This window comes from Marinococcus tarijensis, from assembly GCF_054971385.1.
In genome coordinates this window covers 1-55,103 of record NZ_JBQOJA010000003.1, presented here as the reverse complement: position 1 = coordinate 55,103, position 55,103 = coordinate 1, and the positions used below count along the sequence as shown (strand labels likewise).

63 protein-coding genes and 1 riboswitch (1 of these 64 running past the window's edge) are annotated in these 55,103 nt (G+C 47.2%); of the genes, 41 read left to right on the top strand and 22 right to left on the bottom strand.

Translation table 11 applies throughout. The features are described from left to right. The 7 genes from pstC to ACTTK7_RS02460 all read left to right on the top strand — a co-directional run. Positions 1-18: the final stretch of a phosphate ABC transporter permease subunit PstC gene (gene pstC / locus ACTTK7_RS02490; RefSeq protein WP_462865526.1), read on the top strand. The gene continues 933 nt to the left of window position 1, outside the view; the window shows 18 of its 951 coding nt (coding positions 934-951); the start codon falls outside the window, past its left edge; it ends in the stop codon at positions 16-18. Next, entirely contained in the window at positions 19-918 is a 900-nt protein-coding gene (gene pstA, locus ACTTK7_RS02485) for a phosphate ABC transporter permease PstA (protein ID WP_462865524.1), read from the top strand. 28 nt (positions 919-946) lie between these two features. Next, the gene (gene pstB, locus ACTTK7_RS02480; RefSeq protein ID WP_462865522.1) at positions 947-1,765 is read left to right on the top strand and encodes a phosphate ABC transporter ATP-binding protein PstB; all 819 of its coding nucleotides are present in this window, start codon (positions 947-949) and stop codon (positions 1,763-1,765) included. Between the two features lie 22 nt (positions 1,766-1,787). After that, a complete protein-coding gene (phoU, locus tag ACTTK7_RS02475) occupies positions 1,788-2,444 on the top strand; it encodes a phosphate signaling complex protein PhoU (RefSeq protein WP_462865520.1) in 657 nt (218 codons plus the stop codon). Between the two features lie 199 nt (positions 2,445-2,643). Further along, positions 2,644-4,614 (top strand): chemotaxis protein CheW, encoded by a 1,971-nt coding sequence (locus ACTTK7_RS02470; RefSeq protein WP_462865518.1) that lies wholly within the window; start codon positions 2,644-2,646, stop codon positions 4,612-4,614. Between the two features lie 12 nt (positions 4,615-4,626). Then, positions 4,627-5,079, top strand: coding sequence for a chemotaxis protein CheW (locus ACTTK7_RS02465; protein WP_462865516.1), 453 nt, complete (start codon positions 4,627-4,629; stop codon positions 5,077-5,079). A 191-nt stretch (positions 5,080-5,270) separates the two neighbouring features. Continuing rightward, the gene (locus ACTTK7_RS02460) at positions 5,271-6,452 is read left to right on the top strand and encodes an FtsW/RodA/SpoVE family cell cycle protein (RefSeq protein WP_462865514.1); all 1,182 of its coding nucleotides are present in this window, start codon (positions 5,271-5,273) and stop codon (positions 6,450-6,452) included. Between the two features lie 28 nt (positions 6,453-6,480). Here the strand turns inward: ACTTK7_RS02460 and ACTTK7_RS02455 are convergent, their stop codons facing one another. From ACTTK7_RS02455 to ACTTK7_RS02445, 3 genes are read right to left on the bottom strand one after another with little or no spacing between them, the layout of a single operon-like run. After that, positions 6,481-6,669 (bottom strand): hypothetical protein, encoded by a 189-nt coding sequence (locus ACTTK7_RS02455; protein ID WP_462865512.1) that lies wholly within the window; start codon positions 6,667-6,669, stop codon positions 6,481-6,483. 54 nt (positions 6,670-6,723) lie between these two features. Then, positions 6,724-6,945, bottom strand: a complete 222-nt coding sequence (locus tag ACTTK7_RS02450; protein WP_462865510.1) for a DUF2922 domain-containing protein — start codon at positions 6,943-6,945, stop codon at positions 6,724-6,726. 36 nt (positions 6,946-6,981) lie between these two features. Next, a complete protein-coding gene (locus ACTTK7_RS02445; RefSeq protein ID WP_462865507.1) occupies positions 6,982-7,206 on the bottom strand; it encodes a DUF1659 domain-containing protein in 225 nt (74 codons plus the stop codon). 125 nt (positions 7,207-7,331) lie between these two features. On the opposite strand from ACTTK7_RS02445, the gene ACTTK7_RS02440 reads away from it, so the two are divergent. Together ACTTK7_RS02440 and ACTTK7_RS02435 are read left to right on the top strand one after the other, a co-directional pair. Beyond that, positions 7,332-7,970, top strand: a complete 639-nt coding sequence (locus ACTTK7_RS02440; protein WP_462865505.1) for an SDR family oxidoreductase — start codon at positions 7,332-7,334, stop codon at positions 7,968-7,970. A gap of 71 nt (positions 7,971-8,041) precedes the next feature. Beyond that, positions 8,042-8,641 carry a CPBP family glutamic-type intramembrane protease gene (locus ACTTK7_RS02435; protein WP_462865503.1) on the top strand — a complete coding sequence of 200 codons (600 nt, stop codon included), beginning with the start codon at positions 8,042-8,044 and terminating at the stop codon, positions 8,639-8,641. 25 nt (positions 8,642-8,666) lie between these two features. Here the strand turns inward: ACTTK7_RS02435 and ACTTK7_RS02430 are convergent, their stop codons facing one another. Further along, entirely contained in the window at positions 8,667-9,563 is an 897-nt protein-coding gene (locus tag ACTTK7_RS02430; protein WP_462865501.1) for an LCP family protein, read from the bottom strand. Between the two features lie 134 nt (positions 9,564-9,697). Then, a riboswitch (M-box (ykoK) riboswitch) is annotated at positions 9,698-9,865 on the top strand. Positions 9,866-9,990: 125 nt separating this feature from the next. Here ACTTK7_RS02430 and mgtE point away from each other — a divergent pair. Both mgtE and ACTTK7_RS02420 read left to right on the top strand, forming a co-directional pair. Continuing rightward, a complete protein-coding gene (gene mgtE, locus ACTTK7_RS02425; protein WP_462865500.1) occupies positions 9,991-11,349 on the top strand; it encodes a magnesium transporter in 1,359 nt (452 codons plus the stop codon). A gap of 134 nt (positions 11,350-11,483) precedes the next feature. After that, positions 11,484-11,957 (top strand): RrF2 family transcriptional regulator, encoded by a 474-nt coding sequence (locus ACTTK7_RS02420; RefSeq protein WP_462865498.1) that lies wholly within the window; start codon positions 11,484-11,486, stop codon positions 11,955-11,957. Positions 11,958-12,083: 126 nt separating this feature from the next. Here ACTTK7_RS02420 and ACTTK7_RS02415 read toward each other — a convergent pair whose 3' ends face one another. Both ACTTK7_RS02415 and ACTTK7_RS02410 read right to left on the bottom strand, forming a co-directional pair. Further along, positions 12,084-12,737, bottom strand: coding sequence for a potassium channel family protein (locus ACTTK7_RS02415; RefSeq protein WP_462865496.1), 654 nt, complete (start codon positions 12,735-12,737; stop codon positions 12,084-12,086). Between the two features lie 79 nt (positions 12,738-12,816). Beyond that, positions 12,817-13,209, bottom strand: a complete 393-nt coding sequence (locus ACTTK7_RS02410) for a hypothetical protein (protein ID WP_462865494.1) — start codon at positions 13,207-13,209, stop codon at positions 12,817-12,819. Positions 13,210-13,585: 376 nt separating this feature from the next. Between ACTTK7_RS02410 and ACTTK7_RS02405 the strand changes: the two genes are divergently transcribed. The 7 genes from ACTTK7_RS02405 (at position 13,586) to ACTTK7_RS02375 (ending at position 18,895) form a co-directional block, all read left to right on the top strand. Continuing rightward, positions 13,586-13,849, top strand: a complete 264-nt coding sequence (locus tag ACTTK7_RS02405; protein ID WP_462865492.1) for an IDEAL domain-containing protein — start codon at positions 13,586-13,588, stop codon at positions 13,847-13,849. Between the two features lie 156 nt (positions 13,850-14,005). Further along, complete coding sequence (dcd, locus tag ACTTK7_RS02400; protein WP_462865490.1) at positions 14,006-14,542, top strand: dCTP deaminase; 537 nt, start codon at positions 14,006-14,008, stop codon at positions 14,540-14,542. Between the two features lie 163 nt (positions 14,543-14,705). Then, complete coding sequence (queC, locus tag ACTTK7_RS02395; protein WP_462865488.1) at positions 14,706-15,377, top strand: 7-cyano-7-deazaguanine synthase QueC; 672 nt, start codon at positions 14,706-14,708, stop codon at positions 15,375-15,377. After that, positions 15,374-15,814, top strand: a complete 441-nt coding sequence (queD, locus tag ACTTK7_RS02390) for a 6-carboxytetrahydropterin synthase QueD (RefSeq protein ID WP_462865486.1) — start codon at positions 15,374-15,376, stop codon at positions 15,812-15,814. Before queC ends, queD begins: the two co-directional genes overlap by 4 nt. Beyond that, entirely contained in the window at positions 15,815-16,534 is a 720-nt protein-coding gene (gene queE / locus ACTTK7_RS02385; protein ID WP_462865484.1) for a 7-carboxy-7-deazaguanine synthase QueE, read from the top strand. 13 nt (positions 16,535-16,547) lie between these two features. After that, the gene (gene queF / locus ACTTK7_RS02380) at positions 16,548-17,039 is read left to right on the top strand and encodes a preQ(1) synthase (protein ID WP_462865482.1); all 492 of its coding nucleotides are present in this window, start codon (positions 16,548-16,550) and stop codon (positions 17,037-17,039) included. Positions 17,040-17,170: 131 nt separating this feature from the next. Further along, positions 17,171-18,895, top strand: a complete 1,725-nt coding sequence (locus ACTTK7_RS02375) for a pyruvate oxidase (protein ID WP_462865661.1) — start codon at positions 17,171-17,173, stop codon at positions 18,893-18,895. 18 nt (positions 18,896-18,913) lie between these two features. On the opposite strand, the gene ACTTK7_RS02370 is transcribed toward ACTTK7_RS02375, so the two are convergent. Together ACTTK7_RS02370 and ACTTK7_RS02365 are read right to left on the bottom strand one after the other, a co-directional pair. Beyond that, the gene (locus tag ACTTK7_RS02370; protein ID WP_462865481.1) at positions 18,914-19,222 is read right to left on the bottom strand and encodes a YtxH domain-containing protein; all 309 of its coding nucleotides are present in this window, start codon (positions 19,220-19,222) and stop codon (positions 18,914-18,916) included. Further along, the gene (locus ACTTK7_RS02365; RefSeq protein WP_322526455.1) at positions 19,215-19,670 is read right to left on the bottom strand and encodes a DUF948 domain-containing protein; all 456 of its coding nucleotides are present in this window, start codon (positions 19,668-19,670) and stop codon (positions 19,215-19,217) included. The genes ACTTK7_RS02370 and ACTTK7_RS02365 overlap by 8 nt, the downstream gene beginning before the upstream one ends. Before the next feature lie 277 nt (positions 19,671-19,947). Here ACTTK7_RS02365 and ACTTK7_RS02360 point away from each other — a divergent pair, with 277 nt between their 5' ends. Further along, positions 19,948-20,391: a DUF2188 domain-containing protein gene (locus ACTTK7_RS02360; protein ID WP_462865478.1), complete on the top strand. Its 444-nt coding sequence runs from the start codon at positions 19,948-19,950 to the stop codon at positions 20,389-20,391. A gap of 38 nt (positions 20,392-20,429) precedes the next feature. Here ACTTK7_RS02360 and ACTTK7_RS02355 read toward each other — a convergent pair whose 3' ends face one another. The 3 genes from ACTTK7_RS02355 to ACTTK7_RS02345 all read right to left on the bottom strand — a co-directional run bounded on the left by ACTTK7_RS02355 (position 20,430) and on the right by ACTTK7_RS02345 (position 24,087). Further along, positions 20,430-22,745, bottom strand: a complete 2,316-nt coding sequence (locus tag ACTTK7_RS02355) for a bifunctional diguanylate cyclase/phosphodiesterase (RefSeq protein ID WP_462865476.1) — start codon at positions 22,743-22,745, stop codon at positions 20,430-20,432. 175 nt (positions 22,746-22,920) lie between these two features. Continuing rightward, positions 22,921-23,211: a 4a-hydroxytetrahydrobiopterin dehydratase gene (locus tag ACTTK7_RS02350; RefSeq protein WP_462865474.1), complete on the bottom strand. Its 291-nt coding sequence runs from the start codon at positions 23,209-23,211 to the stop codon at positions 22,921-22,923. Between the two features lie 18 nt (positions 23,212-23,229). Further along, positions 23,230-24,087 carry a dimethylarginine dimethylaminohydrolase family protein gene (locus ACTTK7_RS02345; RefSeq protein ID WP_462865472.1) on the bottom strand — a complete coding sequence of 286 codons (858 nt, stop codon included), beginning with the start codon at positions 24,085-24,087 and terminating at the stop codon, positions 23,230-23,232. Positions 24,088-24,328: 241 nt separating this feature from the next. Here ACTTK7_RS02345 and accC point away from each other — a divergent pair, with 241 nt between their 5' ends. Genes accC through accB form a run of 3 tightly spaced genes read left to right on the top strand, consistent with a single transcriptional unit; the run spans position 24,329 to position 26,861 of the window. After that, the gene (gene accC / locus ACTTK7_RS02340) at positions 24,329-25,690 is read left to right on the top strand and encodes an acetyl-CoA carboxylase biotin carboxylase subunit (protein ID WP_462865470.1); all 1,362 of its coding nucleotides are present in this window, start codon (positions 24,329-24,331) and stop codon (positions 25,688-25,690) included. A 23-nt stretch (positions 25,691-25,713) separates the two neighbouring features. Continuing rightward, complete coding sequence (locus tag ACTTK7_RS02335) at positions 25,714-26,346, top strand: TetR/AcrR family transcriptional regulator (RefSeq protein ID WP_462865468.1); 633 nt, start codon at positions 25,714-25,716, stop codon at positions 26,344-26,346. 29 nt (positions 26,347-26,375) lie between these two features. Beyond that, the gene (accB, locus tag ACTTK7_RS02330; protein ID WP_462865467.1) at positions 26,376-26,861 is read left to right on the top strand and encodes an acetyl-CoA carboxylase biotin carboxyl carrier protein; all 486 of its coding nucleotides are present in this window, start codon (positions 26,376-26,378) and stop codon (positions 26,859-26,861) included. A gap of 48 nt (positions 26,862-26,909) precedes the next feature. Here accB and ACTTK7_RS02325 read toward each other — a convergent pair whose 3' ends face one another. Beyond that, complete coding sequence (locus tag ACTTK7_RS02325) at positions 26,910-27,350, bottom strand: hypothetical protein (RefSeq protein ID WP_462865466.1); 441 nt, start codon at positions 27,348-27,350, stop codon at positions 26,910-26,912. Positions 27,351-27,512: 162 nt separating this feature from the next. Here ACTTK7_RS02325 and ACTTK7_RS02320 point away from each other — a divergent pair, with 162 nt between their 5' ends. Together ACTTK7_RS02320 and ACTTK7_RS02315 are read left to right on the top strand one after the other, a co-directional pair. Beyond that, positions 27,513-28,079, top strand: a complete 567-nt coding sequence (locus ACTTK7_RS02320) for a hypothetical protein (RefSeq protein ID WP_462865464.1) — start codon at positions 27,513-27,515, stop codon at positions 28,077-28,079. A 21-nt stretch (positions 28,080-28,100) separates the two neighbouring features. Continuing rightward, on the top strand, positions 28,101-28,976 hold the full coding sequence (locus tag ACTTK7_RS02315; protein ID WP_462865462.1) for a fumarylacetoacetate hydrolase family protein: 876 nt from the start codon (positions 28,101-28,103) through the stop codon (positions 28,974-28,976). 1 nt (position 28,977) lies between these two features. Here the strand turns inward: ACTTK7_RS02315 and ACTTK7_RS02310 are convergent, their stop codons facing one another. Further along, positions 28,978-29,877, bottom strand: coding sequence for a PucR family transcriptional regulator (locus ACTTK7_RS02310; protein ID WP_462865461.1), 900 nt, complete (start codon positions 29,875-29,877; stop codon positions 28,978-28,980). Between the two features lie 127 nt (positions 29,878-30,004). Here ACTTK7_RS02310 and ACTTK7_RS02305 point away from each other — a divergent pair, with 127 nt between their 5' ends. From ACTTK7_RS02305 to ACTTK7_RS02285, 5 genes are all read left to right on the top strand, one after another. Beyond that, complete coding sequence (locus ACTTK7_RS02305) at positions 30,005-30,376, top strand: rhodanese-like domain-containing protein (protein WP_462865460.1); 372 nt, start codon at positions 30,005-30,007, stop codon at positions 30,374-30,376. A 178-nt stretch (positions 30,377-30,554) separates the two neighbouring features. After that, positions 30,555-30,869 (top strand): hypothetical protein, encoded by a 315-nt coding sequence (locus tag ACTTK7_RS02300; RefSeq protein ID WP_462865458.1) that lies wholly within the window; start codon positions 30,555-30,557, stop codon positions 30,867-30,869. Positions 30,870-31,032: 163 nt separating this feature from the next. Beyond that, positions 31,033-31,788, top strand: coding sequence for a serine aminopeptidase domain-containing protein (locus ACTTK7_RS02295; protein ID WP_462865457.1), 756 nt, complete (start codon positions 31,033-31,035; stop codon positions 31,786-31,788). 30 nt (positions 31,789-31,818) lie between these two features. Continuing rightward, positions 31,819-32,664 (top strand): YitT family protein, encoded by an 846-nt coding sequence (locus ACTTK7_RS02290; protein WP_022793222.1) that lies wholly within the window; start codon positions 31,819-31,821, stop codon positions 32,662-32,664. 28 nt (positions 32,665-32,692) lie between these two features. Next, entirely contained in the window at positions 32,693-33,163 is a 471-nt protein-coding gene (locus ACTTK7_RS02285) for a BsuPI-related putative proteinase inhibitor (protein WP_462865455.1), read from the top strand. Between the two features lie 34 nt (positions 33,164-33,197). Here ACTTK7_RS02285 and ACTTK7_RS02280 read toward each other — a convergent pair whose 3' ends face one another. Together ACTTK7_RS02280 and ACTTK7_RS02275 are read right to left on the bottom strand one after the other, a co-directional pair. Next, complete coding sequence (locus tag ACTTK7_RS02280; RefSeq protein ID WP_462865454.1) at positions 33,198-33,500, bottom strand: AzlD domain-containing protein; 303 nt, start codon at positions 33,498-33,500, stop codon at positions 33,198-33,200. Next, positions 33,497-34,207, bottom strand: coding sequence for an AzlC family ABC transporter permease (locus ACTTK7_RS02275; RefSeq protein ID WP_462865452.1), 711 nt, complete (start codon positions 34,205-34,207; stop codon positions 33,497-33,499). Before ACTTK7_RS02275 ends, ACTTK7_RS02280 begins: the two co-directional genes overlap by 4 nt. Positions 34,208-34,274: 67 nt before the next feature. Between ACTTK7_RS02275 and ACTTK7_RS02270 the strand changes: the two genes are divergently transcribed. Continuing rightward, the gene (locus ACTTK7_RS02270) at positions 34,275-34,841 is read left to right on the top strand and encodes a helix-turn-helix domain-containing protein (protein WP_462865450.1); all 567 of its coding nucleotides are present in this window, start codon (positions 34,275-34,277) and stop codon (positions 34,839-34,841) included. Between the two features lie 32 nt (positions 34,842-34,873). Here ACTTK7_RS02270 and ACTTK7_RS02265 read toward each other — a convergent pair whose 3' ends face one another. Then, positions 34,874-35,326 carry a GNAT family N-acetyltransferase gene (locus ACTTK7_RS02265; protein WP_022793227.1) on the bottom strand — a complete coding sequence of 151 codons (453 nt, stop codon included), beginning with the start codon at positions 35,324-35,326 and terminating at the stop codon, positions 34,874-34,876. Positions 35,327-35,359: 33 nt separating this feature from the next. After that, positions 35,360-36,196: a Cof-type HAD-IIB family hydrolase gene (locus ACTTK7_RS02260; protein ID WP_462865448.1), complete on the bottom strand. Its 837-nt coding sequence runs from the start codon at positions 36,194-36,196 to the stop codon at positions 35,360-35,362. Between the two features lie 363 nt (positions 36,197-36,559). Here ACTTK7_RS02260 and argC point away from each other — a divergent pair, with 363 nt between their 5' ends. The 9 genes from argC to fabF all read left to right on the top strand — a co-directional run bounded on the left by argC (position 36,560) and on the right by fabF (position 47,736). Continuing rightward, positions 36,560-37,591, top strand: a complete 1,032-nt coding sequence (argC, locus tag ACTTK7_RS02255) for an N-acetyl-gamma-glutamyl-phosphate reductase (protein ID WP_462865446.1) — start codon at positions 36,560-36,562, stop codon at positions 37,589-37,591. Between the two features lie 16 nt (positions 37,592-37,607). After that, positions 37,608-38,840, top strand: coding sequence for a bifunctional glutamate N-acetyltransferase/amino-acid acetyltransferase ArgJ (gene argJ / locus ACTTK7_RS02250; protein WP_462865444.1), 1,233 nt, complete (start codon positions 37,608-37,610; stop codon positions 38,838-38,840). A 21-nt stretch (positions 38,841-38,861) separates the two neighbouring features. Further along, entirely contained in the window at positions 38,862-39,650 is a 789-nt protein-coding gene (gene argB, locus ACTTK7_RS02245) for an acetylglutamate kinase (RefSeq protein WP_462865442.1), read from the top strand. A 13-nt stretch (positions 39,651-39,663) separates the two neighbouring features. Then, entirely contained in the window at positions 39,664-40,821 is a 1,158-nt protein-coding gene (locus ACTTK7_RS02240; RefSeq protein WP_462865440.1) for an acetylornithine transaminase, read from the top strand. A 24-nt stretch (positions 40,822-40,845) separates the two neighbouring features. After that, positions 40,846-41,925, top strand: coding sequence for a carbamoyl phosphate synthase small subunit (locus tag ACTTK7_RS02235; RefSeq protein ID WP_462865439.1), 1,080 nt, complete (start codon positions 40,846-40,848; stop codon positions 41,923-41,925). Next, complete coding sequence (locus tag ACTTK7_RS02230) at positions 41,918-45,082, top strand: carbamoyl phosphate synthase large subunit (protein WP_462865437.1); 3,165 nt, start codon at positions 41,918-41,920, stop codon at positions 45,080-45,082. Before ACTTK7_RS02235 ends, ACTTK7_RS02230 begins: the two co-directional genes overlap by 8 nt. Before the next feature lie 3 nt (positions 45,083-45,085). Further along, positions 45,086-46,036 carry an ornithine carbamoyltransferase gene (argF, locus tag ACTTK7_RS02225; protein ID WP_462865436.1) on the top strand — a complete coding sequence of 317 codons (951 nt, stop codon included), beginning with the start codon at positions 45,086-45,088 and terminating at the stop codon, positions 46,034-46,036. Positions 46,037-46,164: 128 nt separating this feature from the next. Beyond that, entirely contained in the window at positions 46,165-46,338 is a 174-nt protein-coding gene (locus tag ACTTK7_RS02220; RefSeq protein ID WP_462865434.1) for a hypothetical protein, read from the top strand. Between the two features lie 153 nt (positions 46,339-46,491). Continuing rightward, positions 46,492-47,736: a beta-ketoacyl-ACP synthase II gene (gene fabF / locus ACTTK7_RS02215; RefSeq protein WP_462865433.1), complete on the top strand. Its 1,245-nt coding sequence runs from the start codon at positions 46,492-46,494 to the stop codon at positions 47,734-47,736. A 37-nt stretch (positions 47,737-47,773) separates the two neighbouring features. Here fabF and ACTTK7_RS02210 read toward each other — a convergent pair whose 3' ends face one another. The 4 genes from ACTTK7_RS02210 to ACTTK7_RS02195 form a co-directional block, all read right to left on the bottom strand. Then, positions 47,774-50,329 (bottom strand): CBS domain-containing protein, encoded by a 2,556-nt coding sequence (locus ACTTK7_RS02210; RefSeq protein ID WP_462865431.1) that lies wholly within the window; start codon positions 50,327-50,329, stop codon positions 47,774-47,776. Positions 50,330-50,342: 13 nt separating this feature from the next. Next, entirely contained in the window at positions 50,343-50,621 is a 279-nt protein-coding gene (locus ACTTK7_RS02205) for a hypothetical protein (RefSeq protein ID WP_091614531.1), read from the bottom strand. An 84-nt stretch (positions 50,622-50,705) separates the two neighbouring features. Next, positions 50,706-51,695: a tryptophan--tRNA ligase gene (gene trpS, locus ACTTK7_RS02200; RefSeq protein WP_462865429.1), complete on the bottom strand. Its 990-nt coding sequence runs from the start codon at positions 51,693-51,695 to the stop codon at positions 50,706-50,708. A 212-nt stretch (positions 51,696-51,907) separates the two neighbouring features. Then, the gene (locus ACTTK7_RS02195) at positions 51,908-52,903 is read right to left on the bottom strand and encodes a sodium:calcium antiporter (RefSeq protein ID WP_462865427.1); all 996 of its coding nucleotides are present in this window, start codon (positions 52,901-52,903) and stop codon (positions 51,908-51,910) included. 176 nt (positions 52,904-53,079) lie between these two features. On the opposite strand from ACTTK7_RS02195, the gene ACTTK7_RS02190 reads away from it, so the two are divergent. Beyond that, positions 53,080-53,361, top strand: a complete 282-nt coding sequence (locus ACTTK7_RS02190) for a YciI family protein (protein ID WP_462865425.1) — start codon at positions 53,080-53,082, stop codon at positions 53,359-53,361. Between the two features lie 5 nt (positions 53,362-53,366). Continuing rightward, positions 53,367-54,242, top strand: coding sequence for an NAD(P)-dependent oxidoreductase (locus ACTTK7_RS02185; RefSeq protein WP_462865423.1), 876 nt, complete (start codon positions 53,367-53,369; stop codon positions 54,240-54,242). A gap of 54 nt (positions 54,243-54,296) precedes the next feature. Here the strand turns inward: ACTTK7_RS02185 and ACTTK7_RS02180 are convergent, their stop codons facing one another. After that, a complete protein-coding gene (locus ACTTK7_RS02180) occupies positions 54,297-54,824 on the bottom strand; it encodes an HD domain-containing protein (RefSeq protein ID WP_462865421.1) in 528 nt (175 codons plus the stop codon). Between the last annotated feature and the right edge of the window lie 279 nt (positions 54,825-55,103).

Below are 55,103 nucleotides of genomic sequence, written 5' to 3'. Positions count from 1 at the left end.
TTCCGGGAGGATTACTAAATGAAATTTGCAGATACAACAGCACCTAAGGAAGCATACGAAGAAAATACTCAGCGGCTGGGCAAAAGGCATATTTGGAATAAGGCGTTTAAAGGGCTTTGCTTCACCGCTATGGCTTTTAGCATAGCGATGCTTCTCGTATTGCTGATACGAATACTCACTCAAGGAATTGGTTTTTTAGACTGGGGTCTCGTCGTAAACTTTGCTTCAAGAAACGCGGAGGATGCAGGGATGCTGGCTGCGCTGGCAGGGACGATCTGGCTGATGATGGTAGCAGCACCGCTTTCTTTTGTTTTAGGAGTCGGCACCGCTGTTTATATGGAGGAATATGCCCCGGTAAACAGATTCACTAACCTGCTTCAAACGAATATTTCCAATCTTGCGGGCGTGCCTTCTGTGGTCTTCGGGCTGCTGGGGCTTACGATATTCAATCGTCTGCTGGGGTTTGGAGCAAGTGTTCTTGCCGGGGGACTGACCCTGTCCCTGCTTGTTCTTCCTATTATCGTTGTGGCCTCCAGGGAGGCTATTAATGCGGTTCCGACAGACGTCAAGCAGGCCTCCTACGCGATGGGGGCAACTAAATGGCAGACAATCTTCAGAATTGTTATTCCTACATCTCTTCCGGGAATACTGACAGGAACTATTCTGGCACTCTCGCGGGCGATCGGGGAGACAGCCCCAATTCTGGTAATTGGTGCACTGACCTATGTTGCTTCCACACCATCAGATCTGTTTTCCAACTTTACCGCGATGCCAGTTCAGATTTATGACTGGACCGGACGTCCACAGGAGGAATTCCAAAACATTGCGGCGGCAGGAATTATTATTATATTGCTCATGCTCTTTTTCATGAACTCAATTGCCGTATTTATCCGGACTAAATTCCAAAAACGTTTTTAATATAAGGACCAAAGGAAGGGGAAACACTATGCAGACTAAGCATGAAAACCGTTCAGTAGAGAGAAACGACAATTTCAATACAGAGGAAAAAGCGCCGCTTGCATATAACGTAGAGCAGCTGAATCTCTGGTATGCAGATAACCACGCGCTGCAGAACATTTCGATGGAGATTCCGGAAAAGTCTGTCACAGCCATTATCGGTCCTTCGGGCTGCGGGAAATCGACATTCATTAAAACGTTAAACCGGATGACCGAAATGAATCCGATTGTAAAAACGAACGGCTCCATTAAATACCGGGAAAATGAGATTTTTGCAAAGAATTTCAGTGTCGAATATCTTCGTACTAAAGTAGGGATGGTGTTTCAAAACCCGAACCCGTTTCCCAAATCGATTTATGAAAATGTAATATACGGTCCGAAAATTCATGGCATCAAGGATAAAAAAACGCTTGATGAGATTGTGGAAAGAAGCCTGAGAAAAGCGGCTATCTGGGATGAAACGAAGGACCGGCTGAAAGAAAACGCCTTCGGGCTTTCCGGTGGCCAGCAGCAGCGTCTTTGTATTGCCCGCTGCCTGGCAATTGAACCTGACATCATTTTAATGGATGAGCCTACTTCTGCACTGGATCCGATTTCTACCCTGAAGATTGAAGAGCTGGTCCAGGAGCTGAAAAAAGACTATACGATCGTCATTGTTACCCATAATATGCAGCAGGCAGCCCGTATTTCAGACAATACTGCTTTCTTCTTAAACGGAGTTATTGTAGAGCATGATCAGACAGACAAAATTTTCTCATCGCCGGCTAAAAAAGAGACAGAAGATTATATTTCCGGCAGGTTCGGCTGATCCGGAAGAAAGAGGTTGAATAATGGGCGTTCGAAAGGCGTATGAGCAGGACTTGACGTATTTAAAGCAGGAAATACTCAACATGGGCAAATATGTGAAGTATGCTTTCGAGCAGTCGCTGCTCGCGTTGAAAACCAATGATAATCAGTCACTTGTCCGGGAAATTGTTACTGATGATAAAAATATCAATTCCATGGAATTGAAAATCATGGATGCGGCGACATTAACAATTGCCAAGCAGCAGCCGGTGGCCACAGATCTGCGCAGGTGCATCGTTGCTTTAAAAATGGCCAGTGATCTCGAGCGCATGGCAGATATCGCGGTGGATATTGCAAAAGCTTCAGCCAGACTGAGTGAAAACAGAAGCCGCGAAGATATTGATCAGTTAATTGACATGGCGGAAATTTCCAGGCAGATGTTTGACCAGGCGATGGAAGCATATGACAATCAGGAGCTGATGCATGCCCAACGAGTCGCTTCTTTGGATGATCACGTGGACAGTAAGTATAAATTGTTTATACAGAAGCAGCTTCGGCAAAGTGCTGATGAAGTACTGCTGGAAGATATTACTCAGCTGTCTTTTATCGGGCGTTATATTGAGCGTTTTGCTGATCATACGACGAATTTGGCAGAATGGGTCGTTTATGAAGTGAACGGGCACCATTTTGATTTAAACTAGAAATGCATACAATGCAGTCTCCGCCTGATAGCGGAGGCTTTTTTGTTCTTTTTTCAAACCTGCAGGCAGAGAAGGGGCTGAAAGAAAAAATTTAACCGGCTGTTATCTCAAATACCTGCTCCGGTCTGTCGATATAAAAAGAGAAGAAGCTTCAGCACACTATCAACTAGTATTGAGTTCAAAAGGCGGAGGTACGGGCATGAGCCATACAGAATATTTGGATATGTTTATTGAAGAAAGTCAGGAGCACATTCAGGCGATTAACGTTCACCTGCTGGAGCTCGAAAAGCAGCCGCAGGATGAAACGATCATCGGGGAAATTTTTCGTTCGGCCCATACGATGAAAGGCATGGCTGGCACGATGGGGTATGAGGATTTGACGAATGTTACGCATGCTCTCGAAAATGTTCTCGACCAAATGCGTGAAAAGACGAGGCTCGCAGATGCAGAAACGATGGATGTACTGCTTGAGGCAGCAGATGTTGCTGAAGAGATTGTAGAGGATATTGCTTCCGGTGGTGAGGGGAAAAAAGATATAAAGGCTATTACGGCAAAGCTGCTTGGTCAAAGCACCCGGACCGGTGCAGAGCAGGGAACAAAGGAAAAGAATGGCATCAACATGGATTGGAATGAATACGACCGGGCAGTGATCGCCCAGTCCGTAGAAAGTGGTATGCAGGCATATACAGTGCGGGTGACCCTTGAGGAGAATGCCGTGCTAAAAGCAGCACGTGCCTACATGGTATTTGAAGCTCTTGAAGCAGACGGCCACGTTATTAAATCAGTGCCGGAGGCTTCAGATATTGAAGCGGAGCGATTTGATAACGAATTTATCGCAGCAGTAGTAACGACCGCTGCAAAAGAAGATCTGATCAACCGGGTGGCTTCAATTTCGGAAATTGAAGCAGTGGTGGCAGAGGAAATTGAAATAACGGTCAGCACAGAAACCCAGGAAAGCCCGGGAGAAGCACCAGTTCCGGAAGTAAAAGAAACCAGTTCGCTGGAACGTAAGCGTACAGAAACGAATAAAACCATCCGGGTCAATATCGACCGGCTGGATAAATTGATGAATCTTTTTGAAGAGCTGGTTATCGACCGGGGACGCCTTGAGCGTATATCGGAGGAAATACGAAGCAGCGAACTGACAGAAACAATGGAAAGAATGTCACGGACGACCGGGAGTCTGCAGGAAATTATTTTACATATGCGGATGGTGCCGGTGGATCAGGTGTTCAGTCGTTTCCCGAAAATGGTGCGCAGTCTGTCGAGAGACCTTGGCAAAAAGATCGAGCTCGAAGTCATTGGTGCAGAGACGGAACTGGATCGTTCGATTATTGATGAAATTGGGGATCCCCTTGTCCATCTTATAAGAAATTCGATCGATCATGGAATTGAAATGCCCGACAAGAGAAAGCAGAATGGCAAAGCGGAAGAGGGTCACGTCGAGCTTCGTGCTTATCACAGCGGCAATCATGTGTATATTGAAATTGAGGATGACGGCGGCGGAATCGACCGTGAACGTGTGCTCAAAAAGGCCGTGGAAAATGAAGTAATAGCTGCCGAGGACGCTGATACGCTGACGGATTACGATGTGCATCAGTTCATCTTTTCAGCAGGGTTCAGCACGGTTGATGAAGTGACTGACCTGTCAGGACGTGGAGTCGGTCTGGATGTAGTAAAAAATACGTTTGAATCACTCGGCGGCGTCATCAGTGTACATTCTGAAAAAGGAAGAGGAACCAAATTCAGCATTCAGCTTCCCCTGACCCTGTCGATTATTGATGTGATGCTTGTGGATGTGGGGGAAGAGCACTACGGACTGCCGCTTACTTCTATAGTGGAGACAGCAAGTATTAAGAGCAGCAGCATTTTTTATGTGCACAAACGGAAAATGATCGATTTTCGCGGAAATATTATTCCGGTGATGTTTTTGGAGGATGTATTTGAAGTCCCGGTGGAGCGGGAGTGGGACCGTGAAAATTATTCGGTCGTAGTCGTGCATAAAGGAGAAAAGATGGCCGCTCTGGTTGTCGACAGCTTTATTGGCCAGCAGGACGTCGTATTGAAATCACTCGGCCATTACCTTCGGGACGTGCGCGCCATATCAGGAGCGACAATTCTCGGGGACGGTAATGTAGCATTAATTGTAGACACAAATGCCCTATTGTAAGGAGGAAGGATTGTGACGGAAGAAAATGCGGTAAAAAAAGTCATTATATTTCGGTTGGAGGCCGAAGAATACGGTGTGGAAGTAAATCATGTCCAGTCGATTGAACGGATGCAGAATTTCACCCGTATACCAAATGCTGAAAAAAGTATACGCGGCGTCATTAATTTGCGGGGTGTCATTATTCCGATTATTGATCTTCGAAAGAGACTTTCCTATGAAGAAGTTCCGTATACAGAAGAAACCCGGATTTTAATTTTAGCTCTTGAAGGCAATCACGCCGGTCTTATAGTTGACGCGGCAAACGATGTGATGGATGTGTTTGAAAGTGAAATCGGCGCGCCTCCTCAGGCGGCGTCGAAAGAAGAGCAGATGTATTTAAAAAACGTGATCAAAAAAGAAAGCCGCGTATTTACTCTTTTAAATGTGCATGCAGTAGCTGAATCTTTGGAAACGGCGTCTGTTTGATTTCAAGGGCTGTTCTCCTTTAATATAGGAGTAAGAGTCCTTTTCTTATGCGTGAAACGCAAATTAGAGAAGGGAGCCGATAGTGAAAATATATTCTCAGGACTGTACGCCGCAGATAGAACAAGGTATGATGTTAACAGCGGCGCCAGGCAGCGTGCGTTCGAAATTTTATATAATGGGGACATGCTTCCATGAGTTTACATCAATCAACCGAAGAAAAGCAGTATGATATCAACATGATGTTTGTATTGTTTTTGTTCGCAGTAGTCAGCTGTTTCTATATTTTTCAGGCTCAGCAGCTCGAACAATACGAAGGCAATTTTATGATCCAGCAGATTATCTTTTTCGTGCTGGCTTTTGCTATTATGATGGTAGTTATACATTTTGATTTTGAGTATTATCTGATACTGCACTGGTTTTTATATGCTTTTGGACTGGCTCTTTTAGCAGGGCTGCTGGTTGCCCCGTCAAGCATTGCCCCGGTGATTAACGGGGCGCAGTCATGGTATGTAATCCCCGGTCTCGGCCAGTTTCAGCCGGCAGAATTTATGAGAATTTTTCTGATTTTGACGCTCAGCGCCATCATTTATAATCACCATACAGAGTACAGCGGGAGCAAAAACATGCGCTCTGATTTTATACTTATAGGGAAAATGTTTCTGCCGACCCTCCCTGTCATTCTTCTTCTGGCAACACAGCCGGACATGGGCAGTGTCATGCTCGTAGGAGCTATTTTTGTTTCTCTTCTGGTGGTTTCGGGGATCTCCTATAAAATATTGGCAGTAGCTATCGGCGGACCACTTTTAGCAATACTTGGATTTGTCATTTCTTTTTTTCAGTTTCCTAATTTGATGGAGCGGTTTGTATTTTCCAATATGGATCCTTATCAGGTAAGCAGAATCCAGGGATGGCTGAATCCATTTGAGAACCAGGACGCTGGCTTTCAAACAGCAAGAGCATTGACTGCTATCGGATCCGGAAGGCTGTTTGGCAACGACGGGGCCCAGGTGTATATCCCGGAGGCCCATACGGATTTCATTTTTGCTGTTATCAGCTCTGTTCACGGTTTTCTGGGCGGTGCGATGGTCATCACCCTTTATTTTGTGCTCCTGTATCAAATTCTTCTGATCAGCATGCGGTCGCATAACGCTTACGGCAAATACATCTGTGCAGGTGTGATTGGGTTGTTTGCTTTCCAGATATTTCAAAATATCGGACAAAGCCTTGGCCTTCTGCCGGTCACCGGATTTACGCTTCCGCTGCTCAGCTACGGAGGAAGCTCGCTTGTCGGGACCATGTTTATTTTGGGTATCGTAATGAGTGTACGCTATCATTCGAAAAATTACTTCTTTGCCCACCACAAAAATCAGTAAAGCCAGCCGAAATCCGGCTGGCTTTTGTTTATGGTTTCTTGATATGCATGGAATCCTTTGGTGTTTTAGCTCTTCTCGAAGACGAGAAAAGCTGTTCGCTCTGCCTTTGTACGGCCCAGATGAGCGTATCGAGTTTACGCTCCATCCTGTAAACAAGAAAAAAGGCAAGCGCAACAGCCGCTCCCTGGTCTCCGGCCAGCTGTATCCATTCGTCCATGAAATAGCCTCCTTTATAAAGAATCCCCCAGCCGAAGAGGCTGAGGGAATCGGATTAATTGGTTTCCCAGATAGTGTCTACGTTTCGTTCTACAACTCTTGCATACACTTTTTTAGTAACAATGCCATCGCTTGTGAAAAAGGCTTCCTTAGCAATAATGGTGTCCATTAATGCCTCTACTGCTGTTTCATCCACCGGCTCTGCCGGGTTTTCGATAGAAAGAGTAGTAGCTTTGCCGAAATCACTTTCAAAACGCAGCTGCAGTTGCTTGCTCATCATCTTCACCTCCTGTACTTAAAATTACTGTCAGTTTTACAACGGGGCCGGAGCCTGCATGGTGTACTCGTTGTTGCGCTGCACGCTTTGTACAACGTACGGCTGAAGGGCGGCAATACCATCCGCAATTTCCTGCAGGTCATCGTCTGAAATTTCAGGGTTTATGCTGCGGAATGTTTTTCGTTTGTAGTCGCCGCTGCCGTCTTCGCCAGGTCCTAAATAAAATTCAAAGGAAAGATCAGTTTTTGTTAATTGAGCCATTGTGTCTCACCTCCTTTCACCGTATATATTGACGTGCCGAAGTAAAAGGGGGGAAGGGGGCTGTGTTTATTTTACGAAGGTTATGGGAATATCACCATGGAATGTTAAACGAAGGAGGATTTACAATGAACGTACTGGTAATTGGAGCAAACGGAAAAATTGCACGCCACCTGGTGGAGGAATTGAAGGAAACGGATCACCACGTAACGGCGCTAATTAGAAAAGAAGAACAATCTGAAGAACTGAAAAGCCTTGGGGCGGACGAAACGGTAGTCCGTGATCTCGAAGGAGATATTTCCGATGCGTTTGCCGGTAAAGACGCAGCAGTCTTTGCTGCTGGGTCAGGCGGCCACACAGGACCGGATAAAACCACCATTATTGACCTGTGGGGGTCGAGAAAATCGGTAGAAGCCTCCAAAGCCCATGGGGTGAAACGCTTCATTCAGGTAAGTTCGATGAATACGGATGAGCCGGAAAACGGCCCGGAAAAGATGCGCCATTACTTTATTGCTAAGCGTGTAGCCGATGATTACCTCGAAGAAAGCGGCCTTGATTATACCATTGTACGGCCGGGAGTGCTCACAAACGATGATCCGAGCGGCACTGTACAGCTAAAACAAAAACTGAATGAAAAAGGCGAAATTCCACGTGCTGATGTGGCTAAAGTGATCGCCGCATCCTTGGACACGCCTGGTACTATCCGCAAAAAGTTTGATCTGATCAGCGGCGACCAGGAAATTATTGCAGCGCTCAACGAATTATAAGAAGGAAAGCAAGCAGCCGGCCCCGCACAGCCGGCTGTTTTTACATAATAACCACAGGGGAGGCAGCAGCCATGATAAACAGTTCAGGACCCCGGATTTCCGGGCGCGCCCTATGGTTAAACTTTTTCCTGCTGTTTGCAGCTGGTATTGTTATCATTGCTGCTGTGTTTCAGGGGGAAACTTTAATATACATAAACAGCTTATTTTCCTTTAATACAGCTGCAGCCGATAGTCTCACCGGAGCCTGCATGGGAATAGCGGCAGGATTTTTCGCCTGGGGGGCATACAAAAAGCAGTGGTTTGCCGTGCCGGACAATACATATACCGACCTTTTAAAAGAACTGATCCGCCAGCGGGGAAGCTTTTGGGCTGTAACAGCTGGAGCGGCGGTATCAGAGGAAATATTGTTTCGGGCAGCAGTGCTTGGAACACTGGTGCTTGTACTGCCGGACATCTTTGCTTTATGCGTTACTTCATTTATTTTCATGCTGGTGCATGTGCCTCAATACGCCGGTCAGCAGCTGATTCATGCATGGATTTTTATCCTGGGCCTTCTGCTCGGCGGCCTGCTTTTATGGCAGGGAACGCTGTGGGGGGCTGCGGCTGCCCATGCCGGATACAATGCGGTCTCCTTTCTTATCTGGAAACGAAGTGAAGCTCTCCAGGAATAACATTCTGAACCGTCGGGTCGGAATGTCAGTAGCTTTTGCCAGCCTGGTGACGCTCCAGACGGAGCTGTGCTTTCTCTTGCTCTTCCGAAGAAACGAGATAATAGCTTACCCCATTCTCTTCAGCGGAAGCTCCATGAATTTCAGTCGTCTGGATCTGGGTGAGGGCCGGAGTATAGTGGTAAGAAAAGCTGCGGATATCCTGAAACGTCATATCGGTGTGTACGTGGTCACCGAGGGCGTAAAGCAGTTCTTCCGCTTTACGGAGAGTCGCCGGGCTTTTTGCTTTTTCAAGAAGTGCTTCGAGGACCTGCTGCTGGCGGATATTCCGCCCCAGATCGCCCCGCGGATCCTGCTTGCGCATGCGAACGTAATATAAGGCCTGCTCGCCATTTAAATGAAGATTTCCCTTCGTGTAGGTGAAAGGCTCTCCTTCGTCCTTGACGAACTCCAAATCGTTTTGCACCGTAACCCCGCCGTAAGCATCAACCACCTCCCGGAATCCTTCCATATCGGCTTCGACGGTAAAATCGATGGAGGTGTCCAGAAACTCTTCTGCTGTTTTCTCTAGTAAGGGCATGCCTCCATAGCTGTAGGCATGATTTATTTTATCCATACTGTCTCTTCCTGGAATAGAAACCTTAGTGTCTCTTGGAATATTAAAAAGCAGCGTGGACTCGTTCCCGGAATGGATAGAGATAATCATAATTACATCAGCACGGGAACCTGTTTCTTCTTTATCTGTTCCCGCTATTAGAATAATCTGCGGTCCGGAAACAGTAGAAGGGTCCTCCGGCGCTGTTTCCGAGGTGATTTTCTCTTTTGGTCCGGCAGTTATAGTGTAATAATAATAAAAGAGACCGCCGAGAGATAGGAAGCATGTAAGCAGGAAAGTAATCATAAAAAACAAGTATACGTTTCGCATAGTAGAACATCCTGTCCGTAAAAGTCAAAATCTCTATTTTTATATCGGCAGAAAAGGGAATATATCCAGTAGGCAAGGGTGCTCCCTGCGTTGACAAAAAAAGGGCGTAACGTTATATTCAACGTTACTGCTATTTATAATCTCGTTAGGTGAGGCTCCTGTGTAGAAACAAGCTTCTGCCCAAAAATGTCTAAAGACGCCAATGGGTCAACAGAATCCATCGAATTAAGGTGTTTTCTAATGAAGCTGGATAATATATTCCTACGCTATGCAGTGCTAAAGCTCGACGAAGGGGAACAGAACGGGCATATACGATGACTGGCTGATTATGCACGTCTTCCCAACGGTGGAAGGCGTTTTTTGTTTGAAGTAAGTGTCAGACGGAAGAAGTACAGCTGCCTGTCTGGCCTGGAGAGGAGGAAAAAGGATGGAGAAATTAAACGAACAGGCACGGGAGGAGTTCGTGAAATTAATAGCGGAGTCTCTGCAGCAGGAGCGCATAGAAGCGTTTCGTGAATTGTTTTTGGATTTGCACCCTGCGGACCAGGCAGAAGTTTTTCTTGAGCTTGATGAAGAACGGGAAGTGGTGTACAAGTTTTTGTCCCCGGAAGAATTCGCTGAAGTATTTGACAGCTTTGAACCCGAAGTGCAAAAAGAAGTAGCTCTGCAGCTGAACGATCAGTATGCTGCCGAAGTATACAATAATATGTATGCCGATGATGTTGCCGACTTTCTGGGGGAGCTTGAGCCGAGGCAGATGACGCATATTCTGCAGGCGATGGATCAGGAGGACGCCAATGACGTCCGGGAGCTGCTCGCCTACGAAGATAAAACGGCCGGAGCCATCATGACAAAAGAATTTGTTTCCATCAAAGCAACGGATACAATCGATGAAGTGATTGACCACCTCCGGCGGGAGGGCCCGGATGCAGAAACGATTTATTACCTGTATGTAGTGGATGAAGAGGAGAAGCTGGCGGGTGTCGCTTCCATCCGGGACTTGATTGTAGCGGACTCAGACCGCACGGTTTCTGAGGTAATGAGCAGCCGTGTCGTGTCCGTCCATGTAGATGATGACCAGGAAGAGGTCGCCCAGCTGATACAGAAGTATGATTTTCTGGCCACTCCTGTTATAGACAGTGAAGGGAGGCTTGCGGGGATTGTAACCGTGGATGATGCCCTCGATGTGCTTGCAGAAGAAGCTTCGGAGGACATTGGAGAAATCTCCGGGTCCCGTGGTTCCACGGATGTGAGTGTTAATGCATTTAAAGCAGCCAGACTTCGTGCTCCCTGGATTATCCTGCTGATGTTTTTAGGGCTGTTTACAGCCCAGGTAATCGGCTGGTTTGAAAGTACCCTAGAGAGTGTCGTTCTGCTTGCCGCGTTTATTCCGATGATTATGGGTTCAGCCGGAAATACGGGCACCCAGTCGCTTGCTGTGTCCGTGCGTGCGCTTGCAACGGGAAACATTGAACGAAAAGGACTGTGGCGTACGATCAGCCGGGAGTTTTCCACGGGGATTATGATTGGGGTGGCCTCAGGAATTGTGATTACGATCTTATTGTATCTTTTTTATGGCGAGCCCCTTATAGGAGTAATTGTCGGTTTTTCCATCATGATTTCACTTGGAGTGGCCAGTGTTATCGGTACACTGGTACCGCTTGTAATCAATAAACTGAAGCTCGACCCTGCCATTGCTTCAGGACCGTTTATCACAACGCTCACTGATATTATCAGCCTGCTGATTTATTTCACAGTAGCTTCGTCGCTCATCCAGAGCATTTAGGGACGGGTTTTCCTAAAAAGAATAATGAAAAAAAGAGGAGACGCTGTCTCTTCTTTTTCGTGGGCAGTTAATTAGATTAACATTTACAGGGTGTGATAAACTATCACTATCCTGGATGAAAAGGAGCGAGGGCTTTGCAGTTAACAACCTATACGGATTATGCATTACGGATGGTAATGTATTTGGCCGCTCATGATGAAGACGAGTCCCTGCATAGTATTAAACAAATATCGACTGCATACTCCATCTCGTACAACCATCTGACTAAGGTTGGGCATGAGCTGTCGAAGCTTGGCGTCATTCACACGGTGAAGGGCAGGAACGGAGGAATTCGTTTGGCCAAGGAACCGGAAGAAATCAACATTGGCTGGCTTGTAAGGCAGACAGAAGATAATCTGACGTTGGTGGAATGCTTTGATCCAGAATCGAACCAGTGCATTTTAGCAGGCAGATGCCGGCTACAGGGTATTTTGGGTGAGGCTCTGAAAGCGTATTTGTCGGTGCTCGATAAGTATACGGTCAAAGACCTCACCGTGAACAAGGAAATGCTTCATGCCCTGTTTGCAGCTTCAACGGCAAAGAATCAGCCGCCGATTTCTTTTTCTTAAGAAAAGATATCATCGTGCTTGCCCCGGTCACGGTGACATTCGTCAATCATCCAGGAAACCAATTATACATAATAAAGCAGCAGCCCCGTTGAAATGGGACTGCTGCTTCTTTTCATACCCTGAAGGTTAGTTTGTCTCTTCAAAGCGCCGCAGGTCGTTATTGTGACCGATAGCAATAAGCACGTCTTCTTTGAAGAGGCGGTCCTGGGCTGTGGGTGATATATTAACCTCTTTGCCGCGGCGGATGCCGAGAACGGTAACGCCGAATTTGGCCCGGATATCGAGCTGGGCGAGGGTTTTTTTATGCATGGATGTTGGCACGGTAATTTCTATAATGGAATATTCTGCGGAGAGTTCAATATAGTCAATGACACGGTCAGAAACGAGATGCTGAGCAATACGGTTACCCATGTCATGCTCCGGGTGGATAATTTTATCTGCCCCAATTTTATCGAGAACCTTGTGGTGGTGAAAGTTTTGCGCTTTGACCCATACCGAAGGGATGTCCATTTCCTTTAATAAGAGGGTGCATAAAATGCTTGCCTGAAGATCATCACCAATAGCGACAATCACGTGATCAAAATTTGTAATCCCCAGGTTCCTCAGTTCTTTTTCATCTGTGCCGTCTGCGACGGCGCTGTACGTAGAATGATTGGTAATGTCGTCGAGTTTTTCTTCATTATTGTCAATGGCCAGTACGTCATGACCGAGCTTGTACAATTCTGTACTGACGCTGACACCGAATCGCCCGAGACCGATAACGGCAAATTGTTTTTTCACACGGCGTTCTCCTTTGTCTGAAGCTTGTGGTCGTTTTCCTTTAATTGTAACGTTAATGTACCGCCGCAGCCTTGATTTGTCAAACGGGAGCCGGATGAAGGACTTCGTCGTCTGTTAAAGCGGAACGGCCGGAGAAATAAAGATGAAGGCAGCGCTCTGTCTGCTTTTTTAAATTGGCGTTTAAATGGGAGGTCCGGCCCGAGCCGCTGTTAAGATAATACACGTAGTGTGTGAAAACACCGTCATTTTCTTCAAAAACGACCTGTATATTCTTTTTATTCATATAGAGGCGCAGCTGATCGAGGTCGTGCCCAAGAGTGTCGAAAGCCTGTTGAAATAACCGTTCGTAGGGCTCCATCAGGCGGACGTCAGAAGATTTAAGCGCCCGGGTATCGAGCATAAGTACTTTTTTTACAATCGGAAGAAGAACAGCATAATGGATAACGATATGCTCTTTCTCTGTTATAGCCATTTCTATTCTGCCTCCCTGCGTTGCATGATTAAGTTCATTATACGAATACAGGTTCCCGTTTTTCAATAAGATTTTTCATTTGCTTCGAATTTTTTGAATTGTATAACTCGAATTTTTGCAGGAAATGGTCTATAATGAAATTATGTAAGCGGATACAATAAGTTGTTATTCTCTTTGGAATTGTCGGTCAATTAGTTTTACTGTCATCAAAGGTGGGTATAGTGCAGTACACACAAAATTATTGGCAATCAATAGATAGGCATTGGGAGGCCATGCGCGCGTCGCCCGCTTTAAAAAAGATCAGCGCCCGGCGGGTGCTGCAATAAGAACAGGGGGTTCGGCGAATATGTTACATCCAACTCATGAGCAGCATTTTATGAAAAAAGTGAAACCAATTCAAAATGGTAGAAGACCTTCAAGGCAGATTCTTCAGTCTTTATATGCTCAAATGATGATGGAGTATGCTGTGTTTGAATTTAACAGAGAGCGGCTTCTGCAAAAAATTGATGACTCCCTGGATATGCATGACGAAAAAGCTTTTCAGGAATGGACAGGGGCTTATAAAGAATTAATGAGCGAATATAAAGACGGGAAAGTATTATTCGAACAAGGCTATAAATTAGAGCTTGAATTTGAATAAAGATTTATATCAGCACCCTTTGGGCTTTGCCCGAAGGGTGCTCTTTTCTTGGAATGATAAATCAGGAAAAGTCGCTGCCGGTCTTCACGGTGTTGGCGTTTTTCTGCATTGTTCTTTATACTGGGAAAGAAAAGAAAAGCGAAGGAGGCAGAGCTGGTGATACTTTCCGACCGAACAATCCGTTCAATGATGGACCAGGGCGATCTTAGTATCGATCCATTAGAGGACCATCAGATCCAGCCGGCATCGGTGGACATTCGTCTTGGCACCCATTTTCTAAAAATCGACGAAAACGCTATCGAATCCATTCAACTGGACCGGCCCGCGAAGTATGTGGAATTTGAAAGCGATGAGGTAATTATTCCCCCGCATTCATTTCTACTTGCGACTACAAAAGAATACATCAGACTTCCCCAGCATATTACGGCCTTTGTGGAAGGAAGAAGCTCTATCGGGCGGATGGGACTTTTTATTCAAAATGCAGGCTGGGTGGACCCGGGGTTTGAAGGGGAAATTACGCTTGAGCTTTATAATGCCAACCGCCTGCCTATTCGTTTAACGTCCGGAAGGCGGCTCGCCCAGCTCGTTTTTGCTGAAATGGATCAAAAAGCCGGCGTCCCTTATGCGGGCAAATATCAGGGGCAGCGGAATGCGATGGGAAGTCATGCCTTTTTGGATCAGGAAAACGAATAACGTTGCGCCATACATAGCTGAAATGAAAAATAACGATTCAAAAGACTCGTGACCTTTACTGTTCACGGGTTTTTTCGAGGTAAGCGTGAGCAGAGGCACAGTCGGAAAAAGATGTTATAATGGGAGCGCTGTGAAATGTTTTGGTGGAAAGAAGGAATAACAATTGGGTTTTCAAAATGATAAAGCGGTCGTTGTTTTTAGTGGAGGGCAGGACAGTACTACTTGTTTGTTCTGGGCACTGGAACAATTTGAAGAGGTGATTGCTGTAACTTTTTCTTATGGACAACGGCACGATGAAGAAATAGAAGTAGCAAAACGAATTGCTGAGGATATAAATGTTGAGCACCATGTACTGGATATGAGACTTTTAAGTCAGCTGGCACCGAACGCGCTGACTCGCGACGATATTGAAGTAGAGGCTGGAGAAGACGGAGAACTTCCTTCTACGTTTGTGGAGGGGAGAAATCTGTTGTTCTTTTCTTTTGCAACGATTCTTGCTTCGCAGAAAAAGGCAAAGCACATTGTGACAGGCGTATGTGAGACAGATTACAGCGGATACCCGGACTGCCGGGATGTATTTGTGAAATCACTGAATGTGTCGCTGAATCTGGCTATCGGAAAAGAGTTCGTGCTGCATACACCTTTAATGTGGCTCGATAAAAAAGAAACCTGGGGACTTGCCGACCAGCTCGGGAAGCTTGAATATGTGAAGAATGAAACGCTCACCTGCTATCATGGCATACCGGGGGACGGCTGCGGGGAATGCCCAGCCTGTAAACTGCGCCATGCAGGCTATGAGCAGTATATGGAACAAAAAGAAAGGAAAGAATTATGATTTATTCGTATTATCCACAGTGGCCGCACAACTACCGGTACGAATTAAATAAGGATATGCATTTAAGTGCGGCACACTATATTCCTTCTGAAGAAGCGGGAAAGTGCCGCCGGGTGCATGGACACACCTATACGATCAACGTGACAGTTGCCGGTGATGAATTGAACCGGAACGGGTTTTTAATTGATTTTACCGTTTTAAAAAAATGGATCCATAAACGCTATGACCACACTCTGCTGAATGACCACCCCGAGTTTGCCAGTGAAGAAACTGAGGCTGCTTACCCCACGACGGAAGTAGTCGCACAGGTGATATGGAAAACAGTGCAGCAGAAGCTCGATGAAACGTCGAATAAACCTAAATGCCTGCAGGTACTCGTCAGGGAGACTCCGACAAGCTATGCAGTGTTCCGGCCCAAAGAGGAGGACTTTGCCTAAATGAAACCAACACCTGTACTGGAAATATTCGGTCCGACGATCCAGGGCGAAGGCATGGTTATCGGACGGAAAACGATGTTTGTGCGCACCGGCGGCTGTGACTACCGGTGCTCCTGGTGTGATTCTGCCTTTACATGGGACGGATCACAAAAAGCTGTAGCGATGAGTGCGGAAGCCATTTATGAAAAATTAAAAGAAGCCGGCGGCAGAAGCTTTAACCATGTTACTATTTCCGGAGGCAACCCCTCTATGCATCCCGGTCTCGGAGAACTTGTAGCGCTTTTACAGGAACACGGTGTCGAGACAGCGATTGAAACGCAGGGATCGATCTGGAATGACTGGGTGAAGGAAATCGATGAGGTAACAGTTTCCCCGAAGCCGCCGAGTTCGTTGATGAAAACGGATTGGGCCAGGCTGGATTATTATATGGAAGAACTGCGTCCGCGCAGGGAAAAAGAGGTCAGTCTGAAGGTAGTCGTTTTTGATGAAAGCGATCTGAATTACGCGATGGAGGTACATGAGCGTTACCCGACTGTAACAATGTATCTGCAGGTGGGAAATGCCGATACCGTAACGCCGCAGGTAGAGAAACTGAGAGATCATCTGCTTGCTAAATACGAATGGCTTACAGAAAAAGTTCTGCAGGAGGAGCGTTTGAACGGAGTGCGGGTGCTGCCGCAGCTGCATACGCTGCTTTGGGGAAACAAACAGGGAGTATAAGGAGGAAAAGAACGTGCCGGAAAGAGACGATATTGAGCAGTTAGATCAGCTGGGAAGCGAAAAAACGGCGTATACATTTGAATATGACCCTTCTCTGCTTGAAGTATTTGAAAACACCCACCCGTACCGGGATTACTTTGTGAAATTCAACTGTCCGGAATTTACCACACTCTGTCCAAAAACGGGGCAGCCGGATTTTGGCACACTGTATATCAGCTACATTCCGGACGAAAAAATGGTGGAAAGCAAATCGCTGAAATTGTATTTGTTCAGCTTCAGGAATCACGGGGGCTTTCATGAAGATTCGATTAATACAATCGTAAACGACCTCGTAGAGCTGATGAACCCCCGTTATCTGGAGATATGGGGTAAATTCACTCCGCGCGGAGGTATTTCGATTGATCCATTTGTAAACTACGGCAGAGCAGGCACTAAATACGAGCAGCTTGCAGAAAACCGGCTGTTTCAGCATGATTTGTATCCCGAGCCGGTAGACAACCGCTAAGCCTTTCCCGATACGGGAGAGGCTTTTTCTATAGCGAAGAGGGCAGGAGCGGGAAAGGTTTGAAGTAAATAAGAAGAGGGGTAGAGATTAAGGAATTGTGAAAATTTGTGAAAACAGGAGGAGCAGGGATGATGGGGAATCAAACAGCGGGAAATAAAGTGGTGGAAATACTGAAAGAATGGGGTGTGAGCCATCTGTATGGCATGCCCGGGGATTCCATCAATGAATTGATGGAAGAATTACGCAAGGATGAAGACGGTCTGAAGTACATCCAGATCCGTCATGAAGAGACGGGAGCCCTTGCCGCTGCCGCTTATGCGAAGCTGACGGGGAGGCTGGGCGTTTGTTCTTCGATTGCCGGGCCTGGAGGGGTTCACTTATTAAACGGCCTTTATGATGCGAAAAGAGATAAAGTGCCGGTGCTTGCTTTGGTCGGACAGGTTGATACGTCAATCATCGGCACCGATAATTTTCAGGAAATCCAGCTGAACCAGATGTTTGCTGACGTCAGTGTATTTAATGAACGTGTCCAGAGCGCTGCACAGCTCCCGGATATGCTGCATCAGGCGATACGTACTGCTTACACAGAAAAAGGAGTATCTGTACTCGTTATTCCGGATGATGTTTCGGCTGCAGAAATCAAACGTGAAGCCCCAATATCTTCCGGCGTGTTTGCGAGGCCGAAGATCCGCCCGGAGAAGGAAGAGATGGTGGAGGCTGCGAGGCTGCTGCACGGGGCGCAGAAGCCAGTGATTCTGGCCGGGAAAGGGGCCAGGTACAGCACTGATGAATTATTGGCGTTTGCTGAACATATTCAGGCACCAGTAGCATCTACGCTTCTTGCAAAGGGCGTTGTTCCGGATGAGCATGAGCACAGCCTGGGACAGAATGGTCAGATTGGCACAACGCCGTCATACGAAGCGGTGCAGGAAGCCGATTTGTTAATACTGGCAGGCACTTCTTTTCCCTATCGTGATTTTATGCCGAAAAACACCAAGGCTATTCAAATTGATATTGACCCCAGAGTGATAGGGAAATACTATCCTGTGACGATGGGTTTAGTCTCTGAACTCGGGCCTGTGCTTCAGTGGTATACGGAAAATCTCGAACGCCGGGAGCCTTCTGCCTTTATGAAGAAATATAAAGAAAAAAGAAAAGAGTGGTGGAATGAGCTCGAAAAAGATATGACAGAAGAGACAGACAGGCTGCAGCCGCCGCAGGTGATTCATGAAGTACAGCAGTTTTTGGAGGAAGACGCTGTAGTGTCTGTCGATGTTGGAAATGTCACCGTATGGGCTGCGCGTTATTTGAAGCTGAAAAGACAGGAGTTTGTAATATCGGGATGGATGGCTACGATGGGGTGCGCTCTGCCCGGTGCGATTGCCGCCAAAGCGGCCTGGCCTGAAAAGCAGACGGTCATGCTTGCCGGGGATGGTGGTTTTGCCATGGGAATGCAGGATTTTGCCACTGCCGTAAAGTATCAGCTTCCGATGATTTGTGTCGTATTTAATAACGAAAAGATCGGGATGATTGAATACGAGCAGCAGCAGATGGGCCATCTGGATACGGAAACGGACATCAGCGGTATTGATTTTGCGGGATTTGCCGAAGCTTGCGGCGGTGAAGGATACAGGGTCGGAACTAAAACCGAACTGCATGAGGCACTGCAAAAGGCAGTGCTTGCCACCAGACCCGTAGTTATTGATTGCGTCGTGGATATGCAGCCTCCGCTTCCGGGCCGGATTTCTTACCAGCAGGCGGTGCACTACAGCGAATTTATTATTAAAAATGTTTTTGAGCGCGGAGAAATTTCGCTGCCGCCTTTGAAAAAAGGATGGAAACGAATAAAAAAATAAAAGAAAAACCAGCTGATTTTATTCATCAGCTGGTTTTTGCATAGATTGATACTGCATACTTGATGCACCTTTGATACGGGCTTCCAGACGGATATTATCGAGTTTCCCGTGAAGCAGTTCATACCGGATCTTTCCGGATTCATACAGCTTGTCGGAACGGGCTTTTGCTTTCCCTTTTACCCGTGCAGATGTCTGCTGGAGAGTTCCTGCCCCGGAAGATACTTTGCGGCGGTATTCTTTCCCGCTTTTCGGAGCAGTGAGCAGACTGGTGAGTACTGACACAGCGTATCCTGCAGCAATTCCCGACCATAGGCTTTTTTTATGCATTTCCTGTGTTCTCCTCTTTCCAGTCCTTAATGGCCTGGCGCTTCTGGTACATATAGTATCCTAAAGCAAGGCTGCCGTAAAGGCCGCCAAGAGCCTGCTCATTCACTTTGCCTTTGCCTTCGGTGGAACTCCTTTTCATGCCTGCTGTCATATCAACAAGGCTTGAAGTGAGCTTTCTGGACGCTTCCCCGGCGTCGCCAACAATGTAAAACAGCGGACTCAACGAGTGGAGCTTTTCATTTACATCCAGAATCGTCTCGTTGCTGTTATGTAAAATCAGCTCCGATTGATTCATTACCTGGTCGAGTTGCTCAGGCAGTTTGTCTACTGTTTCGTTCACCCCATTTAATGTTTTAGTGAGGTTGCTTAAGACGCGTGCTAAGAAAATAACTAATACTGCAAAAGCTACCGCGATGATTAGTAAAGCTATACCGCCGATCATACCCATAATTCACCATTCCTCCTTACAATAAATGCGAATAATCCTACAGCCCAATAAATGGTACCATGATTCATGGCAGAGCACCAGGGCGTGCGGATCATATAATAGTGTCTAACTCTCTCGTACCCTGCTTTTCAGAGCCCTAAACAGATTCCATTATAAATTTCTGGAAAGAAATCAGGATTTGGAGGCATCAAAGAGATGGTGTGTGGGGAAAATCCTATTTTTATATGTATATAATATGGGAAGAGTTAAGTAACACAAATAACGAGGAGGAAAAAACATGCCCTGGACAATGAATGACTATCCTTCATCCTTGAAAAATTTAGACAAACCGGTAAAGAAAAAAGCGATTGATATAGCCAATTCGATGCTTGATGACGGATACGACGAAGGCCGTGCGATTCCAATCGCGACTGAACAGGCAAAAGAATGGTACAGCAATGCTTCTAAAGAAGAAGTGACGGAATTCATGGAGGAGGAAGATCCTAAATCCCGTGATGATGAGGAAAGTGGTTCGGATCCGGAGCTGATGGAAAAAGCAGAGCTGGTAGAAGCACATGAAGACGGATGGGCTGTACGGGCAAAAAGTGCGAAAAAACCGGATATTGTCTATGACAGCAAATCAGAAGCTATCGAACGTGCAAAAGAAGTGGCAGAAAAGAAAGGGACAGAAGCCATTATTTACAAAAAAGATGGGACAGTAGAAAAAAGGCATTCCTATTAATAAAGGAGGAGCAGCTGTATCTTAGGCAGCTGCTTCTTTCAATATATAAATGAAGAATCCTTTTTATTTTTTTCCTTCATGAAAGCAATCAGCTCCACTGAAGGGACCGGCTGGCTGAAATAATATCCCTGGACGTAAGAGGTGCTGTACTGCTGCACAAACTCCAGCTGCGCGGCATTTTCCACTCCCTCTGTAACGGCATCGAGATCAAGCTCTTCAATAAGGCGGTAAATACCGGTTAAAAGAGTTGTATCAAAGGTTGTGGAAGGAATATGGCGCACAAAGCTGCGGTCGAGCTTTACCAGATCGATAGGAAGGTCGCGGAGGGAATGCAGCGAAGAGCTTCCCACTCCAAAATCATCGAGCGCAACTTTCACCCCGCGCTGCTGCAGCTGTGTAATAAAATCAATAGTCATTTGAGGATCATAGTCGATATTGTCCTCTGTAATTTCCGCCCGCAGAAGATGGGGCGGAAAGCCTGTTTCTACTAAAGCGCTATCGAGCGATTCCATAAGATAATCAAGCGATTGAATCTGTATTTTAGACACATTAAAAGACAATTTGATGGAAGGAAAGCCGGATTTTCTCCATTTTTGGGCTTCCTCAAGCGAAGAGTGAATCACCCACGCCCCGACCTGGTGAATATCTCCCGTTTCTTCTAAAAGCGGTATGAACGTGGCGGGAGATATTCTTCCGTAAACCGGATGTTTCCAGCGAAGAAGAGCTTCAGCCCCCTCCATATTCTCGCATCCCGGCTCCATAATCGGTTGAAATTCCAGATAGAACTCTTCTTTTTCGAGAGCAAACATAATGTCGTTTCTTATTGACAGAGAAAATTGATAGTCATCATTAAGGGACAGCTCCTCATAATAGACAATTCTGCCGGCCGTGTTCTTTTTAGCTTCGTACATAGCGGTATCGGCATGCTTTAAAAGAATGTCAAAGCTTTCTCCGTCGTCAGGAAAAGAGCTCACCCCGGCGCTGGCTGAAATAAATGTGGCTTTGTCGTCAAAATAGTACTGTTTATTAAGAAAAGTCACGGCCTCTTTGAGTACGATGTCAAGATGCTCTCTGCTGTCGGCTGCTGTAACTACAACAAATTCGTCTCCCCCGAGGCGGGCGGTGATTGAATCAGGACCGGTAAACATGCTGTTTAACCTGGCGGCAGCCTGGCGGATTAATTCATCACCCGCCCTGTGCCCCCAGCTGTCGTTAACTCGTTTAAACCCATCAAGGTCAAAAAATAGAACGAATGTATTATTTTCATGAGCTTCGAGAAATCCTGGAAAAGCTTCCTGCACATAATGGCGGTTATGCAAAGAGGTCAGATGGTCTGTATATGCCATATGTGTAACTTCAAGGTGAGCGTATTCCGAACGCTCAAGCATATTGTTCATAGATTCCTCCAGCTCTTTTAATTCCCTGGCGGGCCGGCGTTTTAAAGAAACTCTGTGAGACAGCAGATGATGAATGCGAATATGCTTTAACTGCTCTGATAAAGAAGTGATTGGTCTTTCTACAAGGAATTTAAACTGATAGTATGTCAGCGCGAAATATGCGAGCAGCAGAGCAAGCATGAAAAAAACCATTGTATTCACGGTATCGGAAAGCTCGGAGAAGTATACCCGGTCTTTCATTACCCCCAGCTGAAAAGCAGAACGGCCATCTGCGTTTTCAGCTGTCCAGGTGCCTTCGATAGTGTCCGCATCTTCAGCAGTAATGGCCGTACCGGCCGGTCCATCCCCTGGCCGTAAAGTGACCGGAAAGGAGAACAGGTCACTCACAGTATCTATATATCCATCGTTAACCGCTTTTCCCATAACTAAGTAGCCACTAAAGTCTCCAGCCCCGTCGCTCGGCAGAATATGCTGAATGGAAAAATAATGAGGATTGGATCCGGTCCCAGTCAGAAAAGTCCGCTCTTCCACGGATTTCTGCAGTTCTTTCTGTACTCCAGAGAAGAGCGAGCGGCTTACATCTCCTTCTTCCTGGCTCTGCAGATCCACTTTTTTTTCGTAGACGGTTTCAAGCTCTTTATTAACGAACAGAATGATGTTCACGCCATTGTTAATAAATGTATCATTCTGCAGGTTTGTATGTATGTACTCTTCATGCTGGTCTGTCATAAACTGAAAAGAATCGTCCCAGGTGGCCCAGTCTTCATTTAAAGCGTGCATGGAAGCAATATCCTGTTCGACAGCTGCCTGGACCTGTCCAACATCCTCACGGGCATTGTGCCGGTCAAAGCTATCGGCATCCGCCATCAGCATCGGGTAAAAAATAAGAGCCATGACTGCGAGAAAAACGGCGATGCTGATAAGAGCATGAGCCGTACCGTAAGACCCTATTCTCATTTCTTATCAACTCCTTCACTGCACATTAATATAAGTATTTCTGTTACATATATAATGACACAAAAGTCCGTATAAAGATATGTATTATTTGTGACTTTAGTCTTACAAAAGACAGCTGCCGGAATTTTATCCGGCAGCTGTCTATATACAAATTATTAAAAAGAAAATCCGCGAGTTACTGGACGTCTTCGGCAAGTCGTTCTACTTCCTTGGCAGCGTTGAAATCCTTTTCGGTAACGCCGCCCTGATCTACAGTGGTAAAAGAAATAGTTACCTGGGTATGATCAATGGTGATTTTGGGATGATGCTGCACATTTTCTGCGTGCGCTGCCACCTCTTTAACAAACTCAATACCATCCAGGTAATTAGAAAATTTATACTCCCGTACAATGGCCTTGTCCCCGTCGTTATTCCAGTTTGGCAGGCTGCTCAGCTCGTTTTGAATTTCTTCTGCAGACATGATCATTGTTCCACGTTCCTTTCCTTATCGGTGATTTTTTCTCTCCCGCCGCAAAGGAAGAGTAGTGCATCTGAAGGAGCCTCCGGATTTTATAATTTCATCGTAGGACACTTCATGAACTATAAAACCGTATTCCCGTAATTGTTCGTTAACATGCATATTTTCCGGCAGTGATATAACATGGCGATGCCCGAGAGAGAATACATTAGTCCCCAGCCGGCTCTGTTCCTCCTCCGGTACAGAAATAATATTAAAATACTGTTTGACTGCTTCCAGACTCTCCGTGGCAAAGGCTGCTTCATAGGCAATAGCAGTAGCCCCGTCCAAAATATTAAAAATACAGTCCAGATGCAGATGACGGTTATCGAAATGTACCGGTATAACCTGCTTATCAGGACAAGCCTTCTGAAGTTCGTCCAGCCCTTCTTTAGATGTCCGGGAGCTCTGGCCGACAAAAAGAAGCTTCTCTGAAAGCATAACGTCCCCGCCTTCGATGGTGCCGCTTTTTAAATGGGTGCACGGTCCGTAACGCTGTTCATACCAGTCTGCTAACGCCGCGGTTTCTGCCGAACGAATGGAAGTACCCATATTTGATAAAAACAATTGATCATCAATCACAAACCCAATGTCCCGGGTGAAGACCTGTTCGGGGAGAGAAGCGGAGGCAGGCAGAAAATGTACAGAAGCGCCGAATTTCTGAATAACAGCTGTAAGCTGTTTATGCTGAAACACTGCTTTTTCTATATCGATATTGCCGGAAGCGTGCTGCTTCTGCATTTCATTTATTACTTCTTTAATAGCCATATGCCTGGGCTCGCACATGATAACATCCGCTAAAACAGAATATTCATCTTCAACATATGCAGTTATAGTGTTGGTCAAAAGAACCCGCTCCTTTTCTCTTTAAACATATATTATACCAGACAAAACTACGGGAATTATGTATGCTTAACGGAAAGAAAAGAAAAGTTTTAAAAAAATTGTTGAGAAGAATTGACAAAAGGAATAAAATGAAGGGTAGTATAATTATGAAAAATCCTTACATATCAAGGGTTTTCGAGATAGATCGTCAGCGGGGCCGGAAATCAGCCGCTGGTTGTTTACAGAAAGAGAGGCACGAAGTATGTTTAAACGAATATTAATAGCCAACCGCGGTGAGATCGCAGTTCGCATTATAAGAGCCTGCCGGGAGCTTGGGATCGAAACTGTAGCCGTATATTCAGAAGCAGATAAGGACGCCCTCCATGTCCACATGGCAGACGAAGCTTACTGTGTGGGACCGTATGCTTCTTCAGAAAGCTACTTAAAAATGACTAATTTAATTTCCACTGCTTTAAAAACAGGAGCTGAAGCGATCCACCCGGGATACGGTTTTTTAGCAGAGAACGCTGAATTTGCCGAAATCTGTGCAGATCACGATATTACGTTTATCGGCCCTTCTCCGGAAGCTATCCGCCGGATGGGAACGAAGGACGTGGCAAGAGAAACAATGAGAGATGCAGGGGTGCCGGTTGTGCCGGGAAGCAATGGATTGCTCGATGAAAACACGGATGTCCATGCACTTGCAGAAGATATCGGTTATCCAGTGATGATCAAGGCTACTGCCGGCGGCGGCGGAAAAGGAATGCGGGCAGCTCATACCGCGGAAGACCTGGACAAATGCATCCAGATGGCCCGGCAGGAAGCTGAAAGCTCCTTTGGTGACGCCGGAGTTTATATGGAGAAGCTGGTGGTGGAGCCAAGACATATAGAAATTCAGGTTATGGCAGACAGTCATGGAAACGTTATCCATTTAGGAGAAAGAGACTGTTCGATCCAAAGACGCCACCAAAAGCTTGTAGAAGAGGCTCCGTCACCGGCTCTCGATGAAGAGACGAGAAAGGCGATGGGGGAAGCCGCCGTTCAGGCTGCAAAAGCAGTTGATTACTGCGGGGCAGGCACAGTGGAATTCCTTTTGGATGCCCATAAAAAGTTTTATTTTATGGAGATGAACACGAGAATTCAGGTTGAGCACCCTGTGACAGAGGAAGTGACTGGTGTTGATTTAATCAAAGAACAAATTTATGCAGCTGCCGGCCATGAACTGCAGGTAAAGCAGGAGGAAATTGAAATTGAGGGATGGGCGATGGAATGCAGAATCAATGCAGAAAGTCCGGCAAAAAATTTCAGGCCTTCTCCTGGGAAGCTTGAACTTTATCTGCCTCCAGGCGGACTGGGTGTACGGGTGGACAGTGCGATGTATACAGGGTTCAAAATTTCTCCCTACTACGATTCAATGGTGGCCAAGCTGATTGTCCGCGGAAAAAACAGGGAAGAAGTGATTGCCCGGATGAAGCGGGCGCTGCTTGAATTCGTCGTAGACGGAGTGGATACGACGATTCCGTTTCACCTGAAGCTTTTAAACCATGAAGATTTTATTTCCGGAAACTTTACTACAAACTTTTTGGACACCCATTCTATTATGGAAGAAGAAAGCAGTGTCTAGCATATAGGAAGGCGGAAGGATCGATGGCGACCAGATCGACAAAAAAGCGAATTACGGATGCAGCGCTGGAGCTGTTTGAAGAATTTGGCTTCCATGCGGTCACCGTCGATCGCATTGTGAAACAAAGCCATACATCCAAAGGCGGTTTTTATCACAATTACACGTCCAAAGAAGAGCTTTTGTACACTATCCATGAATCATTCATTACCTATGTGCTTACAAAGGCAGACGAAGTGCAGTCCAGATATGACACCCCGGCTGAGCGGTTATATGAGGTAATACGCTCGTTTGTCCGTATGTTTGAAGTGTACCGCCCACATGTAACAGTATTTTATCAGGAAGGAAAGCATTTGTCTTCAGATTATTTTAAGCGGCTCGAAGCTAAACGGGATGAATACAAGAACACGATGTTTCAATTGGTCGAAAACGGTATTGAAGAAGGAGAGTTCCGAAAAGAGCTCCCAGTGCCAATTACGTCGATGGCGATATTTGGAATGATGAACTGGACATACAAGTGGTACAAATCAAGCGGCCTGTACTCACTTCAGGATATCGCGAACATATTTGGCGATCTGGTGATGAATGCGGTCCTTACCGAAGAAGCCAGAAAACAGCAAAAGTACCAGCGTTTTTTCTTGAATTCAACGCATGTGTAAGTGTTTATTTTTGAGAGGAGAGAACCCTAATGTATTCCATTGAAGAAATTAAAGAGCTCATTCAGGCAGTGGACGAGTCTTCGGTTGGAGAGCTTGAGATCCGCAACGATATGAAAGAAAAGGTTACTATACGTAAAGAAGCAGCGATGCGTCCTGTGGCCCAGCAGAGCGTCCAGCCGGCCCCGCAGCCAGCAGCCCAGCCGGCCCCGCAGCAGTCTGAAACGAAAAAGGAAGAAACGACGGAAGACAATAGGGAAAAGGAAGCGGAGTCCAATTATTATGAAATTACATCACCGATGGTAGGCACGTTTTACCGCTCACCTTCACCGGAAGCAGGAGCTTATGTGGAAAAAGGGGCGGCGATTAAGCCGAACACCATCGTCTGCATCGTAGAGGCAATGAAGCTAATGAACGAGCTTGAAGCAGAAGTCACTGGAGAAATCGCAGAGATCTTAGTGGAAGACGGAGAGCTGGTAGAATACGGGCAGCCTCTTTTCCGGGTGAATCCTTCATAAATAATATGCTCCGGGACTGAGAAGCTCCCGGAGCATATTTGTATCTGTTCAGGAAAAAGAAGCACCGATAAACATCAGAAGAACGCTGCTGAAGCTGAGAACAAAAGGAACGTTTGCCATAAAGGAAAACCGTTGGTGCCAGAGAACGAACAGCTGGTCGAGCGTAAAAAACAGAACAGCAGCGAAAATGCCCATGAGTGCGATGTTCCAGTGCTGGGAAAAGACATAAACAAAAGCTCCGCCAATCATGTGTAGAACGAGGGAGACCTCGGGTAGGCGTCTGAAGAAAAGGTTGGTGATCCAGTCTGAACAGATCGAAAGAATAGTGCCGTAAACAATAATTGGTACGAGGGAAAAAAAGCCATAGATCGTATAGCTGTGCATTAAATCAGCCAGGGTACTGCCGCCGTTTGTCGTAAAGGGGAGGACAAGGGCCATAACAAACAAAAAGAGCGCCCAGACAGCCAGTGAGGTATGCAGTTTATTCATCAACGATCCCCCCCGAGGTATTTAAGTTTGTATTACCGCTTTCATATAGAACTAAACCCGTATATATGATTGAAGGGAAAAGCTTCTGTTTCTGATGGGGAGGGAGGATATGATACGATAGGAAAGGAATTTTTAACGAAGGTACAAAGAAAGGATTAGACAATGATTTGGACAGTAGCTCCCTGGGTTTTTTATGTCATCTGCGCCATTGCTACACTAGTAATAGGAGGAGCAGCAGCGTATGCGCTGCACCGGGCTGGCGCTAACCGGTCAAAGCGGATAGAGCGGCTGCTTTCCCCTTTACTGGCTGTTTTTATGGTGGGATTATTTTTTTATTTGAGCTTCAGCTTTGCCGACCGCCTGCAGCCGGGGGAACAATTAATAACCTCAGACAGCCTTGAGGAAGCGCAGGAAACAAAAGCAGTTATTCCCCTGGGCTCTTACGCGGTACTCGATAACGTGTATGCTTTTGGATATTATAAAAACGACCAGTGGGAGGGCAGTGATGTTCTTGTCCGTGTCCAGGTAACGGGCGAAGAGGCCTTTCTGGAAGCGTACGAGCCCTATATAGCTGGAAATGGCCTGTTTTTTAACCATTCCCGCGTAGATTTTGAAGAAGCATACGAGCAGGAATGGCGGGCGCCCGCCCAGGAGGCCGAAAGCCGTCTGCTGAACGGGGAGAGCCTGGAGCTTGACGGAGTAACGATTGAAGCTGAGCATACAGAATAGTGTTCAAGGAGGGAAATATTCATGCGGATCGCAGCAGTGGAACAAAACGGCCATTTTTTTCTTGCCGGGTATGATGAAGAATTTGATGTGTATGTTGATTTAGAAATTGGGGAAGACGGAAACTTGAGGAAATGGCTCGAGGAAACCGTTAACGGAAAAGCACTGCTTGTAGAGCGGTGGAAGGACTATACAGAAAACCGGCACCAATTCAAGACGCATGCTGCCGAAAGTGTAAACCTGCTCCCGCCGGTTAACCGGGAAGGGCAGAACATTATCTGCATTGGGAAAAATTACGCTGATCATGCTGCAGAAATGGGAGCGCAAAATGCTCCGGAGGCACCGCTGGTATTTACAAAGTCTTCTTCGTCATTAGTAGCGGACGGCGAAACGATAGAGCTGGACGAATCATTTACAGAAGCTTTGGATTATGAAGGGGAAATAGCTGTCGTTATTGGAAAAGCGGGACGGCAGATTTCAAAAGAAAATGCCATGGATTATGTATTCGGGTACACCTTGTTCAACGATATCACTGCCCGGGATGTACAAAAGCGGCACCAGCAGTTCTTCCTTGGAAAAAGTGGAGACACGTATGGTCCAATCGGCCCGTATGTTACTGTCGGTCCCTCCGCCCAGCCTTCAGACTGGAAGCTGGAAACTTATGTGAATGGAGAAAAAAGGCAGTCGGGCAGTATGTCGGATCTTATCTTTGGTATTGAAGAGCTGATTGAACAATTATCCAGAGGTATGACGCTCCGCCCGGGTGACGTTATTGCTACGGGCACGCCGTCTGGTGTTGGCTCAGGGTTCAATCCTCCTAAGTATTTAAAGGACGGGGATGCTGTAGACGTTCATGTGGCGGCGATTGGTACGCTTTCCAATAAAGTAAAAAAATTATAGCCTATGCAATGCCCGAACCATACTGCGTCTGAAGAAGTAAAAAGAGCGGGGCAGCATGCAGAAACTGTTTGACGTCGATGCCAAGCCGTTCTGTCACTTTGTCGAGCCGGTATTTCAGCGTATTCCTGTGCAGGTGGAGCCTTTTGGCGGTGGCGCTGCTGTTTAAGTTTTCCAGAAAGAAAGTATAAAGAGTATGCATTAATTCTTCATCCTGTTCGAGACCGCTTAGAGCATAATGGAGCAATTCTTTTTTAGAGAAACTGGTGTTTTCAACCATATGAATGCAGGGCAGTGCTTCAAATGGTGCAAAAGAGCGCCTGGAGGGCTGCTGCTCCTGGAGAAATGAAAACATTTCCTGTTCCTGCTGATAAATTAAACGGATATTTTCACTGCGGTAGACCTTTCTTCCGCAATAAACAGAAGCATCGACCATCGTGTCTCCCATCAGCAGAGTTGATAATTCCTGGGCCTCAAATACTTCCTCTTCGTCTGAGTCATCATCCGGGATAACAGCAAGAAGCTTTTCATCCCCTAGGACGGTAAGAATCACAGAGCGCTGGTAATATTCAAGAAGAGTATCGTAAATATCGTTTTTCCAACGGTAAAGGCTGGAGCCTTCAAGAAATAAAAAACGAAACGGACTGGGAATATGATCCGGAAGCGTATCGCTTTTTGCCTGAAGATAGGCCGCCCAGGGAGAATCCTCCCGGCTCCCGGGAGATACGGGCGTGAGCACAGTTCCGAGCAGCTGTTTTTCCCGGGTCGAGAGTGAATGAGTGGGAATAGCCAATTGTGTACCATCCGGAAGCCTGTAATAAAGGTGTTGTTCGGGCTGTGTTAGTTCCTTCCAGTGCTCCTCGGGCACTGCTTCTGGAAATAGCGAAATAATATCGTTATACAAGCTGACCGCCTCCTATTCTTACATTATTGTATCAGACACGCATTATTCTAAGGTATAAGACTTTTAACGAATTGGTGCACAGGTGATAGAATGAACCAGAAAGCTAAAATAGAAAGGATGAACGACATTGGCTTACGATTTAGAAGGAATCCGCCAGTTGGATGTAGACGAATTGAAAGAACAATATAATAACGGTAAAAAAACACCGATCATGATTGATATAAGAGAGCCGGGTGAATATGAAGAACGTCATATACCGGGCGTACCTCTTCTTCCGATGAATCAGGTCCCTGAAGTGATCGATCAGTTTAAAAAAGATGAATCATACGTGTTTATCTGTCGAAGTGGTTCGAGAAGCCAGCATACGGCCCAGTATTTTCAGGACAACGGAATTGAAAATGTTTATAATTTTGCCGGTGGGATGCTCGCCTGGGATGAAGAAACAAATTCCGGCATGGAAAACCCGTTGAAGGACGTAAACGATTTATATAACAAATAACTGTGAAGAAGCTGCAGAATAATTTCTGCAGTTTTTTTGTACAGCAGCTCCCGTAATTTTCGCTGAAAAGGCTGAGTATGTATTCTTTTCTATGCACATGAAGGGTTTAGTATTAACTGATTTGGGAAATAGCGAAAAGAGCAATGAATTCAGTTGATTGAGACAGGAGGCGTATGGTATGCAGAAAAATAGTATTTTATGGACCGTATTAACAGCACTGATTGTTGGCGCAGCCGTTTATTTCCTTAAAGACGGGGAAACAAGAGCGCAGGTGAAAGACGTATCAAAACGTACAGCAGCCAAAGTAGGCGGCAAAACGAAAGAAGAAGAAGATAAAGAATTGAATGAAACCGTAGGTAATCCGGATCCTCAGGATTTTGAAGACAACAAAATGGTTTCTGAAGGTGCTCAATACTCTGTCCTTCATTATGAAGAAGCGGAGGAAAAAGAGGAAGAACCACTCCGGACAGCAAAGGAAAAAGATGAAAAATAGACAATGGAAAGACAGCTGTCGAAGTGCTTATGCACGCAGCTGTCTTTATTTGTTTCTAAAGTGGATTGAAGGAAATGGAAGGCTTCGGTCTTTTCAATAATTGCTTTACTGGGGTACAATATTCAGAGTGTACTACTATAACGGCTGTAAAGGATGGACTGGCATGATTACTATCGAAAAGCAAACGATCGCAGATATTCCAAGCCTGCATATCTCTAAACAGGCAGATAAACACCATCCGCAGCCAACGGTTTTATTTTGGCATGGCCTGGGCAGCAGTAAAGAGCAGAATCTTTCCTTTGCCTACTATTTGGCAGAGAAGGGAATACGGATCGTCCTTCCGGATGCTCTTCATCACGGAGAACGCGAAGGTGATATGGACGCTGGCAGGAGAACCTATGCGTTTTGGGAGATTGTTATGCAGGCGGTGGAGGAAACCGAAGCTCTGCTGAATGAAATGACTACATATGAATGGATTGACAGCGGTCGGATGTATGTTTCCGGTACATCCATGGGAGGTATCATTTCGTGCGGGGCACTCAAGTCCTTCGAGTGGATCCGGGGAGGCATGATTATGATGGGTTCTCCGTCCTGGAAAGCAATGGCCGAAGAACAGATACGCTCATTGAAGAAAACGTCTGACTGGGAGCTCTCGGAACGCGGGGAGCAGGATCTTTTAGACAAACTGGCCACGTATGATCTTTCCCTTGATCCCGCCAAAGTGGAAGCAAAGCCTATCTTTTTTTGGCATGGAAAAGAAGATGACGTTGTACCTTACGAATTATCGTATCGCTTTTATGAACGTCTTCCGGATAGAACTTCCGCGGGGCAGGCCTATTATCTGCAGCAGGAAGCGGGTCATAAAGTAACGAGAGAAGGAATGATTGCAGCCTCAGAATGGGCCGCTTCCCATATTTAAAGTAAACGTGCAGTAGAAAGGAGGATAACTATGCTTACAAGCCATTCATCTATCGTATCGGAAGTCATACGTGTCCTGGTTATTGTATTCGGGGCTTTGATTATGGCAGTCGGCCTGAACCTGTTTTTGGAGCCAGCAAATGTATTTGCGAGTGGAGCTACAGGGATTGCGCAGATTATTGCAGGCTTTCTTCCGCTTTCCACCGGCGTACTTTTGTTCCTGATCAATATACCGATTGCTATGCTCGGCTGGTTTAAAGTAGGACGGCTGTTTACGTTCTACAGCTTTTTGCACGTAGCACTCACAACGTTTTTTCTTGATCTTATACCTATTACGGAACTTTCGGGAGACATTTTATTAAACAGTGTCTTTGGCGGGGCAATTACAGCTGCAGGAGCTGCTGTAGCCTTGAAATGGGGGGCTTCTGCGGGCGGCCTGGATATTGTGGCTCTGGTTTTGGCACGTATGGGAGACCGTCCGGTCGGTACGTATTTCATGCTGCTGAACGGGATCATCGTTATAGCAGCCGGCTTTCTGTACAACTGGGAAAGTTCTTTATACACCCTGGTAACGCTGTATGTAGGATCAAGGGTCATAGACACTATTCACACGCGTCACGTAAAGCTTACGGCTTTAATTGTAACGAAAAACCCTGACGAGATGCGGGATGCCATTCATCAAAATCTGACCAGGGGAATTACACGTATCCCTGCACGGGGAGGATTTGATGCAAGCGAAAAAGAAATATTAATGACAGTAATTACACGGTACGAAATGTACACGCTTCAGCAGGTGGTGCAGGAAGCAGATCCGGAGGCATTCACAAACATTATTAATACGACGACGGTGTTCGGGCTGTTCCGTAAAGACGACTAATCAAAATAAAAGCCGGGAAGTGAGTGAGATGGCCGTGAAAAGGTGGTTAGCTGCAGTACTGGTATGCTTCTGTATGCTCGCTGCCGCTGCGTGCGGCAGCGAACAGACTGCTGAAGAGCCTTCTGCCGGAAGTCAGGAAGCTTCAATGACAAAAAATGATTGGGAGCTTGCCGGCACTCTGGACACTGAAAACAACGCCTGGCATTTGGAATTTAAAAATACGGGCAGCGGAGAAATGAAGCTGGGTTTCCCGGACGGCCAGGAAATAGAAGTTATTATTACAGAAGAGGGTGTATCCGAACCAGTTTATATTTATTCGGAGGGAAAGGTGTTTACGCAGGCGGAGAAATCTGTGGAGATCAATGCCGGAAACATACGAAGGTGGGACGGAGAGCTTGATGCAGATCTTCTCGACCCTGAAAATTCGTACCAGGCAGAATTCCGGATCCTTGCTGAAAATCTGGATACCCCTGCTGTGGAAACATCCGGCACCCCGTAAGAGCAGGAGCTTTGCCAGCTCCTGCTTTTTAGTATCAATAAATAAAAAAAGCAGCAAGGGAAAGCAGACCGATAGTACCGCAAATGATAGCAGTGAACCTGCCGCCTATAAAAGCGATCAAAAAGGCAATACAGAGACCAAGCATGCCGAACCAGGCATCAGGAGGGGAACGCAGGGCTCCCGGAAGCAGAAGAGCCCCGAGCGCTGCATACGGGATGAGCTGGAGTGCCTGCTGCACGGAAACGGGCAGCCGGTTAATATTTAACGAAAAGAAAGGAACCACTCTCGTTACGTATGTAATAACGCCCATTCCAATGATTAAAAGAAGCATGTTCATGGCTGCTCCCCCTTTTTCTGCTTAAAGGAAATGACATATACGACAATAATGACTGATGCTGTCATTGCAGCTGGAATAGCCCATCCTGAAGAAAGCCATATCCCAAGAAACGTGTTGATAGCTGCGCTTAAGCCAGCGGTGTAAAGAGCCATCCGGTATTTTAAAATTGCGGGAAACAACAGTGCGGCAAACAGGGCATATAAGGCAAAATCCATGCTGATCTGCAGATAACCAGGAAAGAAGGCGCCAAAATAATAACCGGCACATGAAAAAGCAACCCAGCTGATATATGCTGCCAAAAAGACTCCAATCCCGAAAAATACGCTCGTTTTATTCCTTCTGGCAGAGATCAGCGCAAAGACTTCGTCTGTTAATCCAAATGCTAAAACCGCCTGTTTCCATTTAGAATCTGAAAAAAGACGTTGTTTGGCAGAAGCGCTCATTAATAAGTGCCGGATATTTATGAGAAACGTGGAAATCCAAATGCTGTATAAACCGGCCCCGGCAGTAATCAGCCCAATAGCCATATACTGGGCAGCGCCGGAGAAAATAATAATACTCATAAGTGCTGTTTCAAATATGGACAGCCCGCTGTTGGCACCAAGCAGACCAAATCCCAAAGCAGCAGGTACATAACCGGCGGCGATAGGAAGACCCTGAGTAAGGCCGCTGGTCCAGGAATGTTCTAATGCAGCTGTATTACTCATAAGGAACTCCTTTCTCTTTAATTATATTATACATTTGTATGTTATATTATACAATAGAGGTGAAAAAATGAAAGAATCAATAGGGAAAGAAATCGGCAAAACATTAAGGAAGCTTCGTCATGAGCGTGGGTGGAGTCTGGATAAACTGTCTGAAGCAACAGGAGTAAGCAAACCGATGCTTGGACAGATTGAACGCGGGGCATCGAACCCTACGATTACGACGATGTGGAAGATTGCAGAAGGAATGGGTGTAGGGTTTTCCGCTTTTCTGCAGCAGCAGCGGCCAGACATCGAATTTGTTTCCGCTGATAAAGCTGCATGGCTCGAAGGGGAGAACGGCTACGCCGTCCGGAATATTTTTTCCAAACACGAGCAGGCTCCAGTCGAATGGTATGAGTTTGTGCTGGCTCCTGAGGGAAGCCATTATTCCTCTGCCCACCCATTTGGAGTAGAGGAATACATTTTTGTACACGAAGGGCAGATGGAAGTACAGACGAATGAGGAAAGTAAACAATTAGTGAAGCCGGGTGATGCGCTGCGTTTCCGGGCGGATCATCCCCATGCCTATATTAATACCGGTCCGGAAAAAGTCAAAGGTGTTCTTATGCTTTTTTATACAGCTTACCGGCAATAAAAAAGCCTTCCCCCTTAAAGGGAAGACGGAACTTAAAAACGGAAGCCGTAACGTTTGGAAATAACGTCGTAAAAGCCGAGAGAATTATACAATGCTTTTGTGGCTGCGTTGTTCACCCCGGTTTCCAGTTCAATGCCTTTGATGTCATTATGCTCTGCCCAGTAAATAATTTTTAACAGAAGTTTCTTGGCAATACCCCGGTTGCGGTACTGCTGATCCACGTAGAGATCATTCAGCCAGACATAATAGCCTCCCTTTTCAAGACTGATGCCAATATTTAAAAAAGCAGCTCCGACAATCTGTTCCTCTGTTTCGGCTACAAAAATATGGGCGGTGGAGTCGGAGTCAAGGGAAAGATCGATAGCCCGCTGCAGAAACCGGTAAGCATCCTTCATGCCGATGGAATCCATCTGCCCCATGAGCAGATCGGCTATTTGATTTCTCACATATTGTTCGGTATCTGTAGGTACTTTATACACCTGCATCGTTTGAACACATCCTTATTCAAAATCACGCGTTTAATTTTTAAAAAGCACCGTGTCATCCGCGGAAAGCTTTAACCGCTCTTCTAAATAATGGGCGATGCCGTCTTCTTCATTTGTACCAATGACTTCATTGGCCACTGATTTTGTGTCTGTACTCGCATTTCCCATGGCAAGCCCGGTCCCGGCGGCTTCAAGCATTTCCAGATCATTATCCTCATCCCCGAAAGCAATCACATCCTCCATCGAGAGCCCCGCATAGGCAGCGACTTTTTCGAGTCCGTTTGCTTTGTGATTTCCCTTTTTTATAATTTCAATCATATGATGAGGCTCTCCCCAGGAGCGCTGATGCATGCCCTTGGCTTCACTGGAAGCGAGCAGATCCTGCAGGCGTTCAACTGTCCCCTCCTGCGGATACACGAGCAGGGAAGTAGGAGAGTTAGGAAGCACTCTTTCAAGTCTTCCGGCTCCGGTTACCGGTCCCTGAAAAGCCAGAAGATCGATAAAGGATTCGTCATGCTCATCCATATACACGTCATCGAGAACTTCAGCAAGCATGTTTTGGACGTTTAACGTCCGGCAGGTCTCAATCACTGTCCTGGCAAGATCCAGGTCAAGCGGTTCATGGAAGGAGCGGAAAGAGCGATCGGCCGGATGATGAACATAGGCTCCGTTGAAGTTAACGATAGGTGTAGAAAGGCCGAGCTGCTGGTAGTACATTTTACTGGCGCGGTAAGGTCTGCCGGTAGCGATAGCTATTGCATGCCCGGCTTGTTTAGCCTGCTGGATTACCTTCCAGGTCTTTGTGGAAATTGTTTTATCATCTTTTAGAAGCGTCCCGTCTAGATCAAGAGCTATCAAATGTTTTTTCATAAAAACCTCTTCTTTCCTGGTGGAAATATAAATGCATCCATACAACTGTATAGAAACAGCGTTTTTCACGATCCGCTCTTTATTTTACTGGAACAAAAGCAAAAAGAAAAGAAAAGGAATACCTGTCACGGGATAAAAAAAAGGAAAGCATTCGACTCATTTATACATCAATTGTACATTTTCATACATAAACTATATCCCCCGGAAAAAGGCTGAACAATTAGAAAAAGCTTAAAAAACTCAGCTTATGACGGAAATGAAAAAATATGAAGAAAAAATAAAAATACAGTTGCATTAATATATATTCAGACTTATAATAATCACCAGAACATATTGTATAAAGATAAATAGAGGTGCAACTTTATGAATACAGCTATTATTGGAGCAACTGGCTACGGAGGAGTGGAATTAATACGCATGCTGGCCCAGCACCGCGGCGTTGAACAAATAGACGTTTATTCCTCCTCAAAGCAGAATACGAAGCTTTCAGATATATATCCGCATATGAAAGATTTATATAATGAAATTCTGCAGCCGCTTGAAACGGCTGACTGGGGCGCATATGATGTTGTATTTCTTTCCACGCCGCCCGGCATATCAGCAGAATGGAGCGAAGCTATTGCGGCACACACGAAAGTGATTGATTTGTCCGGGGATTTACGGCTGAAGAATGCAGGAACTTACGAACAGTGGTACCAGCGTCAAAGCGCACCGGAATCCCTGCTTCAGGAAGCCGTCTACGGTTTGACGGAATGGAACAGAGATGAAGTGGCAGGCACTTCTCTTTTGTCAAATCCGGGCTGCTATCCGACAGCAGTGCTTCTTGGCCTTCTGCCGTTGGTGGATAAGGATGTGATTGATCCTTCGAATATCATCATTGATGCAAAAACAGGCACTACAGGAGCAGGGCGGACGCCGTCAGCGGTCACTCATTTCAGTGAAATGGACGGGAATTTTAAAATTTATAAAGTGAATGAGCATAAGCATACACCGGAGATCGAACAGGCACTGGACATGCAGACGGATGGAAATCACCCCGTTACGTTCAGCCCTCACCTGGTGCCGATGACAAGGGGAATTTTAGCTACTATGTATATGCCGCTTACCGACGGGACGAAAAGCGGGCATATTGAAGAACTGCTTCATCAGGCATATGACAAAGAGCCCTTTGTCAGAATACGGGGAGAAAAAGCATTTCCGGAAACAAAAGAAGTATATGGAAGTAATTTTTGCGATATCGGCTGGACAGTGGACAAGCGCACCAACCGGCTGACGGTCGTTTCAGTAATTGATAACTTAGTTAAAGGCGCCTCGGGGCAGGCGATACAAAATATGAATGTGATGCTGGGAGCAGATGAGAAAGAAGGAATTTCTCAGCTTCCGGTTTATCCATAAGAAAGGAAGAAAAATCATGGTAGAGGCATCGACAGCAGAGCAGGTAATAGAAGTATCGGGAGGAAGCATTTTAAGTCCTGCCGGTTTCTCCGCAGCGGGTATTCATACAAAGGTCAAAAGAAAAAGAAAAGATCTCGGAGCTATTATTTGTGACGTGCCAGCGTCGAGTGCCGCTGTATATACGTTGAATAAAATCCAGGCAGCACCGCTGCAGGTGACGAAGGAAAGCATTGCCAAAGAGGGGAAGCTCCGGGCAATCGTCGTCAACAGCGGGAACGCCAATTCATGTACAGGCAGACAGGGACTCGAGGATGCCTATACCATGAGAAAAAACAGTGCCGAAAAATTCGGCCTGCCTGAGCATCAGGTAGCGGTAACTTCTACCGGTGTGATCGGCGAGGCGATGCCAATGGATAAAATAAATGAAGGCATTGCACACCTCGAGCCGGAAACCGGATTTGAACGGGCGCAGGATTTTAATGAAGCCATAATGACCACGGATGTTGCCGGAAAGCATGCATGCTTTCAGACGTGGGTGGACAATAAAGCAGTGTTTATCGGAGGCGTAGCGAAAGGCTCCGGAATGATACATCCCAACATGGCCACAATGCTCGGATTTGTAACGACGGACGCTGCCATTGAACCTGTTCATCTGCAGACGGCGCTTTCAGAAATAACGAACAAAACGTTTAACCGGATTACGATTGACGGCGATACCTCAACGAATGACATGGTAGTCGTCATGGCGAGTGGCAAGGCGGAAAACAGCCCGCTGCACCCCGGTCACCCTGACTGGAACGCGTTCGTTACCGGATTGAAGGAGACGTGTGAATCCCTTTCGAAAAAGATTGCGAGAGACGGGGAAGGCGCCACCAAGCTGATTGAAGTGAAGGTTGAAGGTGCTGCTACAGATGAAGAAGCCGGTCAGGCAGCCAAACAGATCGTCGGATCAGACCTGGTGAAAACCGCTGTATACGGCACAGACGCCAACTGGGGACGGGTGATTGTCGCTCTCGGTTACAGCGAAGTAGAGCTTGATCCGGATACGGTGGATATATCGGTAGGGCCGGTAGAAACCTTGAAAGCAAGCACCCCGGTTCATTTTTCCGAAGAGGATGCAAAAGCGTATCTGGAAAATGACACGGTGGAGATAACGGTGAATCTCCACGTGGGGAATGGAAGCGGCAAAGCATGGGGATGCGACTTGACGTATGATTATGTAAGAATTAACGCCGGATACCGGACGTAGGGAAAGAAGGAGGAGAAGAGCATGAACAGCATCACTGTAGTCAAATGCGGCGGTTCCACGGTAAATAAACTAACAGCTGAATTTTTCAAGAGTATAGCTGCGATGAAAGAGAAAGGCATGAATCCGGTGCTTGTGCACGGGGGAGGACCTGAAATCAACCGTATGCTTGAACAGATGCAGATTGAGTGTGAGTTTGTAAACGGGCTGCGAAAAACAACGCCCGAGGTGCTTGAAGTAGCAGAGATGATTCTCTCCGGAAAAGTGAATAAATGCCTCGTTTCCTCCCTTCAATCCGCCGGCGCCCCGGCGTTTGGCATGTCCGGTATTGACGGAGGACTTCTGGAAGCAGAGCAGGTGGCTGATCAGAATCTCGGGCTCGTCGGCAACGTTGTGAACGTTAATACCTCCTGCATACACTCTATGCTGGAAAGCGGATTTGTTCCGGTGATCGCTCCTATTGCAGCGGATAAAAACGGAAAAAAATTAAATGTGAATGCTGACGCGGCTGCCTCGGCTGTCGCGCAGGCAGTAGGCGCAAAGGAGCTTCTGTTTATTACAGATGTTGAAGGTGTGCTTATCGACGGAAGCAAAGCTGACTATATTCATGTAGAAAAGCTCGAGCAGCACATTCACGATGGAGAAATTTACGGCGGAATGATACCGAAAGTCCAGGCGGCTGCGGCAAGCCTGACCGGGGATTTAGAAAAGGTCGTTATTGCCGGTGCGGACGGACATACAGACGAAGCAGACGGAAAGCTGAAGGGAACGGCAATCATCAGAGAACAGGTCCAGGCTCCGTCCCTGACTTGAAAGGAGGAGAACCATGCAGCAGACAGAACAGAAATCACATTTATTCGAAACGTATAAAAGATGGGAACTCACTTTTTCGCATGCAGAGGGCTGTACCGTAACGGATAAAGAGGGTAAAGAATACACGGACTTAATGGCTGGCATCAGCGTTGTCAATCTTGGCCACGGTGATCCCGATGTGATAAAAAACGTAGAAAAACAGCTGCACGCTGGATGGCACGGCTCCAATTTTTTTCAGTATGAACAGCAGGAGCGTGCTGCAGAGCTTTTGACGAAGCTTACAGGCTTAGACCTTGTATTTTTTGCAAACAGCGGTACGGAGGCAAATGAAGCAGCTATAAAGTGCGCGAGAAAATATACCGGGCGTACGAAAATCCAAAGCTTTGTCCAGTCTTTTCACGGACGGACATACGGAAGCATGGCAGCAACGGGCCAGGATGCCATTCATCAGGGCTTCGGCCGCATGCTCGAAGACTTTGAATATTTACCGTATAACGATGTGAATGCACTGGAGAAGGCTGTGGATGAAAACACCGCGGCAGTTATGCTTGAGCCGGTGCAGGGCGAGGGCGGTGTCATTCCGGGAGATCCAGCATTTATTCAAAAAGCCGCGGAGCTTGCCAGGCAGCACGGAGCGCTGCTGATAGTAGACGAAGTACAGACTGGTCTGGGGCGCACCGGTACGATGTTTGCCTATGAGCAGGCAGGCGTGGATCCTGATATCGTAACGACGGCAAAGGCTCTTGGTAACGGGTTTCCGGTAGGTGCGATGATCGGAAAAGGATATTTACAGGAAGCCTTCGGCCCCGGAGCACACGGCTCCACATTTGGCGGAAATCCGCTTGCTATGGCTGCTGTAGAAGGAACGCTTCAGAAGCTTGTGAGCATCAATGCCCCGAAGATGGCAGCAGAAAAGGGGCGCTTTTTCACGAACCTTCTTGAAGAAAAGATTGCCTCCCTGCCCGGGGTGAAAGAAATACGCGGCCCGGGGCTTATGATCGGCATAGAGCTTACCGACAGCGCGGCACCCTGCGTACTCGCAATGCAGAAAAAAGGATTTCTCCTGATTGCTGCAGGACCTAACACGCTGAGACTTCTGCCGCCACTGACAATTTCGTATAATGACTTGGAAAAAGCCGCAGCAGCACTGAAAGAAGTGCTTGAAAAATAAAAAACGTACCAGGAGGGTTTGTAGATGAAAAGTTATATAAAATTGGAAACAGGCGAAATATTTGAAGGCAGCTGGCAGCAAGCCTTTCCGGATACGTATGGGGAAATTGTATTTTTCACAGGAATGACGGGCTACCAGGAAGTGATGACAGATCCTTCCTTTCACGGCCAGATAGTTGTTTTTACTTATCCGCTGATCGGAAATTACGGTGTGAATCCAACAGATAATGAAAGTACGCAGCCCCAGCCGGCAGGGATCATAGTCAGCGAAGCCTGCAGCACTTCGGGTCATTATGAAGGCGACCAGACACTCGCGGAAGCAGCGCTTGCGGCTGGCATTCCCGTTATGGAAAACGTGGATACGCGGGCACTGGTCAAAAACATCCGGGAAAAAGGCGATATGGGCGCAGTAATGACCGGAAATCCGGAGTCTGTGAATGTCGGGGAATATGAGCCGCTAGGAGAGCGCGATGTGATTGATACCGTAACGGTGGACAAACAGATAACGGTAGGCAGCGGCGACCGCCATGTTGTATTGATGGACTTTGGCTACAAACAGTCGATGGTGGACCAGCTGAACAAAAAAGGATGCAAGGTTACGATAGTGCCTTATGATACGCCAAAGGAAATAATTGAAGCCCTGGCGCCTGACGGCCTGCTGTTTTCCAACGGCCCCGGCAACCCGAAGCAGCTTGAACATTACTTGAGCACCTATAAGGAGCTTGCCGAAGCCTACCCGACTTTGGGCATCTGCCTGGGACACCAGCTCCTCGCGCTCGCGTTCGGCGGAAACACGGAAAAACTTCGTTTCGGTCACCGCGGTGCCAACCAGCCGGTACAGGACCTGGAAACGAATAAAGTATTTATGAGCTCTCAAAACCACAGCTATGTTGTCACCGATGCTTCTCTTCCAGAAGAGTCGTTCCGTATAAAATACAAAAACGTCAATGACGGTTCGGTAGAGGGCATGATGCATATGAAATTTCCAATCATGACAGCCCAGTTTCACCCGGAAGCCCATCCGGGTCCAGCAGACAGCGAAGAAATTTTTGATGAATTTCTCGAAACGATAGAGAATAAAGGGAGAGAAGCCACCTATGCCTAGAGATAAAGAAATAAATAAAGTATTGGTGATCGGCTCTGGCCCGATCGTCATTGGGCAGGCTGCAGAATTTGATTACTCAGGCACCCAGGCGTGCCTGGCGCTTAGGGAAGAAAATATTGAAGTGATCCTGTTGAACAATAATCCGGCAACTGTAATGACAGATAACACCTGTGCCGATAAAGTATATTTTGAGCCGCTTACCGTAGAAACAGTAGAGCGGATCATTGAACAGGAGCATCCGGACGGAGTGCTTGCCACCCTTGGCGGACAGACCGGGTTAAACCTTGCGCTTGCATTTTCCGAACAGCAGACGCTCGAAAAGCATGGGGTGAAGCTTCTCGGTACGCCAATCGAATCCATCCGGCAGGGAGAAGACAGAGAAGCATTCCGTGCGCTCATGCACGAACTAAACGAACCGGTGCCTGAAAGCGAGGTAGTTGAGAAAAAAGAAGAAGCACTCGCGTTTGCGGAGAAAACCGGATATCCGATAATCGTGCGCCCGGCGTACACACTCGGTGGAGGCGGGGGCGGCATTGCCCAGAATGAAAAAGAGCTTCGTTATATCATTGAAGGCGGGCTGGAGGCAAGCCCAATTCATCAGTGCCTGGTGGAAAAGAGCATAGCCGGGTTTAAAGAAATTGAGTACGAAGTGATGCGGGATGCCAATGACACGTGCATCACTGTATGCAACATGGAAAACATCGACCCGGTAGGCGTTCATACCGGAGACTCCATCGTGGTGGCGCCGTCCCAGACCCTGACGGACGTAGAGTACCAGATGCTCCGGAGCTCCTCGTTAAAGGTTATCCGGGCGCTTGGGATTGTGGGCGGATGCAATATCCAGTTTGCGCTCGACCCAGTCAGCAAGCAGTACTATTTGATCGAAGTAAACCCTAGAGTGAGTCGTTCTTCCGCACTTGCTTCTAAAGCAACCGGTTATCCAATTGCCCGCATGGCAGCCAAGATCAGCATCGGCTATCACCTGCATGAGCTGTTGAACCCGGTCACCGGGCATACGTATGCGAGCTTTGAACCGGCGCTCGACTATGTAGTAGTGAAGTTTCCGCGCTGGCCGTTTGACAAGTTCTCCTACGCAGACCGCACGCTCGGCACGCAGATGAAGGCGACGGGAGAAGTCATGGCCATCGAAAGAAATCTGGAGGCTGCGCTGCAGAAAGCGGTAAGGTCGCTTGAAATCAAGCTTGACGGGCTGGCTCTGCCGGAATGCAGAGAAACAGCTGATGAAAACATTTTAAACGAAATCCTGCAGCAGAGCGATAAGCGGTTCTTTTACATTATGGAATGGCTTCGCCGCGGCGGGGATATGGAAACCATTCATGAAAAAACCGGCATTCAGTATTTTTTCCTGCGGACCTTTTCTGCCCTTATTCAAAAAGAAAAAGATATTGCAGAACTTTCCTGGGAAGAGTGGAACGAAGAGCAGCTGCTCATTTGGAAAAAGGCTGGTTTTACGGATGAACAGCTTCACGCCCTTTCCGGCGTAGAAACCGGAGAAATCCTCCAGCTGCGGGAAAAGCTTAATATGTTCCCTTCATACCATATGGTGGACACGTGTGCAGCGGAATTCACTGCGGAAACTCCTTACTACTATTCCAGCTGGTACAAGGAAAGCGACCGCGAGGCTGAACCGGTCGAAAATAAAGTGCTGGTCGTCGGTTCCGGTCCGATCCGGATCGGGCAGGGCATTGAATTTGATTACTGCTCGGTGCACGGGGCACGGGCATTGAAAGAAGCCGGCTACGAAGCGGTCATTGTAAACAACAACCCTGAAACGGTAAGTACCGACTTTGAAATGGCGGACCACTTGTACTTTGAGCCACTCACGGCGGAGGATGTGCTTCACGTAGCCAGAGAAGAACACGTAACGAAAGTAATCGTACAGCTTGGTGGGCAGACAGGAATCTCGCTGACGGAGTCGCTTGAACAAGCAGGGATGGAAGTGCTCGGCACGACGTTTGATATTATTGATCAGCTCGAAGACCGGGACCGGTTCTACCAGTTTATGAAGCAGGTGAATGTTCCGCATATTCCGGGAGTCTCCGGCCACAGCAGAGAGGAAACGCTGAAGCAGGCAGAAGAAATCGGCTATCCGGTGCTTCTAAGACCTTCCTACGTCATCGGCGGCCGCGGCATGGCGATTGCGACCAGGGAAGAAGAGCTGGTGGAATATATTGAAGATCCGGCCAACGATATTGAATACCCAATATTAATTGACTCCTACAAGCCGGGCACAGAGCTTGAGGTGGATGTGTTAACAGACGGTAAAGATATATGGATACCAGGTATATTTGAACACGTGGAGGAGGCAGGCGTTCATTCAGGCGATTCCATGGCAGTAACGCCTCCGTTCAGCATCAGCGAAGAGGTGAAACAGCTTCTGGTGGACTATACGCAGAAAATTGCGGAAGGCATGGATTTTCACGGTATCTTTAATATCCAGTTTGTTTACGATGCCGGCGAATTGTACGTGATTGAAATAAATCCCAGAGCGTCGCGGACGGTTCCGGTCTTTGCCAAAATCACCGGCGAAAAAGTGATTGAAGGAGCGGTGCACCTGCTGCTCGGTCATTCACTTAAAACGTGGACAGATGAAAAAGGACTTCACGAAGAACCGGGCTATTACACAGTCAAAGCACCGGTGTTTTCCAACGATAAATTAAGCGGGCTTGACCCGGTGCTCGAAGCAGAAATGAAATCCACCGGGGAGCTGATCGGCATATCAAAAGATCTTTCCGGAGCCTTTCAGAAAGCATTTGCCTGGTCGGAAACGCAAATCCCTCTGCTATTCAAAAAGATCGGAAGCGTCTACTGCGAAATTGCTGACGGGGAATATGACAAAGCAAGACCATCCCTGGACAAGCTCGAAAGCCTGGGCTACACATTGGTATTTCCGCAGCACACGCCGTTTGATGAATGGATTCACTCAGAGGATGCTTCAGCATTTATCAGTATTCCGGAGATCGGTCATAAAACAGGAAAAGAGCGTCGCCAGAAAGCGTTAATTGAACGTAAAACGATCGTAACGAATGCACGCACGCTGAGTGTGATGGTTCAGGCTATTCAGGGAGCGCCGGAGCTGCCTGCACCAATCGAATCGTGGCTGCAAAATTACGCTTTGTCCGAAAAAGGAGTGTAGCAAATGGCACCAAATCTGAATAATTCCGCCTCAACTCTGAATCAGCAGAGCGTTTTAACGCTGCTTGATTTTTCCGCGGAGGAAATCAAACAGCTGCTTGAACTGGCAGCAGACATGAAGAAAAATCCTGCTGCGTATTATACTCATCTGGCGCATCGCTCGCTTGGGATGATTTTTGAAAATGCGTCGACCAGAACCCGTGTGTCCTTTGAGGTAGCTATGACTCAAATGGGAGGTCATTCTTTGTTTCTGAGCCCCCGCGATATGCAGATCGGCCGCGGGGAGCCGATCAAAGACACAGCCAAAGTGCTTTCGAGGTACGTTGAGGCGTTGATGATCCGGACAAACGATCACGGGAAAGTCGAGGCACTCGCAGAGCATGCAGATGTGCCGGTAATTAATGCCCTTACGGATCTGTACCATCCGTGCCAGGCGCTTGCTGATTTGCTGACTGTGCAGGAGCGGAAAGGGAGCTTTGAGAACTTAAAAAGTGTCTTTATCGGAGACGGCAACAATGTCGCCCATTCCTGGATCATAGCAAGCGTGAAAATGGGAATGGACGCGGTGCTCGCAGCGCCGGAAGGGTACGGTCCGGATCCCGGCGTCTGGAAGCAGATTGAGCAGGCGGCGGAGCAGTCAGGAGCATCTGTTACCCGCACGAAAGACCCCGGAGAAGCTGCAGAAGGGGCGGACGTTATTTATACGGATGTATGGACGAGCATGGGCTATGAAGAGGAGCAGGCGAAACGACTCGCGGCTTTTAAAGGCTTTATGATTTCTGAAGAGCTTACAGCAAAAGCCGCGGAAGACTACATCTTTTTGCACTGCCTCCCGGCCCACCGTGAGGAAGAGGTGGCGGCTTCAGTCATTGATGGCCCACATTCAGCTGTTTATGATGAGGCGGAAAACAGGCTGCACGTACAAAAGGCTATACTTGCTTCGGTCATCAGTTAAACTGTGAAACCGTTCCTAATAATACAGGGACGGTTTCTTTTATGTGAAGAAAGGAGGATAAACACTTGGATTAGCGTGTTTCTGCTTGTATAATTGCCGGGAAGCCGGTAAGCAGCGGGAGGGATGACATGACAGTGAAACGTGCTGCAGCAGGGGTGATTATTTTTATTTGCGTATTGATTGCTGTGTATTTGGGCATCATTTATTTTTTTCAGGGAAGCCAGACGACGGCCATTCTTACAGCTATCACGGGAGCGCTGATCGCCGAATGGACATACCACCGTTCGTTCGTAGAGGAATAAAGATTATATGAATAAAACGGCGTGCAGAAAGTAGACAACCGTGCGTGACTCGTATAAAATTATTCCCAGACTAATGAAAATATCCAGCCTGGTTCGTACATAGGCAGGTAGTATATAAATGAGAATGCAGAAGATAACAAAGGAGAGAGTAGCATGAATGAAAACAGGCGAGTGGTTGTAACAGGAATGGGAACAGTCAACCCGCTGGGCCAGACAGTGGAATCTTCGTGGAAAAATGCTGTGGACGGCGTCTCCGGCATTAGTGCTATCGAAAGGGTGGATGTCTCCGAGCTTCCGATGAAAATCGGGGGAGAAGTAACGGACTTCGACCCGTCGGCCTATTTGGAAAAAAAAGAGCTGCGGAAAATGGACCGCTTCACCCAGTTTGCTATTGTAGCTTCCATGCAGGCGCTTGAGGACGCGGGGTATACAATTACAGAGGAAAATGCAGCACGGACCGGCGTTTGGATAGGCTCTGGCATCGGCGGCATGGAAACGTATGAAACACAGTTCCAGAACTTCATGGAGCGCGGATATAAACGCGTGAGCCCGTTCTTTGTACCGATGATGATTCCGGACATGGCTTCCGGACAGGTGTCCATTTATACAGGTGCCAAAGGAGTGAATTCCTGTACGGTTACGGCCTGTGCGACAGGCTCGAACTCGATTGGAGACGCATATAAAGTGATTCAGCGCGGCGATGCCGATGCCATGATTACAGGCGGCACGGAAGCCCCGATCACAAAAATGGCGATTGCAGGCTTTAGTTCGGCCAAGGCGATTACGATGAATGAAGACCCGAATACGGCGTCCCGGCCGTTTGATAAAAACCGCGACGGATTTGTAATGGGCGAGGGAGCGGGCATACTGATGCTTGAAAGCCTGGAGTCCGCCGAAGCGAGAGGCGCAGAAATTTATGCTGAAATCGTCGGCTACGGCTCTACCGGAGATGCGTATCATCTGACAGCTCCGGCCCCGGACGGTGAAGGTGCCCAGCGCTCCATGCAGATGGCTATGGACGATGCAGGGCTTACAGCAGAAGACATTCAGTACATTAACGCCCACGGTACCAGCACGCAATACAACGATAAATTTGAAACGACAGCTGTACGAAAGGTATTTCATGAGCATGCAGACAATGTATGGATGAGCTCAACAAAATCGATGACCGGTCATCTGCTCGGGGCAACCGGGGGTATTGAGGCAATATTCAGTATTCTTTCTTTAAAGGATAATGTAGTGCCGCCGACGATTAACCTGCACGAGCCGGATCCGGAATGTGATCTCGATTATGTGCCAAACGAAGCCCGGAAGGGTGATATTCAGGCCGTTTTAAGCAATACCTTTGGATTTGGCGGACATAATGCTACCCTGGCATTTAAAAAATGGCAGGCATAAAAAAGTCTGGGCCCATGCGCCCAGACTTTTTTTGCATTTAGGACTGATAGCTGTGAATAAGGGATTCAGCGTAATCGAGTGCTTCTCGGGGGGAAGTGATTTCTTCGTTAATAATCCCTTTTTCGGTTTCGCTGATAATGAATTTATAAAGCGGTCCGGGACGGAGGCCTAGGCGTTGGAGTTCAGATCCGGAAACCCACGATGGCAGATCCTGCCACTTATCCTGGTATTGTCTGAGAAGAGCCGCTTTTCCCGGCTGCCCGGCGCTGTATTCAAGGCAGTAAGCAGAAATTTCAACAGAAAGAGGGGACACATGGGCAGCGGTGCGGTGAAAATCGCCGGGTTTTTCGATGGAGGCATCCCAGCTTTCATCGAGCAGGTGGTGCACGTGCCGCACAAGCTGTTTATCCTGCTTCCGTACGGCGACCCGTTCGGCAGAAAGCACCCGGCCGCTTTCCTGCAGAAATAACGGCAGCAGGGTCATAAACAGAGATGATTGAAGACCAGTAATATACGGAAGCAGCCGCTCGGCTGCATCGTCCCATACAGCACCAGGGAGAAAGGCAGATAAAACGTCAAGCTTCTGGAGACGATAAAACAGCTGAGCAGGAGGCATTTCAGCGATCAGACGCTGAAATTCAGCGAGTATTCTATCTGTAGACAGGGCATGAATCGCGTTAACCGCCTGCGCAATAAATGCTTCTGTTTCATGATCCATCGCAAATCCAAAACGGTGTTCAAAGCGGACGGCACGGAGAATACGGGTCGGATCTTCGACAAAGCTCAAATTATGCAGCACCCGGATGGCTCCCCGCTTTAAATCCTCGAGTCCTGAAAAGTGATCGATGAGATCTCCAAACTCCTCGGGATGAAGAGCAAGAGCCATGGCGTTGATCGTAAAATCCCTCCGGAACAGATCCTCTTTCAAGGTGGAGCTCTCCACGTCCGGCAGGGAACCGGGTTTTTCATAAAATTCGGTCCGGGAGCTTGCGATATCCATTTTTAACCCGTCTGGCCAGACGATCGTAGCAGTGCCAAAAGCTTCGTGCTTGTGGAGTTCTCCGTTCCATTTAGAGGCAATGTCCGAAGCAAAGGCTATGCCGTCGCCTTCAACGGCAATGTCGATATCCTCATTTCCCTTTTGCAAAATAATGTCGCGAACGACTCCCCCGATCAGATATGTGCGCAAATGCTGCCGGGCGCCTTCTTCTCCGACGGCCCGAAGCCACTGCTGGATGGAATCCGGCAGAGTCGTACGCATGCTTTTTTCCATATTGACGGTTTCTGCTGCAGTGGAATCTTCACGCAGCCGGGCAATGATATCGCTGCGCGAGACGAGACCAATTAATGCACCGCGGTGATCAATAATGGGAAGCCGGCCAACGTTATGGCGGACCATCTGCTGCTGAAGCTCTTCAAACCGGTGATAGGGCGAGGCGGTATGAAGGTTGGAGCTCATGTAGCCTTTGACAGGAGCGTGCCCGAGCTGATGGTGCATGGCTTTATCAATATCACGACGGGAAATAATGCCGACTAATTCGTATTGGTCGTTTACGACCGGAAAGCCGCTGTGGCCATAGCGGAGCACCATATCTTCCGCTTCCCTTATTGTCGTTTCAGGCTTCAGTGTTTTTACAGGCCGGCTCATCAGCTCTTCAGCTGTAATGGAGCGGCCGACTGCAGATTGAAGCTGTGATTTGATCTGGTCGTAAACATCGTCGAGCGGGTGATCCTTGATAGTGGCCGATCCGGCCCGGGAATGTCCGCCTCCGCCGAACGGGGCTAAAATGTCCGGGAGGTGAATACGGTCGGTGGCCGAGCGCCCGATAACAAATATTTTGCCCTGGGCCCTGGTTAAAGTAATAACAGCGCTCGCGCCGGTTGTTTCTATTAAATTGGAGGTAACAGTGTTCAAGCCGCCGATATGCTTGTCGCCGGAATCGAATTTTGTAATCAACAGCTGAAGCCCTTCGCGCTCAATGACCTCTGCTGCTCCAAGGTAGGCCCGCAGAGCATACTGCTGATCCGGAGAAAGCGACTCCTCCATGTATTGGCCGACGGTATCTAAATTCATGCCCTGCTCCATTAAAAATACAGCCGACTGCAGATCTCTAAGCGTTGTACTCGGATAAACGAGTGACCCAGTATCGGTGTAAAGCCCAAGAGCAAAAAGGGTAGCTTCGACCGGAGTAAGAGAAATCTGCCGCTGAATCAGTTCTTCGATGAGAATCGTGACGGCAGCACCTGTTGGTTCGATCCGGGCATCAATGGCCGTTTCCGTTGAATCAGGCGCTTCCTTATTTGTATGATGATCATAAATGATCCAGTACGGAGCTGAGGAAAAGGTGAGGCCGTCCCTGGCCCGGTCCGGCTCGGAGACATCGGTTAAAATCACCGTATGCAAATTGTCCCAATCGATATGCCGGGAAGAAACAAATGGAAATTCATCCTTGAAAAGGGCGAGGTACTCGTTGACTTCCTCGGACTGGTCGTCCTGCAAAACGAGGCGGGCCTCCGGATAAAGTCTGGAAGCAGCTACAGCAGAAGCGAGGGCGTCAAAGTCCATATGGCGGTGGGTTAAAATTACATCCATGACAGCTGCCTCCTTAGTCGTTATTTTTCACATGCATCAAATGGCTGTGGAAGTGATTGAGAGCCATAGTGAGAATGGCTTCGGGGCGCGTCTGGTCGGCCTCCATATTCACCTCGTCAAAATACCGGGTGATATCTTCAAGCTGGTCTTTCTGTTCTTTATATAAATGCACCTGCAGAACCCGGGTTTCGTTCGCAAGCTCCCGGGCAAGCTGATTGATTGAATGCTGCAGCTGTTCGGACTCCTTCAGCAGTTCACGCAGCTGTTTTTGCTTTTCTTCTCGTACAGTCACTTGCGACCCTCCATGTGCGGGATGTGTTTTCCCTATACTAATACCCGGGAAGAAAAAAAATAAAAGCTCCCGACTTGGGAGCTCCTACCGTTTTTTTCGTTCAAGCCCCATGGCACGCTCTGCTTTTGCGAGCATTTTTGAGGAAGCCTGACGGGCCGTTTCTGCGCCTTTATCCAGGATGTCATCGAGTTCCGAAGAGTTCATCAGCTCCGCATGGCGCTCCTGAAGCGGTACGAGAATATCAGCAACGGCGGCCCCGGTTTCTTCTTTAAGAGAGCCGTAGCTTTCTGAGCTGAGCTTTTGTTCTGCCTCTTCGATACTGATGTTTTTAGAAATGGCGTAAATTGTGATGAGATTGCTTACTCCGGGTTTGCTTTCAGGCTCGTAGCGGATCTCCCGTCCGGAATCCGTGACAGCGCTCTTCATCTTCTTCATGATCGTCTTTTCATCATCAAGCATGGAAATAAAAGCCTTTTGGTTGGAATCAGATTTACTCATTTTTTTCTCTGGATTTTGAAGAGACATAATCCGCGCTCCGCTGCCCGCTATTTTTGTTTCCGGAACTGTGAATATATCGTTGTACTGTTGATTAAACCGTTCCGCGAGCGTACGCGTCAGTTCGAGGTGCTGCTTCTGGTCTTCTCCGACAGGAACAATATCTGTGCCGTATAAAAGGATGTCTGCGGCCATCAGCGGCGGGTAAGTCAAAAGAGCACCGGGAACACCGGACCGTCCCTCTGCTTTGTCTTTAAACTGGGTCATGCGCTCAAGCTCCCCAATATAGGCAATGCATTGAAGCATCCAGCCAAGCTGGGCGTGAGCAGGAACCTCCGATTGAACAAAAATAGTTGCTTTTTCCGGATCAAGTCCGGCAGCGATGTATAAAGCAGCGAGACTCCGGGTGTTGTGCTGAAGCTCCTGCTTATTTTGAGGCACTGTAATAGCGTGCTGGTTCACAATACAAAAAAAGCTTCGGTAGTCCTTCTGTAAATCCACAAAGTGTTTTATCGCCCCTAAATAGTTACCGATGGTGGGCGTTCCGCTCGGCTGAACACCGGAAAAAACGGTTCTCATAAGTATACATCCTTTCGTTGTCAAAAACTTATTTCTGCCGGCTTTTATACTTAAGGACAAGCACGGCGGCCCATTCAAATACGAGTAAAATAAAAAGCAAAAGCCCCGGCCAGGGGGGAAAACCTGAAATTCGTGCCTGAAGGACGAGCGCTGCTGCCCACAAGAAAGTTGTTACGGCCATCCATAAACGAATCCTGTCTGTCATGGCTTTATCACCACTCGGCCCCGAGACCAATAAAGGTTAAATAGGAAGCAATAAAATAAACGATTACAAGGGTAATGGAGGGCCAAAGATAAAAGCTTGGCCTTTTGCCTTTGTTGCCCCTGAGGACAGTGTAAAATACTATAACTGCGAGCAGCGTAATGCCGAGCGAAGTCACCAGATTTGTCCGGCTTGCTGCTGAGATGATCGGTTCGCCTCTATAGAAAATATCGCTCAGGGCAAGCAGAGTCAAATTGAAGAGGTTGCTGCCCAAAATGGACCCCAGGGCCAGATTGTAGTTTCTCAGCTTCATCGCTACATAAACAGAAACGGCTTCGGGGAGGGACGTCGAAGCAGCGATTAAAAAACTTCCGATAAAACTCGAGCCGAGTCCGGTGATAACAGCGATCCTGTCACCAGTGGTAGTGAGAACAGTACCGGCAGCGAGCGTAAATAAAGCAGCGATTATAAATCCCGTGCCGGCCTGGCGCAGGGAGAGATCGGGCTTTGGCACGTCCTGTTCTTCTTCGTCAGGGATCACGCCTTCGTTCTGGCGGTTTGCCCATACAATGCCTACTGCATAGAACAACAGAAGGATGAGCGCATCAACACCGACACCAAAAACACTCCAGGAAAGCTGCAGGAGAAAAGCCGCCCCCGTGACAAAAGCAAGCACGGCTCCCAAACCGGCAGTATATGTATGACCTGGGGAGACGCGGTTGAACAGCTGCTTGCGCCGATAAAAAATATCGAATACAGCAATGATAAGAATGTTAAATAAGTTACTCCCAAGCACGTTGCCCACCGCAATATCAGGGTTATCCAAAAACACAGCCGTTAAGCTGGTGGTAACTTCGGGCAGGGAAGTGGCCCCGGCCAGCAAAAGGGTGCCGACCATCATACCGCCAAGCGAAGATTTTTCACTGATGATGTCAGAGTATGAAGACAGCTTGGTGGCTGCGATAACTGTAACGACAGCTGCCAAAAGAAAGAATAAAAAGACCAACGATGGTGTCCCCTCTCACAAACGATAATTTCAACATAAAACGCTTTAGAACAGGGTTAGTGTATCGTAACTTACCCCGAAGGTCAAAAGGAAGCCGTGTGAAAACCCCTTCATCTATGTAAATATTGGATAACAACGACTATAATAAAGTAGAAAGAATTCAAAGGAGGGCTATAATGAAGATATTTGCTGTATTTCTTACAATGAAGGATGAAGAAAAATCACAAAAGTTCCGTTCTCAGCATTTGAAATTTCTCGAGGATGAAGAGCTGAACGGAAACGTGATTGCTTACGGACGTTTCGTCGACGGTGCCGGCGGCTTGATCATGTACCGCGGAGAGGAAGAGGAGGCTGTCCGGGAAATTGTGGAACAGGATCCTTACATACAGCTTGGTGCCCGGGACTATCATATGCATGAGTGGGATATGAAATCACATGTCTGGACGAAGGGGGAATAACACTTATGAAAAAAGCTGCTTTCATCGGACTTGGAAATATGGGTATGCCAATGGCTGTGAATATTTTAAATAAAGGATTTGACGTCTACGGGATTAATAAAGGAAATGAAAAGGAAGACCGCTTTCAGGAAGCTGGGGGTACTGTCGGCATTACTCCGTCAGAGGCGGCTGAACAGATGGATATCGTCATGACCTGTCTTCCAAAGCCAGAGCATGTAGAAGAAATGATGCTCGGTGAAAACGGCGTTATTACAAATGCCTCACCAGGAATTCTTGTAATTGATTTCAGTACTGTGTCAGCAGAGCTTCATGAAAAAATTGAAGCAGAGGCAGCGCAAAAGGGTGTAGACTATCTGGATGCTCCGGTAAGCGGGGGAACGACAGGAGCTGAAGCTGGCACGCTTGCTGTGATGGTTGGCGGAAGCGAAGAGGCTTTTGAAAAAGCCAGACCGATTTTTGAAGCAGTAGGAAAAAATATTACGTATGCCGGCAACATTGGCAAAGGTACAAAAGTGAAGCTGATTAATCAGTATATGGTCGGTATGCATACTGCAGCGGTAAGTGAAGGGTTAACGATGGCGGAAAAAGCAGGAGTTGATCTGGAAATGCTTCATTCCGTTATCACAAACAGTATGGGGCAGAGCAAAATCTACGACCGGCACTATACGGAATTCATTCAGGAAAACAAAGAGGCCCCCGGATTTGCTCTGGAGCTGCTTTTAAAGGATCTTGGCCTGGCTAATGAAATGAGTAATCGTGTGGGAGTAATTCCGAAGGCAGGGAAGGAAGTTCTTTCCTTATTCGAAGAGGCGGATCGCGAAGGGTTTGGAGAAAAAGACATGAGCAGCCTTTTTTACTACGTGAAAAACAATCAAAAATAAAAAATATGTAGACACGGAACCTGCCTTCCATTGTGAAGGCGGGTTCTTTACGTTTTACGAATGCATGGTTTCAGCCACGGCCTGCTCAAGACGCTCGTCGAGGGAATGCAGTCGGGTGAATGCATCTTCATCAGTGATAGTCCGGTAGTGGTGACGTCCGGACGGCTCTTCATCGAGTTCATCTGCATCGGCAACTACCTGCTGCAGCGGGGTTCGCTGAATATTGGCAGCCGGGAGATACGAATCAGTATGAAGTAAAACAGCCATACTGACTTCCTTTGCCCGCGACGGCTCTTCGCCGAGCCGGATTAAGAGCTTGTGCGCACGTTCTGCTCCTTTGATAGCATGAATATCGCTTGTCTGATATTCTTCGAAGTCCCATTTTCCATTTTTGTAAAAAAGATAATGGCCCATGTCGTGCAGAAAACCGGCTTTTACTGCTAAATCAACATCCACATTTCGTTCTCTGGCAAGCTCTAATGCTATATCAGCCACGCGAATGGCATGGGCAAGTCCGGAACGGCGGACATATTTTTGAGTAATAGGGTGTTTGTAAATATCAATCATCGTCACTCTGCTCATTGGTGCTCCTCCTTTATAGATTATTTTGCAAAAGGGGCCCCGGCCAATAAAGGCTGAGGACCCTGTGGAAGTATCGCAATTTTTAAAGATATTTTAAACAGTATAATAACTATGCGGCCGGAATGCAAGGGAAATGAAAGATTAACTAACATTCAATAATGGGACCGTCAATAATTTTGTGTAAACGGCTGTCCTCTTCCAGCCTTGAAGTTAACCCTGCGGTTGAAACATATCTTCCAATTGATGTTGGGCCTGGGCGAAGCCCAGGTGACAGCGGGT

Coding starts and splice junctions, on each gene's coding strand:
- pstA (WP_462865524.1), top strand. CDS start 19: ATGAAATTTGCAGATACAACAGCACCTAAGGAAGCATACGAAGAAAAT.
- pstB (WP_462865522.1), top strand. CDS start 947: ATGCAGACTAAGCATGAAAACCGTTCAGTAGAGAGAAACGACAATTTC.
- phoU (WP_462865520.1), top strand. CDS start 1,788: ATGGGCGTTCGAAAGGCGTATGAGCAGGACTTGACGTATTTAAAGCAG.
- ACTTK7_RS02470 (WP_462865518.1), top strand. CDS start 2,644: ATGAGCCATACAGAATATTTGGATATGTTTATTGAAGAAAGTCAGGAG.
- ACTTK7_RS02460 (WP_462865514.1), top strand. CDS start 5,271: ATGAGTTTACATCAATCAACCGAAGAAAAGCAGTATGATATCAACATG.
- ACTTK7_RS02455 (WP_462865512.1), bottom strand. CDS start 6,669: ATGGACGAATGGATACAGCTGGCCGGAGACCAGGGAGCGGCTGTTGCG.
- ACTTK7_RS02450 (WP_462865510.1), bottom strand. CDS start 6,945: ATGAGCAAGCAACTGCAGCTGCGTTTTGAAAGTGATTTCGGCAAAGCT.
- ACTTK7_RS02445 (WP_462865507.1), bottom strand. CDS start 7,206: ATGGCTCAATTAACAAAAACTGATCTTTCCTTTGAATTTTATTTAGGA.
- ACTTK7_RS02440 (WP_462865505.1), top strand. CDS start 7,332: ATGAACGTACTGGTAATTGGAGCAAACGGAAAAATTGCACGCCACCTG.
- ACTTK7_RS02435 (WP_462865503.1), top strand. CDS start 8,042: ATGATAAACAGTTCAGGACCCCGGATTTCCGGGCGCGCCCTATGGTTA.
- ACTTK7_RS02430 (WP_462865501.1), bottom strand. CDS start 9,563: ATGCGAAACGTATACTTGTTTTTTATGATTACTTTCCTGCTTACATGC.
- mgtE (WP_462865500.1), top strand. CDS start 9,991: ATGGAGAAATTAAACGAACAGGCACGGGAGGAGTTCGTGAAATTAATA.
- ACTTK7_RS02410 (WP_462865494.1), bottom strand. CDS start 13,209: ATGGCTATAACAGAGAAAGAGCATATCGTTATCCATTATGCTGTTCTT.
- ACTTK7_RS02405 (WP_462865492.1), top strand. CDS start 13,586: ATGAAAAAAGTGAAACCAATTCAAAATGGTAGAAGACCTTCAAGGCAG.
- queD (WP_462865486.1), top strand. CDS start 15,374: ATGATTTATTCGTATTATCCACAGTGGCCGCACAACTACCGGTACGAA.
- queE (WP_462865484.1), top strand. CDS start 15,815: ATGAAACCAACACCTGTACTGGAAATATTCGGTCCGACGATCCAGGGC.
- ACTTK7_RS02375 (WP_462865661.1), top strand. CDS start 17,171: ATGGGGAATCAAACAGCGGGAAATAAAGTGGTGGAAATACTGAAAGAA.
- ACTTK7_RS02370 (WP_462865481.1), bottom strand. CDS start 19,222: ATGCATAAAAAAAGCCTATGGTCGGGAATTGCTGCAGGATACGCTGTG.
- ACTTK7_RS02365 (WP_322526455.1), bottom strand. CDS start 19,670: ATGGGTATGATCGGCGGTATAGCTTTACTAATCATCGCGGTAGCTTTT.
- ACTTK7_RS02360 (WP_462865478.1), top strand. CDS start 19,948: ATGCCCTGGACAATGAATGACTATCCTTCATCCTTGAAAAATTTAGAC.
- ACTTK7_RS02355 (WP_462865476.1), bottom strand. CDS start 22,745: ATGAGAATAGGGTCTTACGGTACGGCTCATGCTCTTATCAGCATCGCC.
- ACTTK7_RS02350 (WP_462865474.1), bottom strand. CDS start 23,211: ATGATCATGTCTGCAGAAGAAATTCAAAACGAGCTGAGCAGCCTGCCA.
- accC (WP_462865470.1), top strand. CDS start 24,329: ATGTTTAAACGAATATTAATAGCCAACCGCGGTGAGATCGCAGTTCGC.
- ACTTK7_RS02335 (WP_462865468.1), top strand. CDS start 25,714: ATGGCGACCAGATCGACAAAAAAGCGAATTACGGATGCAGCGCTGGAG.
- accB (WP_462865467.1), top strand. CDS start 26,376: ATGTATTCCATTGAAGAAATTAAAGAGCTCATTCAGGCAGTGGACGAG.
- ACTTK7_RS02325 (WP_462865466.1), bottom strand. CDS start 27,350: ATGAATAAACTGCATACCTCACTGGCTGTCTGGGCGCTCTTTTTGTTT.
- ACTTK7_RS02320 (WP_462865464.1), top strand. CDS start 27,513: ATGATTTGGACAGTAGCTCCCTGGGTTTTTTATGTCATCTGCGCCATT.
- ACTTK7_RS02315 (WP_462865462.1), top strand. CDS start 28,101: ATGCGGATCGCAGCAGTGGAACAAAACGGCCATTTTTTTCTTGCCGGG.
- ACTTK7_RS02300 (WP_462865458.1), top strand. CDS start 30,555: ATGCAGAAAAATAGTATTTTATGGACCGTATTAACAGCACTGATTGTT.
- ACTTK7_RS02295 (WP_462865457.1), top strand. CDS start 31,033: ATGATTACTATCGAAAAGCAAACGATCGCAGATATTCCAAGCCTGCAT.
- ACTTK7_RS02290 (WP_022793222.1), top strand. CDS start 31,819: ATGCTTACAAGCCATTCATCTATCGTATCGGAAGTCATACGTGTCCTG.
- ACTTK7_RS02285 (WP_462865455.1), top strand. CDS start 32,693: ATGGCCGTGAAAAGGTGGTTAGCTGCAGTACTGGTATGCTTCTGTATG.
- ACTTK7_RS02280 (WP_462865454.1), bottom strand. CDS start 33,500: ATGAACATGCTTCTTTTAATCATTGGAATGGGCGTTATTACATACGTA.
- ACTTK7_RS02275 (WP_462865452.1), bottom strand. CDS start 34,207: ATGAGTAATACAGCTGCATTAGAACATTCCTGGACCAGCGGCCTTACT.
- ACTTK7_RS02270 (WP_462865450.1), top strand. CDS start 34,275: ATGAAAGAATCAATAGGGAAAGAAATCGGCAAAACATTAAGGAAGCTT.
- ACTTK7_RS02265 (WP_022793227.1), bottom strand. CDS start 35,326: ATGCAGGTGTATAAAGTACCTACAGATACCGAACAATATGTGAGAAAT.
- ACTTK7_RS02260 (WP_462865448.1), bottom strand. CDS start 36,196: ATGAAAAAACATTTGATAGCTCTTGATCTAGACGGGACGCTTCTAAAA.
- argC (WP_462865446.1), top strand. CDS start 36,560: ATGAATACAGCTATTATTGGAGCAACTGGCTACGGAGGAGTGGAATTA.
- argJ (WP_462865444.1), top strand. CDS start 37,608: ATGGTAGAGGCATCGACAGCAGAGCAGGTAATAGAAGTATCGGGAGGA.
- argB (WP_462865442.1), top strand. CDS start 38,862: ATGAACAGCATCACTGTAGTCAAATGCGGCGGTTCCACGGTAAATAAA.
- ACTTK7_RS02240 (WP_462865440.1), top strand. CDS start 39,664: ATGCAGCAGACAGAACAGAAATCACATTTATTCGAAACGTATAAAAGA.
- ACTTK7_RS02235 (WP_462865439.1), top strand. CDS start 40,846: ATGAAAAGTTATATAAAATTGGAAACAGGCGAAATATTTGAAGGCAGC.
- ACTTK7_RS02230 (WP_462865437.1), top strand. CDS start 41,918: ATGCCTAGAGATAAAGAAATAAATAAAGTATTGGTGATCGGCTCTGGC.
- argF (WP_462865436.1), top strand. CDS start 45,086: ATGGCACCAAATCTGAATAATTCCGCCTCAACTCTGAATCAGCAGAGC.
- ACTTK7_RS02220 (WP_462865434.1), top strand. CDS start 46,165: ATGACAGTGAAACGTGCTGCAGCAGGGGTGATTATTTTTATTTGCGTA.
- fabF (WP_462865433.1), top strand. CDS start 46,492: ATGAATGAAAACAGGCGAGTGGTTGTAACAGGAATGGGAACAGTCAAC.
- ACTTK7_RS02210 (WP_462865431.1), bottom strand. CDS start 50,329: ATGGATGTAATTTTAACCCACCGCCATATGGACTTTGACGCCCTCGCT.
- trpS (WP_462865429.1), bottom strand. CDS start 51,695: ATGAGAACCGTTTTTTCCGGTGTTCAGCCGAGCGGAACGCCCACCATC.
- ACTTK7_RS02190 (WP_462865425.1), top strand. CDS start 53,080: ATGAAGATATTTGCTGTATTTCTTACAATGAAGGATGAAGAAAAATCA.
- ACTTK7_RS02185 (WP_462865423.1), top strand. CDS start 53,367: ATGAAAAAAGCTGCTTTCATCGGACTTGGAAATATGGGTATGCCAATG.
- ACTTK7_RS02180 (WP_462865421.1), bottom strand. CDS start 54,824: ATGAGCAGAGTGACGATGATTGATATTTACAAACACCCTATTACTCAA.